Origin of the sequence: Pseudoalteromonas sp. SR43-5 (assembly GCF_014163835.1) — a bacterium.
Classification (GTDB): domain Bacteria; phylum Pseudomonadota; class Gammaproteobacteria; order Enterobacterales; family Alteromonadaceae; genus Pseudoalteromonas; species Pseudoalteromonas distincta.
The window spans coordinates 1-57,671 of sequence record NZ_JACJEA010000013.1 but is presented as its reverse complement, the minus strand read 5'-3'; the positions used below and the strand labels follow the sequence as shown (position 1 = coordinate 57,671).

Annotated in this window: 45 protein-coding genes (1 of these 45 running past the window's edge); 27 read left to right on the top strand and 18 right to left on the bottom strand. The window is 39.4% G+C overall.

Going from position 1 to position 57,671, the window contains the following annotated elements:
• Positions 1–1,175: the 5' portion of an MGH1-like glycoside hydrolase domain-containing protein gene (locus tag H5090_RS09570; RefSeq protein ID WP_182695563.1), read on the bottom strand. Its footprint begins 127 nt before the window's first position; the window shows 1,175 of its 1,302 coding nt (coding positions 1–1,175); its start codon is at positions 1,173–1,175; its stop codon lies off the left edge, out of view.
• Between the two features lie 196 nt (positions 1,176–1,371).
• On the opposite strand from H5090_RS09570, the gene H5090_RS21010 reads away from it, so the two are divergent.
• From H5090_RS21010 to H5090_RS09550, 4 genes are all read left to right on the top strand, one after another.
• Positions 1,372–3,813, top strand: a complete 2,442-nt coding sequence (locus H5090_RS21010; protein WP_182695562.1) for a TonB-dependent receptor domain-containing protein — start codon at positions 1,372–1,374, stop codon at positions 3,811–3,813.
• A gap of 197 nt (positions 3,814–4,010) precedes the next feature.
• Positions 4,011–5,591, top strand: coding sequence for a sodium:solute symporter (locus tag H5090_RS09560; protein ID WP_182695561.1), 1,581 nt, complete (start codon positions 4,011–4,013; stop codon positions 5,589–5,591).
• A 10-nt stretch (positions 5,592–5,601) separates the two neighbouring features.
• Positions 5,602–6,843 (top strand): glycerate kinase, encoded by a 1,242-nt coding sequence (locus H5090_RS09555; RefSeq protein ID WP_039488287.1) that lies wholly within the window; start codon positions 5,602–5,604, stop codon positions 6,841–6,843.
• A 74-nt stretch (positions 6,844–6,917) separates the two neighbouring features.
• Positions 6,918–8,075 carry an ROK family transcriptional regulator gene (locus tag H5090_RS09550; RefSeq protein WP_002957728.1) on the top strand — a complete coding sequence of 386 codons (1,158 nt, stop codon included), beginning with the start codon at positions 6,918–6,920 and terminating at the stop codon, positions 8,073–8,075.
• A 285-nt stretch (positions 8,076–8,360) separates the two neighbouring features.
• On the opposite strand, the gene H5090_RS09545 is transcribed toward H5090_RS09550, so the two are convergent.
• From H5090_RS09545 to coaBC, 3 genes are all read right to left on the bottom strand, one after another.
• Positions 8,361–11,129: a prolyl oligopeptidase family serine peptidase gene (locus tag H5090_RS09545; protein WP_182695560.1), complete on the bottom strand. Its 2,769-nt coding sequence runs from the start codon at positions 11,127–11,129 to the stop codon at positions 8,361–8,363.
• 140 nt (positions 11,130–11,269) lie between these two features.
• Entirely contained in the window at positions 11,270–11,857 is a 588-nt protein-coding gene (gene slmA, locus H5090_RS09540) for a nucleoid occlusion factor SlmA (RefSeq protein ID WP_004335558.1), read from the bottom strand.
• A gap of 111 nt (positions 11,858–11,968) precedes the next feature.
• On the bottom strand, positions 11,969–13,162 hold the full coding sequence (gene coaBC, locus H5090_RS09535; RefSeq protein WP_154903588.1) for a bifunctional phosphopantothenoylcysteine decarboxylase/phosphopantothenate--cysteine ligase CoaBC: 1,194 nt from the start codon (positions 13,160–13,162) through the stop codon (positions 11,969–11,971).
• A 144-nt stretch (positions 13,163–13,306) separates the two neighbouring features.
• Here coaBC and radC point away from each other — a divergent pair, with 144 nt between their 5' ends.
• The 3 genes from radC to rpmG all read left to right on the top strand — a co-directional run bounded on the left by radC (position 13,307) and on the right by rpmG (position 14,659).
• Entirely contained in the window at positions 13,307–13,981 is a 675-nt protein-coding gene (gene radC / locus H5090_RS09530; RefSeq protein WP_007581936.1) for a DNA repair protein RadC, read from the top strand.
• Positions 13,982–14,255: 274 nt separating this feature from the next.
• Positions 14,256–14,492 carry a 50S ribosomal protein L28 gene (gene rpmB, locus H5090_RS09525; RefSeq protein ID WP_004335549.1) on the top strand — a complete coding sequence of 79 codons (237 nt, stop codon included), beginning with the start codon at positions 14,256–14,258 and terminating at the stop codon, positions 14,490–14,492.
• A gap of 11 nt (positions 14,493–14,503) precedes the next feature.
• Positions 14,504–14,659: a 50S ribosomal protein L33 gene (gene rpmG / locus H5090_RS09520; RefSeq protein WP_004335545.1), complete on the top strand. Its 156-nt coding sequence runs from the start codon at positions 14,504–14,506 to the stop codon at positions 14,657–14,659.
• Positions 14,660–14,861: 202 nt separating this feature from the next.
• Here rpmG and H5090_RS09515 read toward each other — a convergent pair whose 3' ends face one another.
• Entirely contained in the window at positions 14,862–15,788 is a 927-nt protein-coding gene (locus tag H5090_RS09515) for a manganese-dependent inorganic pyrophosphatase (RefSeq protein WP_004335532.1), read from the bottom strand.
• 118 nt (positions 15,789–15,906) lie between these two features.
• Here H5090_RS09515 and H5090_RS09510 point away from each other — a divergent pair, with 118 nt between their 5' ends.
• Positions 15,907–16,422: a hypothetical protein gene (locus H5090_RS09510; RefSeq protein ID WP_182695559.1), complete on the top strand. Its 516-nt coding sequence runs from the start codon at positions 15,907–15,909 to the stop codon at positions 16,420–16,422.
• A complete protein-coding gene (mutM, locus tag H5090_RS09505) occupies positions 16,422–17,231 on the top strand; it encodes a bifunctional DNA-formamidopyrimidine glycosylase/DNA-(apurinic or apyrimidinic site) lyase (RefSeq protein WP_182695558.1) in 810 nt (269 codons plus the stop codon). The genes H5090_RS09510 and mutM overlap by 1 nt, the downstream gene beginning before the upstream one ends.
• 69 nt (positions 17,232–17,300) lie before the next feature.
• On the opposite strand, the gene H5090_RS09500 is transcribed toward mutM, so the two are convergent.
• Genes H5090_RS09500 through H5090_RS09485 form a run of 4 tightly spaced genes read right to left on the bottom strand, consistent with a single transcriptional unit; the run spans position 17,301 to position 20,836 of the window.
• Positions 17,301–17,801 carry a DUF3299 domain-containing protein gene (locus H5090_RS09500; protein WP_039488291.1) on the bottom strand — a complete coding sequence of 167 codons (501 nt, stop codon included), beginning with the start codon at positions 17,799–17,801 and terminating at the stop codon, positions 17,301–17,303.
• A gap of 14 nt (positions 17,802–17,815) precedes the next feature.
• Entirely contained in the window at positions 17,816–19,063 is a 1,248-nt protein-coding gene (locus H5090_RS09495; protein WP_182695557.1) for an ABC transporter permease, read from the bottom strand.
• Positions 19,060–19,758: an ABC transporter ATP-binding protein gene (locus H5090_RS09490; protein ID WP_182695556.1), complete on the bottom strand. Its 699-nt coding sequence runs from the start codon at positions 19,756–19,758 to the stop codon at positions 19,060–19,062. The genes H5090_RS09495 and H5090_RS09490 overlap by 4 nt, the downstream gene beginning before the upstream one ends.
• Positions 19,759–19,765: 7 nt before the next feature.
• The gene (locus tag H5090_RS09485; protein ID WP_182695555.1) at positions 19,766–20,836 is read right to left on the bottom strand and encodes a CDP-glycerol glycerophosphotransferase family protein; all 1,071 of its coding nucleotides are present in this window, start codon (positions 20,834–20,836) and stop codon (positions 19,766–19,768) included.
• A gap of 178 nt (positions 20,837–21,014) precedes the next feature.
• On the opposite strand from H5090_RS09485, the gene H5090_RS09480 reads away from it, so the two are divergent.
• The 7 genes from H5090_RS09480 (at position 21,015) to H5090_RS09450 (ending at position 28,555) form a co-directional block, all read left to right on the top strand.
• A complete protein-coding gene (locus H5090_RS09480) occupies positions 21,015–22,118 on the top strand; it encodes a phosphoribosylaminoimidazolesuccinocarboxamide synthase (RefSeq protein WP_004335513.1) in 1,104 nt (367 codons plus the stop codon).
• A 122-nt stretch (positions 22,119–22,240) separates the two neighbouring features.
• Complete coding sequence (locus H5090_RS09475) at positions 22,241–22,903, top strand: methylamine utilization protein (protein WP_004335512.1); 663 nt, start codon at positions 22,241–22,243, stop codon at positions 22,901–22,903.
• Complete coding sequence (locus H5090_RS09470) at positions 22,896–25,211, top strand: EAL domain-containing protein (protein ID WP_182695554.1); 2,316 nt, start codon at positions 22,896–22,898, stop codon at positions 25,209–25,211. Before H5090_RS09475 ends, H5090_RS09470 begins: the two co-directional genes overlap by 8 nt.
• The gene (locus tag H5090_RS09465; protein ID WP_182695553.1) at positions 25,198–26,031 is read left to right on the top strand and encodes a DUF3034 family protein; all 834 of its coding nucleotides are present in this window, start codon (positions 25,198–25,200) and stop codon (positions 26,029–26,031) included. The genes H5090_RS09470 and H5090_RS09465 overlap by 14 nt, the downstream gene beginning before the upstream one ends.
• Positions 26,031–26,450, top strand: a complete 420-nt coding sequence (locus H5090_RS09460; RefSeq protein WP_024597015.1) for a group 1 truncated hemoglobin — start codon at positions 26,031–26,033, stop codon at positions 26,448–26,450. Before H5090_RS09465 ends, H5090_RS09460 begins: the two co-directional genes overlap by 1 nt.
• 105 nt (positions 26,451–26,555) lie before the next feature.
• Entirely contained in the window at positions 26,556–27,722 is a 1,167-nt protein-coding gene (locus tag H5090_RS09455) for a capsular biosynthesis protein (RefSeq protein ID WP_182695552.1), read from the top strand.
• The gene (locus H5090_RS09450) at positions 27,722–28,555 is read left to right on the top strand and encodes a sulfurtransferase (protein ID WP_182695551.1); all 834 of its coding nucleotides are present in this window, start codon (positions 27,722–27,724) and stop codon (positions 28,553–28,555) included. The genes H5090_RS09455 and H5090_RS09450 overlap by 1 nt, the downstream gene beginning before the upstream one ends.
• A gap of 160 nt (positions 28,556–28,715) precedes the next feature.
• Here H5090_RS09450 and H5090_RS09445 read toward each other — a convergent pair whose 3' ends face one another.
• Positions 28,716–29,075, bottom strand: a complete 360-nt coding sequence (locus tag H5090_RS09445; RefSeq protein WP_182695550.1) for a DUF5522 domain-containing protein — start codon at positions 29,073–29,075, stop codon at positions 28,716–28,718.
• 43 nt (positions 29,076–29,118) lie between these two features.
• Here H5090_RS09445 and H5090_RS09440 point away from each other — a divergent pair, with 43 nt between their 5' ends.
• Positions 29,119–29,445, top strand: coding sequence for a hypothetical protein (locus H5090_RS09440; RefSeq protein ID WP_024596017.1), 327 nt, complete (start codon positions 29,119–29,121; stop codon positions 29,443–29,445).
• Positions 29,446–29,539: 94 nt separating this feature from the next.
• Here the strand turns inward: H5090_RS09440 and H5090_RS09435 are convergent, their stop codons facing one another.
• The gene (locus H5090_RS09435; protein WP_154903726.1) at positions 29,540–30,508 is read right to left on the bottom strand and encodes a class 1 fructose-bisphosphatase; all 969 of its coding nucleotides are present in this window, start codon (positions 30,506–30,508) and stop codon (positions 29,540–29,542) included.
• Between the two features lie 154 nt (positions 30,509–30,662).
• On the opposite strand from H5090_RS09435, the gene H5090_RS09430 reads away from it, so the two are divergent.
• Positions 30,663–33,092 carry a zinc-dependent metalloprotease gene (locus tag H5090_RS09430; protein ID WP_182695549.1) on the top strand — a complete coding sequence of 810 codons (2,430 nt, stop codon included), beginning with the start codon at positions 30,663–30,665 and terminating at the stop codon, positions 33,090–33,092.
• A 110-nt stretch (positions 33,093–33,202) separates the two neighbouring features.
• On the opposite strand, the gene H5090_RS09425 is transcribed toward H5090_RS09430, so the two are convergent.
• Both H5090_RS09425 and rapA read right to left on the bottom strand, forming a co-directional pair.
• Positions 33,203–33,976: a YggN family protein gene (locus H5090_RS09425; protein WP_024605080.1), complete on the bottom strand. Its 774-nt coding sequence runs from the start codon at positions 33,974–33,976 to the stop codon at positions 33,203–33,205.
• A 326-nt stretch (positions 33,977–34,302) separates the two neighbouring features.
• Entirely contained in the window at positions 34,303–37,197 is a 2,895-nt protein-coding gene (rapA, locus tag H5090_RS09420) for an RNA polymerase-associated protein RapA (RefSeq protein ID WP_182695548.1), read from the bottom strand.
• A 305-nt stretch (positions 37,198–37,502) separates the two neighbouring features.
• On the opposite strand from rapA, the gene H5090_RS09415 reads away from it, so the two are divergent.
• The 3 genes from H5090_RS09415 to H5090_RS09405 are packed head-to-tail and all read left to right on the top strand — an operon-like array spanning position 37,503 to position 43,644.
• The gene (locus tag H5090_RS09415; RefSeq protein ID WP_182695547.1) at positions 37,503–38,900 is read left to right on the top strand and encodes a PhoH family protein; all 1,398 of its coding nucleotides are present in this window, start codon (positions 37,503–37,505) and stop codon (positions 38,898–38,900) included.
• 51 nt (positions 38,901–38,951) lie between these two features.
• Positions 38,952–42,761: a PAS domain-containing hybrid sensor histidine kinase/response regulator gene (locus H5090_RS09410; RefSeq protein ID WP_182695546.1), complete on the top strand. Its 3,810-nt coding sequence runs from the start codon at positions 38,952–38,954 to the stop codon at positions 42,759–42,761.
• Positions 42,745–43,644, top strand: a complete 900-nt coding sequence (locus tag H5090_RS09405) for a diguanylate cyclase (RefSeq protein WP_182695545.1) — start codon at positions 42,745–42,747, stop codon at positions 43,642–43,644. The genes H5090_RS09410 and H5090_RS09405 overlap by 17 nt, the downstream gene beginning before the upstream one ends.
• A 68-nt stretch (positions 43,645–43,712) precedes the next feature.
• Here H5090_RS09405 and H5090_RS09400 read toward each other — a convergent pair whose 3' ends face one another.
• Positions 43,713–44,093, bottom strand: coding sequence for a DUF3192 domain-containing protein (locus H5090_RS09400; protein ID WP_024596200.1), 381 nt, complete (start codon positions 44,091–44,093; stop codon positions 43,713–43,715).
• Positions 44,094–44,278: 185 nt separating this feature from the next.
• Positions 44,279–45,223: a D-2-hydroxyacid dehydrogenase gene (locus tag H5090_RS09395; RefSeq protein WP_182695544.1), complete on the bottom strand. Its 945-nt coding sequence runs from the start codon at positions 45,221–45,223 to the stop codon at positions 44,279–44,281.
• Positions 45,224–45,612: 389 nt separating this feature from the next.
• On the opposite strand from H5090_RS09395, the gene H5090_RS09390 reads away from it, so the two are divergent.
• On the top strand, positions 45,613–46,746 hold the full coding sequence (locus tag H5090_RS09390; RefSeq protein ID WP_154903727.1) for a 1-acyl-sn-glycerol-3-phosphate acyltransferase: 1,134 nt from the start codon (positions 45,613–45,615) through the stop codon (positions 46,744–46,746).
• A gap of 105 nt (positions 46,747–46,851) precedes the next feature.
• Positions 46,852–47,097, top strand: a complete 246-nt coding sequence (locus tag H5090_RS09385) for a DUF1289 domain-containing protein (protein ID WP_008170756.1) — start codon at positions 46,852–46,854, stop codon at positions 47,095–47,097.
• Here H5090_RS09385 and H5090_RS09380 read toward each other — a convergent pair.
• The gene (locus tag H5090_RS09380; RefSeq protein ID WP_182695543.1) at positions 47,094–47,792 is read right to left on the bottom strand and encodes an ABC transporter substrate-binding protein; all 699 of its coding nucleotides are present in this window, start codon (positions 47,790–47,792) and stop codon (positions 47,094–47,096) included. The two genes, H5090_RS09385 and H5090_RS09380, sit on opposite strands and share 4 nt — an antisense overlap.
• A gap of 119 nt (positions 47,793–47,911) precedes the next feature.
• Here H5090_RS09380 and H5090_RS09375 point away from each other — a divergent pair, with 119 nt between their 5' ends.
• Genes H5090_RS09375 through H5090_RS09365 form a run of 3 tightly spaced genes read left to right on the top strand, consistent with a single transcriptional unit; the run spans position 47,912 to position 53,059 of the window.
• Positions 47,912–48,115: a DUF3283 family protein gene (locus H5090_RS09375; RefSeq protein WP_024596204.1), complete on the top strand. Its 204-nt coding sequence runs from the start codon at positions 47,912–47,914 to the stop codon at positions 48,113–48,115.
• 14 nt (positions 48,116–48,129) lie between these two features.
• On the top strand, positions 48,130–48,531 hold the full coding sequence (locus tag H5090_RS09370) for a GNAT family N-acetyltransferase (protein ID WP_182695542.1): 402 nt from the start codon (positions 48,130–48,132) through the stop codon (positions 48,529–48,531).
• Between the two features lie 25 nt (positions 48,532–48,556).
• On the top strand, positions 48,557–53,059 hold the full coding sequence (locus H5090_RS09365; RefSeq protein ID WP_182695541.1) for an EAL domain-containing protein: 4,503 nt from the start codon (positions 48,557–48,559) through the stop codon (positions 53,057–53,059).
• Between the two features lie 16 nt (positions 53,060–53,075).
• Here H5090_RS09365 and H5090_RS09360 read toward each other — a convergent pair whose 3' ends face one another.
• Positions 53,076–54,029, bottom strand: coding sequence for an ion transporter (locus H5090_RS09360; protein WP_182695540.1), 954 nt, complete (start codon positions 54,027–54,029; stop codon positions 53,076–53,078).
• Positions 54,029–56,698, bottom strand: a complete 2,670-nt coding sequence (locus tag H5090_RS09355; protein WP_039488310.1) for a bifunctional acetate--CoA ligase family protein/GNAT family N-acetyltransferase — start codon at positions 56,696–56,698, stop codon at positions 54,029–54,031. The genes H5090_RS09360 and H5090_RS09355 overlap by 1 nt, the downstream gene beginning before the upstream one ends.
• A gap of 114 nt (positions 56,699–56,812) precedes the next feature.
• Here H5090_RS09355 and H5090_RS09350 point away from each other — a divergent pair, with 114 nt between their 5' ends.
• Positions 56,813–57,529 (top strand): SIMPL domain-containing protein, encoded by a 717-nt coding sequence (locus tag H5090_RS09350; RefSeq protein WP_002962579.1) that lies wholly within the window; start codon positions 56,813–56,815, stop codon positions 57,527–57,529.
• Positions 57,530–57,671: the final 142 nt, after the last annotated feature.

The window sequence follows — 57,671 nt, the reverse complement described above, 5'->3', positions numbered from 1 at the left end:
TCTTGAATTTTGTCAGCCGTTGTTGCAAAGCCTGCTTCTTTAAGGCCTATGGCTATCATCCAGTTGATGTGTAACCAAATCGGGCCACGCCAGTAGCGTTGTGGCTCGTATTTTTCCTCTTTAGGGTGAGTAGAAGCCACACTAAACTGGCTTGACTCAATAAAATCTTCGGTGGCTGTATTAATTATTTTAGTTTGCTCATCGCTTGTTAAACCTGCATATACAGTTAATAGCGCGGCTGATGTTTTAACTTTAGCCAAGCTGTTAGTTAATACATCTCTGCAGTAAAAGTACTGGCTTTGTTCACACCATAAAGTATTTATGGCTTGCTCTGTTATTTGTAAACGCTGTGCTAAGTAATCAGTGCGAGCATCGTTTAAGCCAAGCTGTTCACCCATTTTGAGTAAATCTTTGGTTGCACGGTGCAAAATAGCAATAATACCTAGGTCATTCATTTTGTACGGACAGGTTTCGTAGATTATTTTGCTGTCAAAGTTGTTACGTTTGAAAAAGTCTACAAGGTATAAAAATCGGTCGTATTCACTTTTATGTGGACGCTGAGAAGAATCTACATGACTTGTATCACGGCGCGTATATTCCCAATCTACACATGGCACAGCATGAAGAGCATCATCCCACGATGGGCTGTTATCCATGCCCGATTCCCACGGGTGGTAGGTTACTACTAAACCTGTTTTTTCAGGATCTCGGTCGTTGTACCACCATAAATGATAATCAACTACTTGTGAAAATAACGCTTTAACTTTTTGTTCTGCAAGTGCTTTATCTTTCGCGCTGGCAAGCATTTCTTTCATTACGGTGGCGACTACTGGCGGCTGTGAAATAGATGTACTTTTAATTTTTTTATCCGAACCCCATACGTCAGGACCAGGAAAATAAGTATTAGAATCTTTATGAAACAAGATGTGCGGCACCATGCCATCATCCCATTGGCCTGAAAATAACACATCAATTTCTTGCCATGCGCGGCTTTCGTCTGATTTCATCCAGCCTAGCGCTGTAATGGCTGAATCCCAGTTCCACTGAAACGGGTATAGGCCATGTGTTGGTACTGTATAGCCACCTAAGTCGTTTGCTATAAGTGTTTTAGTAGCAAGGTCTGCAAGCGATGAAGCCGTTGCTGAGTCAATTTTACCGCTGTTTATAGTAGTCATATTGGGTGCTCTTTGTGTGTTATTTCCGATTTGGATAATATTAAAGCACTCATTATGGGTTGTAAATGTTTTTTTTCTGTGCTTAAATCCTGTTCGAAGTAACAAAAAACTAACATGTTTACTTGATTATTTCGGCTTTGCTTAGCCACACTCTAAGTAAATACACACAGACAACTAGCACAATTGGAGAATACCCGTGAATAAAACAACGATCGCCTCTATTGTATCTTTATGCCTCGCACAGGGCGCTTATGCAGCAGAAGAAGCTGCACCAGATACAGCAAAAAAAGCTAACAACGTTGAGCGTATTATCGTCTCTGGTACCAGTAAAGGGCGTGTTATTTCAGACACTCCACAATCAGTAACATCTATTAGTGAAGACGAGCTGGTGAAGCTGTCTTCAAGTAGCCAAGCGGATGTGCTTCGCTATATTCCGGGTATTAAAGTAGAAGGCGGTGGCGGTGAAGTCGCTACTAACCTACAAGTAAGAGGCTTACCTTCATCGGGTCAGTTTCAGTTTACGCCACTGTCGTACGACGGTTCACCTAGTTTGAGTGTTTTTGGTTTAAACTCATCGGCGTTTGATGTGTATTACCGTAATGATTTGGGTATTGAGCGCGTAGAGTTTGTGCGTGGTGGTGTATCTAATTTATTTGGCCAAGGTTCTGTGGCCGGCATTATTAACTATATTTCTAAAACGGGCAGTGATGATCCGCAAAGTACCGTACAAATGGAGCTTTCTGACCAAGGGCGTACTCGCTTAGATTTTGCAACGAGCGGTCCACTTAACGAAGACGGCTTATATTATGCGCTTTCTGGTTTTTACCGTTACGACGAGGGCCCTTTAGATACAGGCCTTGAGACTAAAGGTACACAGTTGCGTGGTAATATTCGTAAAGAATTTAATGATGGCTCTGGCTCATTTACTGTTTACGGACAGTACATTGACGACCAAGCTCAGTTTTACTTACCTATTCCACTTGATGGCGACAGCCGCGAGCGCTTAATTGGTAACGATGGTCGTGAAGTCGAATCACTGCAAACGGCGCAAGTATCTAACTTAACGTACGATACAGCAAATGGTCGTTATGAATCGCCAATCAGCGATGGTGTAGTTACTAAAGGTGGCTCTATTTCAGTAGTGTTTGAAAAAGAACTCGCTAACGATTTTGCCATTAATATGCGCAGTAAATACGCTAAATACCAACACGAATTTAATTTATTTTTAGACGGCGACGGTATTATTAATGTACCTGAAAGCCAAGACGACTTCTTAGCTAACAGAGGGCTAGGTGATGCAAGCGGTGCTGAGTTTTCTTATGTTAATTCAGGTGTCGCACTTGCAAGTGATGACTTACTATTTGCTAACCGTATTTTAGACCGCGACCGCCCAGCTGAAGATTTTTCTGCAGAATTTAATATCATCAAAAGTATTTTTGTAGGTGATTTTAGCCACGATATTACAGTCGGTACATTTTTCTCGCACAGTGAAGCCGACGACGATAACGTTATTACAACTTACTTAGGTGAGTTTAATAACAACCCTCGCTTAATCGACTTAACGTATACCGATGTTAATGGCGATGAGGTTCAGTACACTCAAAATGGTATTAGTGGCCCAGGCATTTCTTATACTAACCAAACCATTAGCGCTACCCGCAGAGCATTGTACGTAGCGGATCAAATGGAAAGTGACGATTGGATTTTTGACTTTGGTGTTCGCTACGAAGAAATTGAAGGAAAAATTAGTCGTGAAGGCAGCCAAGTAGTTCAGATTTCTGATGATCCAACGCTTGCACCTAACTTACAAGTTAACACTACGGGCAGTGGTGTAATGACTTACGGCGAAGTCGACACGTCTGAATTTGCTGTATCAGGAGCGGCGTTATATCGCTTAACTGATAATTTAAATGTATATGCCAATGCATCTCGCGGGTTTTTCTTCCCAGAAATTAGAGGTATTCAGTTTAATGATTTAGGTGAGCCTGCCAGCTACGAAGCTGAAATTGTTGAGCAAGGCGAGCTAGGTGTTAAGTTTTTTGATAACGACTTTAGCGGCAGCATTGCGTTATTTAGAACTGACTTAAAAGACAGACGCAGCGTAGACTTTGTAAATGATGGTAATGGGGGCGTATTAGAGCTGCCAGTTATGCAATCAACTAAAGCAACGGGTGTTGAGCTTACCGGTCGTTACGATATTACCGATGAGTGGGCTGTTGATGCCAACATGACCTATACCGATCACGAATTTACTGAATTTGACTCAGACCCTTCTATTATTGGTAACGAATTACGTCGTAAACCAAAAATACTATTTAACTCATCTATTAGCTACACCGCAGATAACTGGGATGCATCGATTTACCATAACTTTACCGGTAAAAACTTTGCAAATGACTCAAACTCGGTAGAACTTGATTCATTCCACTTATTTAGATTTGATGCAGGCTATAACTGGCAAGTTGCACCAGAGCAAACAGTACGCTTAAGCGTTGGGGTATTTAACCTGTTTGATTCTGACGGTGTTACTGAAGGTTCGCCTCGTCTAGGTAACAGCCAAACGGCAGATAACCCATACTTTGTAGGTCGCCCAATTCTCCCACGACGCGTTACTTTAAGAGTTAAATACGACTTTTAAATAAATGCTTTATGCCTATTAACTCACTTTGGGGTTAATAGGCTTTTTGCATTGTGATGCATTTTTCAGCTAAGTTAGCTACAGGTTTATCTTTTTGACTAGGCTCGTTTATTCAAAAAGGTAAGGGCAGGTAGCCGTTTGGTATTTTAATTTTGAAAAGGCGCAGTGTTTTCATATTGTGAATACGCGAATAAATTATGAATATATTAGATTTTTCAATAGTTGCTCTTTATCTTGGTGCCTTATTGGTAATGGGATTTATGCTACGCGAACAAACCAACAAAAGTGATTACTTTTTAGGGGGTAAAAGCTTAGGTTGGAAACCTTTGGCTTTGTCGGTAATGGCCACTCAGCTTTCGGCTATTAGCTTTATTTCGGCTCCTGCATTTGTTGGTTTGCGTGAAGGCGGTGGTATGCAATGGCTCTCGTATGAGTTGGGTGTTCCGCTGGCGATGATTTTAATTTTAGCGACTATTTTACCCAAGCTTTATAAAAGCGGCATTGTCAGTATTTACGATTATTTAGAAATGCGCTTTGGCCGCTCAACCCGTGTGCTTATTAGTGTGGTGTTTCAATTTAGCCGTGCGTTTGCCACCGGCATTATGATTTACGCGGTATCGCTTATTTTACAAGGCACCATGGGAATAGAAGCATGGCAAGCTATTGTATTAACGGGTGTTATAACCGTTTTGTATTCACTGCAAGGTGGGATGAAAGCTGTAGTGTACGGTGATGCAATTCAAATGATCATCATTGTACTGGGTACTATGGCTTGTATTGGATTTGGACTATATCACTTAGGTGGGGTTGATACCTTTATTGCCAATGTTGATTCGAGCCGATTAGAAGCGATTAAGTTTGATTCATTTGGTTTTAGTGGTGATGGCTTTGGCTTTTTACCGATGATTTTTGGTGGTGTGGTACTTTACGCTTCTTACTATGGGTGTGACCAAACGCAAGCGCAACGTGCGCTCAGTGCAAAAGATCCTAAAAACCTACGCTACATGATTTTAGCAAATGGTGTAGTGCGCTTCCCTATTACTATTTTATATTGCGTGTCGGGTTTAATTGTTGGCACTCTGGCAATGAGTAACCCTGAATTTTTAGCAAAAATTCCAGCAGATAACCCTGACTGGATGATGCCTATATTTATTTTAGATTACCTACCGCATGGCTTAATTGGTTTATTGGTTGTCGCTATTTTGTCGGCAGCGATGTCGTCACTTAGCTCTGCAATTAATTCACTTTCGGCGGTAAGTATTGAAGATTACAGCCGTATATCTAATAAAGAGCTAGACCAACCATCTTACTTAAAGTTAGCTAAATACTTAGGTTTAGCATGGGGCGCAATTACCTTAGTACTATCACTTTTTGCCGGTGACATTGCGCCGACCATTATTGAAGCTATTAACAAAGTCGGCTCGTTATTTTATGGCCCAATACTGGCGGTATTTTTAGTTGCTGTATTAAGTAAACGCAGTGCTGCATTGCATGCCAATATTGGCTTAATTAGTGGTGTATTAATTAATTTGTTGGTGTCGGTATTTGCGCCAGATATTTTTTGGTTTTGGTGGAACTTTATTGGTTTTGTAAGCGCTGCGGTGATTATTTATGTTACGAGTCGTTTAATTCCAAGAGAAGTAAACGAAGTCACAAAAGTACAAAATGCCGAGACCGTATCAAACTCAATTTTAACTGGCAAAGATATCGTTATGCTACTTAGCATGTTTATTGTGATGATATTAATTTGTTTAGCTATTCCTTCAATTTTTTCGTGAGCTGTGACTAATGGATTCTAAAAAGTCGTTTTTAATTGATTTATTTACCACGGCGGTAAATGCCTGTAAACCAAGTGCTTGCATGAGTAAGTATTTAGAAAATATAGATGCAAGCAAAGGTTTGTGTGTAGTAGGGGCGGGTAAAGCCGCCGCTGAAATGGCCGCCGAAGTTAATCGCTTTTATGGTGATAAATGTTTTGGCGCAGTGGTAACGCGTTATGGCTACGAAAGTAGCGGTGATACTGGGCGAATTAAAGTACTTAGTGCAAACCACCCAACACCAGACGATAACAGCTTAGCTGCTGGCAAAGAGTTATTGGAGCTTGTAAAAAATAATCCGGCTGATATTCCTATTTTGTTTATTATTTCGGGGGGCGGTTCGTCGTTGATGTGCCTACCTGTTGATGATGTGCCTTTTTCACAAAAGCAAAAGCTTAATCAGTTTTTACTTAGAAGTGGTGCAAGCGTTGATGAAATAAATGTAGTGCGTAAGCAGTTGTCACTTGTTAAAGGCGGTAAGTTAGCGCAGGCCGCTAAGTCGGATTATGTTACGCTCATTATTTCAGATGTAGTAGGGGACAAACCAAGTGATATAGCATCAGGCCCTACTATTAGCGATGGCAGTACTAAAGCCGATGCACTGGCTATTTTACAAAAGTACAATTGGCCGGTAATAGCAGAGGTTGAAGCGCATTTATTAAAACCAGAGCAAGAACGAGTTGCTGACACCGTGGGGGAGTACTTTATTGTTGCAAATGCGCAGCATGCTATTGATAGCGCAATAGGTGTTGCACAGCATCAAGGCTGGGAAACCCAGGTACTAGGGTATGATATTCAAGGCGAGGCTAAAGAGGTTGCAAAGCAACATGCGGCTATCGCTCTTGATCAAAAAGCCCAAGGCAAGCGCGTTATGTTGTTCTCTGGTGGCGAGCTTACCGTAACCGTTGCTGATATTTATGGCGATGGCGGGCCGAATCAAGAATACTTAATGGCGTTGGCTGAGGCACTTAATGGCGAAGCGGGTATTTACGCACTTGCTTGTGATACCGATGGTGTAGATGGTAGTAAAGATGTAGCGGGTGCGTATATAAATAGCAGTACAATTGCTCGCGCACAAGACGCTGGCGAAAACTTACACGCACAGTTAGAAGGTCATAATAGCCATCAGTTTTTTAAAGCCATTGATGATTTAATTATTACTGGGCCAACTAACACAAATGTGAATGATTTTAGAGTGATAGTGATTGAGTAGGCGCAGTTTGCCCACTTGTTCTTTATAATGGTTTCACGTAATCTTGTGCTCCAATTTTGTTAGGGTTAATACCTATGTTTTCGTTAAACAACAGTAACTTATTACGCTCTGGTTTTGAGCTTGGAAAAGGCGAAAAGCTATTTCAAGATATTGAGCGCGATATTATAAAAGTGGTGTTTTGGGAAAAGTGCGTAACTCAAAGTCATATTGTGAGCGCAACTCGTATTCCACAGCAAACTGTGTCGCGTTTACTTAAGTCGTTAACCCAACACGGTGTAATTGTACAAACTGATACGCTAATTCCTAATAAAAAAGGTAAGCCTGGGTTTGGCATTGCCCTTAATCCCGATTACGGATTTACCTTTGGCTTAGCTATTTTGCTTGATGCTATTTCGCTTGCTGTAATGGATTTTACGGGAAAGGTGGTTTACACCCATATGCAGCTAATGTCGGATATGAGCATTAATAATGTGCTTAAATGTGCACAAAAGCTGGTAGAAGATATAAGCGCTGAGCGTGACATTCCAAGTGAAAAAGTACTGGGAATGGGCGTGGGTATCTCTGGCTTTTTTAGCTCAATGGATGGGAAAATGAATACCCACCATATGCTAGAAGAGTGGTCGCAGGTTGATATTATCGATATTGTGTCGCAGCATTTTCAACTCCCTACTTGGGTTGTTAACGATGCTACAGGTGCAGCCGCAGGTGAGGGTGTTGCTGGTATTGGGCGCGAGTATAAAAACTTTGTTTATATGTTTGTGTCGGCCGCATTTGGTGGCGGTATTGTAAATAATGGTGACGTACTGCGCGGTACATACGGAAACGCAGGTGAGCTTGGCGACATGCTACCGCCAAAATTATATGCCCACCCCAATCTTGAATTACTAAAACGTATTTTGAAAAAAAATGGCGTAGCGGTTACTTCTATTTACGACCTGCATGACAACTTTGACCCCGATTGGCCAGGTGTTGAAGAGTGGCTGTTTAAAGTTCAAGACTCATTTGATTTAGTGGCAACCTGTTGCTCTGCATTATTAGATGCTGAAGCGATTATTATTGGTGGCCATATTCCAAAAGAGTTGGCTGAAAAAGTTATTGCACGAACTGAGGTTTATGCACAATTTAGACGTGGCGCTAAACGCCCTATGCCAAAGCTGGTGGTATCTAATATTGATAATTTTCCGGTATCAATTGGCGCAGCCACATTGCCATTTAGAGAGTTGTGTTTGTAGCTTAATACCAATCCGCAATAATACTTAATCATTTTGCGGGGCTAAACGTGTCGCTACCTGCGTTAAAAAATTCTCATTTACGACTGCATGGATGCAGAAGGTAGAGCAATGCAGGAGCAATTGCCGAGAACAACTAAATATCGAATTTTTTGCCTAGCTATCAACACGTTTTTCCAGCCTCAAAATAGCTTATTTAATTAAGCGAATTGGTATAAGAAATACAAATTTTAAAAACAAAAAAGCCGATATTGTTTTATGCAATATCGGCTTTTTTGTGTGGGTTATTTACTCTTCAACGAATGCTTCGCCTTGTGTCATCCACTTAGCAGCAGGTTTGCCTTTTAAGTAATGATCAAAGTACTGCATCATACGTACTGAAAAATCGACCTGATTAGGAAACTTTTTCAAGTGGTGTGGTTCACCTTCGTATTGTAAAAAGGTTGCATCTTTACCTGCGCGACGAAGCGCTAAGTAGTACTGCACGCCTTCGTGCCAAGGCACTGCATCGTCTTTATCGCCAAACATAATTAAAATAGGGGTATTTACTTTATCTGCAAAAAACACCGGTGAGTTTTCTATGTACAGCTCTGGTGCTTCAAATAAGTTTTTACCTATACGGCTTTGCCCTGTTTCGTATTGAAACTGACGAGCAAGACCTGATTTCAAACGTATGCCACTGTAAGCACTTGTCATGTTTGATACTGGCGCGCCAGATACAACCGCTTTAAACATATCTGTTTGGGTTATCATAAACGCACTTTGATAGCCTGCCCAAGAGTGACCTTGTAAGCCTATTTTATCTGGGTCGGCTATGCCTAAATCTATTAATTTTTGGGTGGCGTTGATCATGGTTTGCGTTGACGATTTACCCGGGTGACCTATTTCAAAACGAATATCAGGTAAAAATACCGCATAACCGTTTGAGGTAAACATAGGGAAATTAGGGCGATGGTTTAATTCCATTTTTGGAAAATCAAACATGCGTTGACTCATGTAACGGTAAAAATACACAACCACAGGCACTTTATCGCCTTTTTTATATCCCGCAGGTTTTATTAGTACGCCTTGTAAGTCTTCGCCATCAAAACCTTTATAGCTTATTAGTTCTGGCTTTTCGCTCCAGGCAAAATTACTAATTTGTGGGTTTAGCGTGGTCACTTGTTTTGGTGAACTAAAGCTAAAATCTGTTTGGTAGTAATCAGGAAATTGGCTATAAGTTTGCGAGGTAAATAAGTACTTGTCAGCCTTTTTGGCTTTTTTAACCATATCAAAGCGTTTATCACCGCTAAGCACCTTAGTTAGTGTGTTAGTGGTTAAGTCGAGCTTTGCAACTTCGCTTTGTTTAGTTTGTAAGTTAATAGCAGAGACAAGTAATGTATCGCCTTTTTTAAAGCCCACTTGGGTTTTATCAAGCTTAATAACACGGTACTGCGTATTGCTTTGCTTACCATTAGTTAGGCGTTTAGCTTGCTTAGTTTTTACGTCAAACGCCCAAATATCGTATTTACTATAAGCAAGCACTTGGCTGCTATCGGTCATCCAACCAGCAAAACCATAACCAGGTTGAGTAGATGGGTAGTCGTGTTTATCATCAGCAAAGGTTGCCTGAATCGCTTTTGTAAGCGGTGTTACTTTATTATTTTTTAAATCTTTTAACTGTATTTGGCTATCGCTAAAATAAGCTGCAAACTCACCATTAGGGGCAAGGCTCGGTGTAAACGGGTAGTTACTTATAATTGGAGTTTGTTTACCGGTGTGTATATTTACTGCAAAGTAATCAGCAAAAAAACCGCCGTACATAATTTTTTTTAGGTAGGGGATGTTAGATGAGCCAAGTAAAGATATATCTCGCTGAGGGTTTAGTGCAACCTCAGGCATGTTTGGTGTACTAAGTTGCGCAACTTTTTGCGAGTTAACGTGATACACCGCACTGTAATGGCGATTTTTATTAACTTCGTTCCATTGTTGCTCTTCACGTGGTTTTATTTGCGCATCGTTGTTGTGCCATACATTAAGACCTTTATGCTCACGTATGGTATCAAAGTCGTACAATGAAGCTTCGTCGGTATACTCTTTAGCTTTTACTTTAGCTGCTAATTTTGGATGGTTTTCAAAATATAAGCGCTCGCCATTTTCTGACCATTCAAGGGTGGCTGTTTTCCCTAACGTCCATGTTTTATTAGGTGAATCTATAGTTGAGAGCTTCTCGTTTTTATATAGCTGTAAAGTGTAGTTTCGGCGGCGCGTGTCATCATTTACATAGTTACCCAATGTAAACGCTGCAATATTGTCAGTGGGGTGCCACGCTATTTTATTTGCGATTACGCCCGGTTCATCAATTAATACGCTGCTATTAAAGTCACTGAGCTCAATTAACGCTATTTGGTTGTTATTACCATCGCTGTAACTTTGACTCACTAATAGCTGGCTGTTAGCTGAGTTAATAGCGTAGCTAAATACGTTTTCTATTGTATGAGTGCGTTTATCAGATAAATTTACGATAACAAGCGCATAGCTCTTATCTTTTTTATCGGGCGTGATAGCGTTGTCTTCTTCGTTTTTAGTGCTATCGGTTTTATCTTCTACTTTTGCGTCATCGTCTTTTTTATTTAAACGATAAGCAAGCCACATACCGTCATCAGATAACGTGTAATCTTTTACATTAGCAAAGCTTTGTTGGGCACCTGATTGTGTGTTTACGAGTACCAGATTGTTTTTAAGTGTGTCTTTTTTTTTGGTTGTTTCTTTTTCAAGTAAGGTAGGTACTTGTGTAAAGGCGACCCAGTTAGCGGCTTTATTAATATGAGGCTTAGTGCCGCGTTCTACTTCTGCGATGAGTGTATTGCTTTGTAGTGAGTAAACTTGACCAGTTGCATTTCCACGATACGGCGTTGCACTAAAAGTGAGTACTTGACCATTGTCAGATAGTTGTGTGCTTTTAGCTGATTTAAAACTAAATACGTCTTTAAATTGTAGCGATTCTTTGGCGTGTATGCCGGTGCTAGTTAAGCTGGCAACGAGTGCCGTGCTTAATAAGGTGAGTTTTGTTTTCATTATTGATTCTCGTATTATGACATTGTTTCATTGTAACGAGTTTGGTTCATAATTCGAGCGGATCAGATAAATGGCAGCTACATACGACAAAACGACCCGCAGGTCGTTTTTTAGTATTCAATTTATTAATTTAGCAAACATTACAGCCAAATTTTTTGTAGCTCAAGCCATTGTTTTTCAAATTGAACACTAGGTTTTGCTTTAAAGTCGCTACGTACAAACTGATTCATTTTGCCTTCAACGTAGGCAAGTAAAAAGTTTGCAAGTGTAAGCTCATCACTTTGAAAGTTTTTACCTTCACGTAATTTACGCTCACGAAGTACTTGTTTAAACTGAGTTTCTAGTTTTTCAAACAAGGTTTGTACACGTTCGCGTAAACGTTCCTGCTCACCTTGCAGAGCATCGCCCGTTAAAATACGAGTAATACCTGGGTTTTTTTCAGCAAAGGTTAAAAGTAATAATAGAATGTTATAAATGCGCGTTTGGCTTTCTTTTTCGTTTTCAATAATAATATTTATACGAGATAAAAGGGTATCTTCAATAAACTCAATTAAGCCCTCAAACATACGCGCTTTGCTCGGAAAATGACGGTATAGCGCGGCTTCAGACACACCCACCTCAGCAGCTAGTTTTGCTGTGGTGATGCGTTGTCCTAAATTAGTTTCTAACATTTGTGCGAGTGCTTGCAGTATTTGCTCTTTGCGATTACTTCTTTTTGTCGCAGGCATGAACATTCCTTTTTATTAGTTATTCTTAGTGGCGCAGTTAAGAACCCTAGTCATTTTTTGTTCAAATGATTGGCGTATGTTAATGTTTTATTCAGTTTGTTTCCAGCCTTTTTATAGGTGTTTAGCCAGCTGTTCGATCACCTTGCGAGCTATTTCTACTTTACTTGTTGTTGGTAATTCTAGTTGTTCATTGTGCCAGTACAGTGTTAAAGCATTATGATCGGAATTAAACCCTAAGCCACTTTTTGATACGTCATTAGCGCAAATCATATCTAGATTTTTATTTTGTAGTTTACCTTTAGCATAGCTTTCTACATTTTGAGTTTCGGCGGCAAATCCAACCGTATAAGGGCGGTTTTGTGTAAGGTTTGCAATAGCTGCAATTACGTCAGGGTTTTTAGTTAAAGTAAGGGTGAGTTCGTCGCCTTGCTTTTTCATTTTTTGAGTCGCAATGTTTGCAGCTCGATAATCCGCAACAGCAGCGCAACCTATAAAAGCATCAGATTGTGATGCATAGGTAAGTGACTCAGTTAATAGCTCCTCAGCGCTTTCTATATTAATAAGGTTTACGCCAGTTGGGGCTTTTATAGTGACAGGGCCCGAAATTAAATTAACCTTAGCACCGAATTGCAAAGCTGCTTCTGCTAGTGCATAACCCATTTTTCCAGAACTGTGATTTGATATAAAACGTACCGGGTCGAGAGGCTCACGCGTTGGGCCTGCCGTTATTGTAATTGTTTTTCCTGCAAGTAATTGCGGTTGCTCTTTTGCTATACATAGCGCAACTAGCTCATGTGGCTCTAACATGCGTCCAGCGCCTATATCACCACAGGCTTGCTCACCTTTACCTGGGCCCCAAATAAGTACGTTACGTGCTTTTAATGTGGCTAAATTTGCTTGTGTAGCTGCGTGTGCATACATTTGCTGGTTCATGGCAGGTGCTACAGCTACTTTTGCAGGCGTTGCTAGCAGTAACGTCGTTAGTAGGTCGTCAGCAATGCCGGCTGCCATTTTTGCAATAATATTGCAGGTCGCTGGGGCAACTAAAATTAAGTCAGCCCATTTTGCAAATTCAATATGCCCCATTGAAGCTTCGGCAGAAGGGTCTAGTAATGAGTCAGAGACTGTTTCTCCACTAACGGCTTGCATGGTCAGTGGTGTAATAAAGTGTTTAGCTGATTCAGTCATAACTACTTTTACTTCACAACCAGCGTCTTTTAATCGCCTAACGAGTTCTGCGCATTTATAAGCTGCAATACCGCCGGTAATACCTAGTACAATTTTTTTGTTTGTTAAGTTAGTCATGAATGTTCATCAGTTTTTATTAAATATTGGGCTTAAAATAACAAATCTTTACCCGTACAGCGAAGTTTTTTAATTCGAAATAACAGGCTAAATTTTAAATTTGCATTACATTTATAAGACACTTTCGCCTCTCAAGGATGAACAATGCAACTTACTTCACTTCCAAACTCACTTCGACCTCGTGAAAAACTCATCGCGAAAGGAGCTAAAGCGCTTACTGATGCTGAGCTCCTTGCCATATTTTTACGAACAGGGTTACCAGGAATGAATGTAATTGAGTTGGCTCAGCATCTATTAAATGAAAATAAAACCCTACATAATTTGTTTAATGCCAGTATTGAGGAGTTTTGCTCTCAAAAGGGGTTAGGGACCGCTAAGTATGTGCAGCTACAAGCTGTATTAGAGCTAAGCCAACGTTATATGCAGGAGCGTTGCCAACGAGATGCAGTGTTTAATTCGCCTAACTCAGTTTATGACTATCTAACAATTCAAATGCGAGGCTTGCAACAAGAAGTATTTATGGTGTTATACCTAGATAGCCAAAATAGATTAGTAAAAGACGAAATACTTTTTTATGGCACAATTAATTCTGCCAGTGTTTATCCGCGTGAAGTGGTAAAGGCTGCCCTTAAAAATAATGCAGCCGCTGTTATTTTTGCGCATAATCACCCAAGTGGTATTGCAGAACCGAGCCAAGCAGACAAACTTATTACTAATAAATTGCAGCAAGCACTGCAATTGGTCGACATAAGTGTGCTCGATCACATCATTGTTGGTGGAGAAACCTGTGTTTCGTTTGCCGAGCGAGGCCTGATTTAGCTTTGTTAGACACATAAGTGTGTTAAAAATGAGCTGTTTAACGTGTTTTGGCAAATTAGTTTAATTTAAATGCAGTTTTTACTTTCCCTAAGGGCATTCGATCTTTATAATTAGCCGCTATCAAATTTACATATATGAGCTGATTGGATAGATCAGTGTTTGATCTTTGCCTGTAAAAGCTGTATAAAGAGCGCCCTTCGATTTATCTCTAGGGCGGAAATACACGGCCTTAGATTAAATTAAGCTCGAGCGAAGTTATTGGAGATATATAGACATGTCTAAAGTATGTCAAGTTACAGGTAAGCGTCCAGCGGTTGGTAATCACCGTTCACACGCGAGAAACGCGACTAGACGTCGTTTCCTACCTAACCTACAAACACACCGTTTTTGGGTTGAAAGTGAAAAACGTTTTGTAACATTACGCACTACTACTAAAGGTATGCGTATTATCGATAAAAAAGGCATCGACACGGTTCTTACAGAAATCCGTGCTCGCGGCGTTAAAGTTTAAGGATCTGAATCATGCGCGATAAAATCCGTTTAGTTTCAACTGCCGGTACTGGTTTTTTCTACACTACTGACAAAAACAAACGTAACATGCCTGAGAAGATGGAAATCAAAAAGTTTGATCCAAAGATTCGTAAACATGTTCTTTTTAAAGAAGCTAAAATCAAGTAATTTTAGTTCTTCTTTTAGAATTTAAAAACCCAGCTTAGGCTGGGTTTTTTGTTTTTAAACTATGATTAGCGAATTGACATAAAAAAACCTCGTTGGCATAACCAACAAGGCTTTTAAATCAAAAAATGTTATACCAATAGCATTAAATTAGTGATTTATTTAATGCGATAAAATAATCATGTTTTTAATAAAATTGGTATCATTAGATTTTTGTGAATGCATCTTGTAGTGGTGGTACTACTTGCTTTTTACGGCTCAGTACACCATCTAACCATACTTTATCATTCTCTGGTTTTACACCGTAAGCCTGCTCAACTAAGTTTGCATCGTCAGATACAATTAGCATTTCTGAGCCTTCTTTCATTATATCGGTAAGCAGTAAAAATACAGAGTGGCGGTTGCCCTCAACTTTTAGCTTAGCAATATCGGCTGCAAGGTCTGCTTTAATATCGTCAAAAACAGCAAGGTCGATTACTTCTAGCTGGCCAATGCCTACTAGGTTACCGTTCATGTTGAAATCTTTAAAGTCACGCATTACTAAATCACGCGCTGGTGTGTCTTCTACCGCAGATTTAACGCGGAACATATCCATACCAAGTTCTTTAAAGTCTTCGATGCCTGCAATTTCAGCTAGCGCTTCAACACATTTAATATCGGCTGTGGTACATGTTGGCGATTTAAATATAACTGTGTCGCTTAAAATTGCACACATCATGATACCAGCGATGTCTTTAGGGATTTCTACGTTGTAGAAGTCATACATCATTTTAATAATGGTGTTTGAACAACCAACAGGACGAATCCAACATTCAAGCGGAGTCGATGATGTTAAGTCACCTAATTTATGGTGATCTACCACACCAACAACGCGAGCTTGGTCGATATCATCAGGTGCTTGTGTTTTTTCTGTGTGATCTACAATATACACATCTTCACCAGCGTAGCTTAACTTAAGCTCTGGTGCTTCAAAACCAAATCTATCAAGGATAAATTGAGTTTCAGGTGAAACTTCACCAAGACGAGTTGGAATTGCTGGCTCATCAATTTGGTTTTTTAAATAAGCCAGTGCAATTGCACCACAAATAGAATCTGAATCTGGGATTTTATGGCCCACTACATACATAGACATTGACGGAACTCCTTTAAATTTGCCGATATTCTAACAAAGTCTGCGGCCTTTAACATATAGACAGCGCAATTAAGTTTTAGTTACACTTTAAAATCTTGAATTTATTAGGTGTATTTATATGCGACTGGGCCGTAAAGGTTGGAACAACGTTATAATATTTTCGATGTTGATTATGATCTTCTTTTTAAATGGCTGGCATAAGCAATTTTTAGGAGGGGAGGATAAACCAGCGTTACAAGCTGTACTCCCCCTGCAAAGTTTTGTACTTACACTGCAATTTGTTGATCAAAAAATTGAGCGAATAGGAACAAGTTGGCGTACAACACCACTACAAAAAGATATACCGCTCGTGTGGAAAGCGTCTGAGCAGCAGCTTAGTGATTTAGTTAACCAATGGCAAAGCGCGGCGCTAATGGGGGTTAATGAGTCTGTTGTTTTTAATCCTAATGCACCTTTATACGTTGCTACATTTGAGTTGGCTGGCGAAAGTATGCCGTGGGTTTATTTGCTCTACAAAGGCGATGGACAATATTATTTACTCGAAAAGAGAAGCCAGCGAATACTCGCACTCGATTTAAAAACTGCTCAGCAGTTATTCCCTAGTTTTGATTTTTCACAAAGTGAGTCTAATTAATGCCTGAATTACCAGAGGTAGAAGTGAGCCGAATGGGTATCACTCCCCACGTACAAAACCAAGTTGTTACAAAGGTAAATATTTACAATGCCAGTATGCGCTGGCCAGTGCCCGATGATGTGTATCAACTTGAAGGGCTAATTGTTACAAGTATTGAGCGACGAGCTAAATATTTACTTTTACATTGTGAGCTTGGGAGCACTATTTTACATTTGGGTATGTCAGGCAATTTGCGGGTTGTAGATAAAAGTGAGCCTTTAAAAAAGCACGACCATGTAGAATTTGTATTTGGAAATAATAAGGCGCTGCGCTTGAACGATCCTCGTCGTTTTGGTTGTTGCTTATGGCAAGAGCCCGGTGAAGTGCATAAGCTACTCTCTAAGCTTGGTCCTGAGCCGCTTACCGATGATTTTTTTGCTAAACGCGTGTACGAACAATCGCGCAATAAAAAAGTACCGGTAAAGCAGTTTATTATGGATAACGCAGTTGTTGTTGGTGTTGGTAATATTTACGCGAATGAATCGTTATTTAAAGCGGGTATACATCCAAAGAGAGAAGCGGGGAAAGTATCGCTCAAACGTTATCAAGCACTTATCCCTATTATAAAAGACACACTTGCAGCGGCTATTACACAAGGTGGTACAACGCTTAAAGACTTTGCACAAAGTGATGGTAAGCCTGGGTATTTTGCTCAAGAGCTATTAGTATATGGGCGTAAAGGCAAGCCATGTATGACGTGCGAAAACGAATTAGAAGAAATTAGATTAGGGCAACGCAGTACTATTTTTTGCTCAAATTGCCAAAAGTAGTTATTTGAATTTTACCGACTCTAAATTTAATGAGATTTAAGGGCCAGCTTTAAAAGCGGGCCCTTCATTTTAAAGCTCAAACGGTGCTACACCGACTGCCTTCATTTTATATCCTACCTGCGCGATTTCGCCCGACCATGTTTCTGTGCTTATTATTCCGGTTACAACGATTGCGTCGTACAGACTATCTATAGGCACACCACCTTTAATCGTTACATGGACTATTTGATTTGGCGGTGGTGGTGGTACGTGTATACAGGCGCCAAAATAAGGCACGAGTAAAAACTCAGTAATGACTTCGCTATCGCCCTCAAGTGGCACAACAAAACCTGGCAAACTTACCGATTGACCATCAAGCGCTTTTACCACTGGAGCATCTAAATCGGGTTGCACCCAGTTTTGATCGCTGCCTTCGTGATTAGCTTGTGCTTGAGTGTCTATTTGCATATGACCTTTGGGAATTAAGTCTTCCCAAAAAATTTCTTTTGGTGGATTGGCACAGCTCGCTACGCTTATAAATAATAAGCTAATAGCAGCAATGTATTGAAAAGCTGTTTTAAAAAATGTCATAAAATACCTAAAAATTATGCTTTTATACTCATGCCATCGCTGAGTGAATAAAAATAAGCGCGAGTAGCGGGTATTAAGCCAATAACAAAACCTGCGGCCATAATAACCCCGATTAAGCCCAGTTCATAGTAAGAGAGCATTGTGAGATTTACGCTTATACCGGCATGGCTTTGTAAGTAACCGCCGGCTGAAAAAATAACTAAATAGTAAAGTGCACTACCCACTAGGCAACCAAGTAAAGTTGTCAGTAATGACTCAATACTTATAAGTGTAAATAAATGCCAAGGGCGAGCGCCTACTGAGCGCAATATAGCAAGTTCGCGACGTCGCTGGCTCAGATTTGCAAGCAATGTCGTTAACATACCAAGTAAGCTAACTAACACGACAACAGCTGAGAATAGTAATAGTATTTTTTCTACTATGGCGAGCATTTCCCATAACTCTTTAAGTGTTACGGTTGGCATAATGCCAAGCAGGGCTTCTGGCTTATATTGATTTATATTGCGCCTAATTTGTAATGTGTACAAAGGCGAATTAAATCCCATTAAAAATGCTGTAATTTGCTTAGGGTGACCAACTAGGTTGTTATGTTCGTCATGCTCATGCTCATGCTCATGGCTCGCTTTACCGCCGTGAATTAAATCGATTGCAGCCAAAGGAATGTGCAGCGTTTTATCAACTGGCGTGCCTGTCGGGTTTAAAATGCCGACGACTTTAAATGGGTTATCGTCATGATGATGAAAACTGGTGTTCCCCATGCCGTGCGATATAACAATAGAGTCGTTAAGTTTGTAGCCTAGTTTATTTGCAACTTCGCTACCTAGCACCACTTCGTTAATTGCGGCAAAAGGGTGGCCTTTGTTAAAGGTTAAATTTTGTTTTTTTGCAAAGCGATAATGGCTAAAGTAATCAAGTGTTGTGCCTAGTACCGCTTGGCCTTTATGGCTGTCGCCTAGGCTTATAGGTATGCTCCATTTTACGCCTCGCTGACTTGTTATGTATTGATAACTTTTCCAACTTACGCCGTTATTAGTATGGCCAATTCTAAATACTGACGAAAGCAGCAACTGTATATCGCCGGTACGCGCACCAACAATTAAATCAGTGCCCGAAATAGTATTACTAAAACTACTTTTAGCATCAATTCGTACACGTTCAATACTCAAAAGTAGCATTACACTAATTGCGATAGTAAATAATGTAAGCAGTACACTTGCGCGGCGATTTAATAAGCTTTTGTAAGCAAGTTTAGCGAGAATCATACCTGCTCCTGCAAATTTATAAGATCAATGGAGCGGTTAAATAAAGGCTTTAGTGTTTCATCGTGGCTCACAAATACCAGCGTACTATTAGATAACTTTGCTTGTTCAAACAGTAGCTTTATAAAGCTCTCACGGTTATTTGTATCGAGTGCAGATGTGGGCTCATCAGCAATTATTAGTTCAGGGCTGCCTATAAATGCGCGAGCGGCAGCAACGCGCTGTTGCTGTCCAATACTCAGTGTCGCTACATCTTTATGGTGATACTGGGCAGTAAGGCCTAAAGCATTTAATAACCGTATCGCTTCATTTTGTAAGGCAGCGCTTTTATTTGATGATTGCTTTAATATTTTTTGTTTTCGGATTTTTGAAAACTCACACCCAAGCGTTATATTTTCAATAAGTGATAAATAAGGGAGTAAGTTAAAGTTTTGAAAAATATAGCCAATGTGATCCGCTCTAAACGCATCACGGGTAGTATTACTTAGTGTACTGAGGTTTTTATTTAGAATTAACACTTCACCGCTAGTGACAGTGTTAATACCAGCAAGAATCGCTAATAGTGTCGATTTACCAGAGCCACTAGGGCCATACAAAAAAATATGCTCACCTTTTTCAATAACTAGCTCTTTTATGTTGAGCGTGGGAGAGCTATCGCTTTTATGCCACTTAAAAGTAACATTTTTTAGGTTTATCATTATCCGATTACCAACCCCAGTAGTTTAGATCTTTACGCATTTTTAGCTGTCTTATTATATTTAATGGCTTGGGTTTTAGTTTTTCGTTACTTTGTAAAAATTCATTAGCTGCATTTAATACGCGTTGGCTAGATTGGCCATCGGTATACGGATGAAGTTCCTGGCAATAGCTTTCAATATTTTGCATTAAATCACTAGGTTTAGTAAGCACGTGTTCAATAGCTGCTTCTACTTCATCTGCGTCGGTAATATCAAGTAAATGAGGAAGTGGTTTTTGATTACAAAACGTGACTACCGGTTTACGTAGTAGTAAAAACATTAAAAGAACTGACGATGTATCGCACAGCATAACATCAGCAGCTTGCAGTAACGGCAAAACGTTATCGGTTTCAATAAATGTTAGATTTTCGTTACTCAGCGCTTTATATTTATTAACCCATTCGGCAGGCATTTTAGGATGAAACTGCATCAAAATACGCCACTTACCTTGCTCACTAAAATGTTTTATTTGCTCATATAATTTAGGAGCAAGTGATAGCTTTCGTGAGAAAGTAGAGCATATAAGTAAAGTAGGGCGAGGGTCGTCGCTTACATAAGGATTATTTGAAGTGTTACTAAAAAGTGGATCGAGTGTTGGCCAGCCAGTTTCAGTTACTTTAAAGAAACCATGCTGCTTAGCTAGCTCTTTAAATCGGGTTGTTGTATTTGGGCCTTGCGTACAATATAAATCGTAACAACCACGAATAGTAAAATGACCACGATTACCTTCAGAGCTGCGCTTTTCAGAATTAAAACCATGAAATACAGCTACTTTTTTACCTGGAATAAAGCTAGGTACTATATTACCCGGTATAAACGTAATGTTTGGAGCCCAGCTTTTTACATCTTTTATGGTATGTAAACGTGGCTCGTCTGTGGTTAAAAAATCGGGGTTTACTTCGCTACCCGCTAAAAACCAGCGTACTTCACCACCATGTGTCAATATTTGCGCCTGCAAAGGTCTCAAGATAGCGTATGAATAATTCTGAGAAATATACATTAAGTATTTTTTATTTTTAGTGGCAGTTAAGTAGTTCAAGCTATCTCCTCAGGCTGGTTAGCACATTAAGTTTACCCCATTGCGACTCGCTTATAAATATATGCCTTTATTTGTTTTAAGCATCCGATTGAGCTTTGAGGTTGGCTAGATTATTATACAGCCCATATAACCCCATACCATACTTTGCTCAAAGAGCATCCCTAACCCCGGAGATAGCATGACTAGCTATAAAGTTTTAGACGTAAACGATGATTTACCCATTCGTACCAAAGGTGAAGTACACAGCGGTAAAGTTCGTTCAGTTTATTGGTTAACTGATGAAGACAGCGCACGATTAATTAAAGATAAAGGCTACCAAGTACCGACAGGTACTGAGCTTGCTATTATGGTTATTTCAGACCGAATTTCTGCATTTGATTGCATTTGGCAGGGCGAAAACGGTTTAAATGGCGTACCAGGTAAAGGTATAGCGCTAAACTCAGTGGCAGCCCATTGGTTTAAGTTATTTGATAAAGCGGGTCTTGCGGGCAATCATATTGTAGATATTCCGCATCCGTATGTGTGGATTGTACGTAAAGCCAGTACAGTGAAGGTAGAGGCAATTGCTCGCCAATATATTACGGGTAGCATGTGGCGCGATTACGCTAAAGGCATACGTAACTTTTGTGGTATTGAATTACCAGAGGGTTTAAAAGCGAACCAAAAGCTTGATAACGTTTTAATTACGCCGTCAACAAAAGGTATTATTGAAGGCGTTGCTGATATTCCGCCTGTTGATGATGTAAATATTACTCGCGCTAATATTACTAATAACTTAGATGTATTTAACTTTAAATCGGCAGATGATGTAACCAAATACGAAAAACTGTTAGTTGAAGGTTTTAAATTAATTAGTGATGAACTAGCGAAGCTTGACCAAATTTTTGTAGATACTAAATTTGAGTTTGGTTATGTAGAGGATTTAAATGGCGCGCAACAGCTTATATATATTGATGAAGTAGGCACGCCTGATTCGTCACGTATTTGGGATGAAGCCGCTTACAAAGACGGTAAAATTGTTGAAAATTCTAAAGAAGGCTTTCGTCAATTACTGATTAATAACGTGCCAGAGAGCGACGTATTATTAAATAAAGATCGCATGAGTGAGCGTGAGCAGTTAGCTAAAGATTATATTTTACCAGAATCAGTAATGCTTGAAGTGTCAAATACCTATGTTGGCATAGCGAGTAAAATTGTTGGCAGAGATATCGTGATCCCTGAAGATCCTCGCCAAGAAGTTATTACTATTTTAGATAACGATTACGGATTAATTGTTAAATAACAGCACTTAAGTGCTAATAAAGCCAGTAAATAAATCTTTATTTTTAGTTACTGGGCTATAATTCTTGCAATTAGTGCTCGTCTCTAATTAACTTAACCTAACATTAATGTTTAGGTATTGTTATGTTTGAACGGGCATTGCAAAAGTTTGCTAAAAGTCATTACTTTTTAGCTATAGGTTTGTTTTTTAGTCAGTTTGCTTTAAGTGCGAATATTGAATTAGTAATAGAAGATCAACACGGCCAAAAGTTATCAGGTGCTGTGGTTGAGCTTAATATTGCTGGTAAACAAGCCACACCATCAAATTTGCCCATTGCTATAATGGATCAAGTCCATAAGCAGTTTTTACCCGAATTATTAGTTGTACAACAGGGTCAAAAAGTTAACTTTCCTAACAGCGATAATATTCGCCATCATGTTTATTCTTTTTCACAAGCTAAGCCTTTTCAACTAAGATTATATTCAGGCCAACCAAAAGAGCCCATTACGTTTGAGCAACAAGGGGTTGTTGTTTTGGGGTGTAATATACATGACTCTATGGTTGGCTATATTTATGTAGCTAACAGCGAATTCGTATATAAAACAGATAAAAAAGGCTATGTAAATTTGCCTATTAATACACTGCCTGCACAAGTGAGTGTGTGGCATCCATTACAAACAGCACCATTGGAGAATAAAAAAATGATAACAATTAATTCTCAAAAACAGTTACAGATAACAGTAAACACATCAACTCCAGCACCCAGAAATACCTTTGGTAGTAAGTTTAAGGCTGGTAATGACTAATAGTTTACGAAATCGCATAACCATTTTATGTGTTGGCTTAGTGTTATTAACCACTATGGTCAGCTTGTTTAGTTTTTGGTGGTCTACGAGTAAATTTCAAGAAGAAAAAGTAAATCAAGATATTACCGTAGCGCAAAATGTTTATAAGCAATATTTAAAGTCAAAAGAAAGCCTACTGTTAACCGCTGCAAAAGTACTCACCTCCGATTTTGGTTTTAAGCAAGCTGTAGCAACGCGAGATGCAGGTACAATCAGCAGCGTGTTGTTTAATCACAGTCAGCGTATTGATGCCGAATTAATGTTGTTACTTGATTTATCGGGTAAGCTAATTTCCGCCAATACTGACGAAGACGTTTTTGCACACAACTTAAAGCCCTTGATGGAAGAGCTTTTAAGTGCGCCAGAAGAGTCTAGTTTTGTGGTGCTTAATAACGAGCTGTATCAAATTATTTTATTACCTGTAAAAGCGCCACGTACAGTAGCCTATAGTTTGGTGGGCTTTAAAATTGACGACAATGTAGCCCATGAACTAAAAAGCTTAACAGGCATGGATGTAAGTTTTATAGGCAGTGCTGACGATATTGTTATTAGCTCATTAGCTAATCGTCCTGAGCAATTTGAACCTGTTAGCTATTTTAGTACCGTAACCACATCGCGGTTTTTTGGTGAGTATTTAGTGTTTCGTAACCGAGAAATAGATTTACCATCGTTGTTGACCCATCCCATAATTATTTTGCTGAGTGCCGATTTAACACAAAGTTATAGTGATTTCGAAAAACTGCTTTTTACACTTATTATTTTAGCTATTTTAACTATGTTTGTAGGTGTTATTACAAGCAGCATATTTGCAAATAATTTAACTACGCCACTTACTCAACTAGCTGTAATAGCAAGGCAATTTGCACAAGGGAATTATGCTTTTGAATTTAAAGGGCAAAGGCAAAGTACCGAAATAGACACGCTAGTCGCAGCGTTTGATAGCATGGGTAATGATATTAATCAGCGCGAGCAACAAATTAGCTTTCAAGCCCGTCATGACTCCCTAACAGGCTTTTATAACCGCTCAGCAATGCTTGAGGTGCTTGATGATGAGTTAGATTCATCAGCCGAGTACACGCTCGTTGCAATAGACATAAAAGGTCTTCGCCATATAAACGATAAGCTCGGTCCGCGCATTGGTGATGACTGCCTAAAGGCCGTTGCTTGCAGAATAAGTGAGTTTTCGGATGAGTTAGGGGGCTTTCATGCCCGTATTGGCGGCGATGAGTTTTTAACTGTGTTTCCGACTGCGGCAGCGCGCGAGCAAAAAAGCGGTATTGTTGGCTTAATGGCACAATTACAAGCGTGCTACACCATTCAAAAACTAAAAATTAACTTACGCTTTAGTGCAGGCATTGTGCAGTATCCTACACAAGGTATTGCAAGTGATGACTTAATGCGCCGTGTGCTAATTGCAGTTGAAAGTGCTGCCAACACACAAGAGAGCATACATTACTATCAAAATGGCGAAGACGAAGCGCACTTAGAGCGCTTAATAATGCTTGATGAACTAAAGCAGGCTATTAGTGATGACGATGGTCAATTGTTTATGACTTATCAGCCAAAATTACATTTGAAATCGCAAAAAATAGATAAAGTTGAGTCGCTTATTCGCTGGCAGCGAAAAGATGGTAGCTGGGTTAATCCTGAACTGTTTATTGACTTAGCCGAGCAGTCGGGGCTTATTGTTGAGCTTACTGGGTGGGTTGTTAATACGGTTGTAGCACAAGTAGCTGATTGGCAGTCTAAAAATATAAACTTACAGGCTGCAATAAATGTATCTGCGCAAGATATAGCATTTCCGGGCTTTCACGCTGCATTAGTTCGCACGCTTAAAAAGTACAAATTAGATTCTAAGCTGATCACTATTGAGCTTACTGAGCGCGATATGATCGAAAACGAAGAAAAAGGTATTAAAGCGCTCGAAAACCTAAAGGCAATTGGCGTTAAAATATCATTAGATGATTATGGTGTAGGGCAAACATCACTTGGTAGATTAAAAATGCTGCCTATTGATGAGCTTAAGCTAGATAAGTGCTTTATCCTAAAACTTGATGAATCGCAAAAAGATCAATTTATAGTGCAATCATCAATTACGTTGGGACATCAGCTAGGTTTCTCGGTTGTAGCTGAAGGGGTTGAAACGCTTGGCTCATTAAATTTACTTAGAGGCATGCAGTGCGACCATGCACAAGGCTATTACTTAAGTAGGCCTTTAAAAGCAGAACTATTAGAAGAATGGCTGGAGGAATACTATGCAAAAAATTAAATACTTATTAGCAAGTTTGTTTTTAATAGTTAGTGTGCCGAGCATTGCAAGCAATGGAAAACTGCTAGCTACGCCGGGAGTTTCTCAAATTGAAGGCAGTGGCGGCGGGGGGATTGTACCGTGGGCACAACTTGCTGGGTACGCAAGTGATGATGAATTTTCGGTAAATGGCTTTTTTAGTCGCGCAGATGTAACCGACTACACACTTGACGTATGTGGTGCACAACTTAATTTATTTAATCGTGTTGAGCTTAGTTATGCCCAACAGCGCTTTGATGTACCAGCACTTGATGCTGAAATAGAGCAATCAATTACAGGTGCTAAAATACGTTTGTACGGCGATATTGTTTACAGTGATTGGCCACAGCTTAGCTTAGGGATTCAGCATAAATCACTGGATGATGGCAGTATTGCAACACTTGTAGGCGCAGAAGAGACTAGCGGTACTGACTACTACCTCGCTGCTAGTAAATTACATTTAGGAGCTATTGCTGGCTATAACTGGTTTTGGAACGTAACTACAAGATACAGTGAAGCTAATCAACTTGGTTTACTTGGTTACGGTGGAGAAAATACTAGCGGAAAAGTATTATTTGAAGGCAGCACAGCACTATTTTTGAGTCGCGAAATAGCCGTAGGTGTTGAGTATCGTCAAAAATCAAATAACTTAAACTTAGGCGAACAAGATTGGAAAGACTTATTTGTAGCGTGGATGCCTAACAAGCATGTGAGTGTGACTGCGGCTTACCTTGATTTAGGAAGCATTGCAGGGGCTGACGATCAAACAGGTTGGTATTTATCGGTTACAGGGTATTGGTAATGAAAAGCGTTGGTATTTTTTTGATTTGTTTAGGGTTGCTTAGTGGGTGTGCAAATTCTACTAAGCTCTCACTTTATCAAAAGCTGGATGGTAAAGCTGGGATAGGCAGAATAGTTGATAGCTTTATCTATCAAATAGGCAATGACGAGCAGATAATTCATTACTTTGAACACAGTAATATAGCGCATTTCCGCCAAGGATTTATTAATCATATGTGCATGTTAGTAGAGGGCCCGTGTACATACGATGGTGACTCTATGGTGGCAATTCATACTGGTATGCATATTACAGAGAAAGATTTTAATCATGTTGTTGATTTGCTTATAAATGCAATGAATGAGCAAGATGTTAGCCATAGCTTACAAAACGATATTCTTTCTAGAATGGCGCCCCTTCGTGATGAAATCATAAAAATGTAACTATAAAGCTTTCAAAGTAATTATTAAGTAAAGGGAACCTTGCTTTGATTGCATTGTCCACATAGAATTATTTCATAAAAACAACAATTGGCAAATATAGCTTGTATGGCTTATCTATTTATTTCTCGCAAAAATGTACACGCAAAATACTATAAAAAAATAATCAAAAAATTGTCGATGAATTGCCAATTACACATCATGGGAGCGCCTAAACTTTCTGCTGTGAAATATTTAAAAGATGCGTTCCAAGTTAATTTTACTGGTGTAGTCAACTCTCAACTAAAACGTAAAAGAGCACGTAATACAACTTGGAATAATTCTATCGTTACTGCGGTTTATAGTGCTGGTTTAGTTTTATTTGAACGATTACGATACGCCAAGTATTTAGCCTTATTAAGCGAGACTAATCCTGAATACATTGTCATTTGGAACGGCAATAAACTTCCAAATACAACCGTTGCTATGGCTGCAAAAGCATTAGGTGTAAAGCAGTTTTATTATGAAAATGGTTTACTACCCGGTACAAGCAGTTTAGACCCTAATGGTATTAACTATAATGCGTCGTTAAGCCGTGACCCTTCTTTTTACCTAAATTTTGACCCACAAAATAAGTTAAACTTTTCTGCGCCGGATTTAATTCCAAGAGCTGATCATAAAAAGCGCTGTGAATTTGAGTGCGCCGATGTGCCAGAACGCTATATATTTGCGCCTTTTCAAGTACCTCACGATACTCAATTAGCTAGCTTTTCTCCGTGGATAAACTCTATGGACATGTTTTACGACGAGGTGATTAAAGCCGTCAAAAGCTTAAATGATCCAAGTTTAAAAGTGGTTTTTAAAGAGCATCCGTCGTGGCATAAACATTACGCTCATCTTTATGAAAAAGATCCGATTGCAATTTTTGCTAATGGAAATCAAACGAGTGATTTGATTAAGTGCGCAGAAGCCGTATTAACGATTAATTCAACGGTCGGCTTAGAAGCATTACTGCTAAATAAACGAGTTTTAACTCTTGGACAAGCCTGTTACAGCATTGAGGGTTTGGTAAAGCATGCGAGCACTGCAGAGCAGCTTGCAGCAAATCTGAACGAAGTAATGCAGGGCTGGCAACCAAATACATTATTAAAGGATAAGTTTTTTAGCTTTATTGAACATGTATATTGTATTCCTGGCGTTTGGAAACACACTGAAGATAAACACATTAAAGCGATTGAAGCGCGTTTTACGGGTAATGATGAGTTTGCTAAATATCATGGTGATAAGGAATCGTAGTGAAAAACCTAATTAGCTGTCAGCAATTACACGAGCAAATTAATAATCCTGCATTAGTGATATTTGATGCAGGTATGCTGCGCCCAGGTGTTTTGGGTACTTATTCGCCACAAGCAATGCTGCCCAACGCTAAACGTTTTGACATAAAAAATGAGTTGGCCGATAGATCTAACCCCTTACCAAGTACGGTATGCAGCGAGCAGCAATTTACTCATGTTATGCAAAATGCAGGCGTAAATAACGATTCGTTTATAGTTGTATACGAAGATGGCGGTTTATTTAGCGCAGCAAGGGCGTGGTGGATGTTTAAAGCTATGGGGCATCACAACGTAAAAGTACTCAGTGGTGGCCTTAAAAAGTGGTTAGAGAGTGGTTACGCCACACAGCAAGGTTATAGTAAATCGTTAGGTAAAGGTGATTTTACGGCAAGCTATAATCCTGAGTATTTTATCAATAGCCAACAAGTGGTTGACGCAATTGATGAGCCCAGCATTGTATCGCTAGATGCACGTGCTTATAAGCGTTTTACAGGCGAAGAAAGTGAACCCCGAAAAGGCATGCGTAGCGGGCATATCCCAAATAGTCGCTCGTTGCCTTTTATGGATTTACTTAATAAAGGTGAAGCCAAACCACTTGCCGAAATTAAAGCGATATTTAGTGACGTGGTTGATGATGCGCGGCAGTTACAGTTTAGCTGTGGCTCAGGTATTACAGCGTGTGCTTTAGCGTTATTTGCTACCGAATGTGGTTACAGTAATTTAAGCGTTTATGATGGCTCGTGGAGTGAGTGGGGTGCAAGTGATTCATTACCCATCGCCACAGGAGAAAAGTAGATGTGTTGTGGGTTTAGAGCTTGCTCACGTTAAAGCCGCAGCGTCTCTAAACCTCTTTGTAAATAACAGTACTTAAAAATATTACTCACAAGGAGAAGTGAAAGAGAAGAAAATGAGAAGGTAAAAACCAATGTTTGCTCGTAGTTGTATTAAATAGCTTTTACTTTTTAAAATCATAAGGGCAGTTTTTACAACCATTTTTGCAGCACGAACCACGCTTTAAAAAAAACCACTTACTAAATATCATGTAACCACTTTGCATGGTGTAGTCGAGCCCTTCAATTAAATTGTCGTTACCTCTAAATTGCTTTGCAAAGTCTATTTGGGTTTTAATAGGTTGTGTATAAACACCCTCTAAAAAAGTATTTATTTTATTAAGCGTGCACTTGCGGCATAAACAACTTGTTGCTGTGATATCAAGCGGTAAAATAGCCGGCAGCTCATTGCACCAACACGCTGATATATCGTCTACATTACACGTTAGAGTGCTGTGACACTGAGTGCAGTTAAGTTGAGTCATTATAATTCTTTTTAGTAACAGTGAGCCAATAATAACAAATATTATGAATACACAAAAAGCATTAGCTGAATTTATTACATTTGGAGAGCAAAGGGACGAAGCTATATCGGTTATCGTTTCAAGCCCTGCTGATAGCAATAAAGCTCACTATACTCTCTCAACCGAGGTTTTAATTGATGTGCTTAAACGCTGTTTAAGTAACGAAATAGACTTAGATGATTTGGAGCTTTGGGCAAACGTAATTGAATCGCGAGATGACATTGATTGTACTGAGCATGAAGGTTTTATTTATGCGCTCAGTAATAGCGAGCAAATGGGAGAGCTTAATCATCAAAAGCTTGCTCAAATAGTTGCGTTAGTAAAAGTTTGATTTGTTTAAAAAGCGAGGTGTAAAACCTCACCTAAAAAAAACCGCACTTCAATTGAATGCGGTTTTTTAAATTGAGGACAACCGTTTTAAGCGATTATTTATGATATCCCAAGCACGTTTCTACTTCGTTTTTAGAACCTAAAATAACGGCTACTCGCTGGTGGATTGCATCAGGCTGAATATCCATAATACGCTCGGTACCGGTTGATGCGATACCGCCAGCTTGCTCTACTAACATAGCCATTGGGTTTGCTTCATAAAGTAGGCGTAATTTATTTGGCTTTTTAGGATCTTTGGTGTCGGTAGGGTAAGTAAATAAACCGCCACGGCTAAGCACGCGATGTACATCGCCCACCATTGCTGCAATCCAGCGCATATTAAAGTTTTTAGCGCGCGGGCCTGTATCGCCTGCTAGCAAATCATTGATATAGTTTTGCATAGCTGGCTGCCAATGGCGTTGGTTAGACGTATTAATGGCAAATTCGTTTGTATCAGCAGGGATTTCGGCAAAATCTTGTGTAAGTAAAAAGCTGCCTTGTGTTTTATCAAGAGTAAACATGCGCGTGCCTTTACCTGTAGTCAGCGCAAGCATTGTTGATGGCCCGTAAAGTACGTAACCTGCAGCAACTTGCTTATGGCCGGGCTGCATAAATATGCTTTGATCAGCAGCGTCAGAACCTTCAGGCGCTTCCATAATAGAAAATATAGTACCCACAAGTGAGTTAATGTCCGTATTTGACGAGCCATCGAGTGGGTCAAATGCCACTATAAATTTAGCGTCTGGGTTACCTGCTACTGTGTAGTCTTCTTCTTCAGAGGCGATTGCTTTAACCGTACCTGATTCCAGTAAAATATCTTTTAACAGCTGATTAGATAATACATCGAGCTTTTTTTGAGTTTCACCTTGAATGTTTTCATCAAGGGTTGAGCCTAATACGCCAGAAAGCGCGCCTTGACCAACGCGAAACGAAATTTCTTTACATGCCGCTAAAACTGTTCGAATTAATGATAAAAGTTCTCTTGAACAACCATCTTCAAGTAATACTGGAGGGAGTCTACGCATTCTATTTTCCTGATAACGTGTTAAAACCAATCATAATGTGAGAGAGATTAGCTTAGAGCGCTGAAATTCGTCTTAAATAACTGTATTGTTTAAATAGCACCCTATAATGGGACCACCTAATCGTACTTAAAACACAAATAACAAAGATAAGATTATGAAAAAAATACCACTACTAAGTTACATATTCTTTACTGTGCTGTGCTCTATCATAACTCAAGCGCACGCAGCATTTAAGTCAATTGATGAATTTACTACGCAAATGAATCATTTTCCGGGCTATTATTCGTTTTTTTACGATACCCAAAAGGGAAAAGTATATTTAAAAGTTGATAAGTTTGAACAACAATTTTTACTGCAACAAAGCTTGCCTTACGGTATTGGCTCTAACGATATAGGCCTTGATAGAGGTCAGCTTGGTAATACTCACCTTGTGCAGTTTGAGCGTTTTGGCGACAAAGTAATGCTGCGGGCTGTAAATACTTACTATCGTGCTAATACAAGTAACAAGGCTGAACAGCAAAGTATTAAAGAAGCGTTTGCATCAAGTATACTTGCTGGTTTTAAAGTGGTTGCAGAGGATAAAGCCACAGCACTTATTGATTATACGCCTTATTTATTAAGTGATGTACATGGCGTAAGTCGCACACTTGCTGCACGTAAGCAAGGCAACTTTAGCCTTGATGAATCACGTAGCGCCGTTTATATGAATCGCTCAAAAGCATTTGTAAAAAACACTGAGCTTGAAGCCGTACTTACATTTAAGGGCACAAAACCAGGTGAATTTGTTCGCCAAGTAAGTGCCGACCCTTATGCGCTTACTGTTCATATGCATCATTCACTTATTCAATTACCAGATGATAACTACACGCCTCGTAAGTTTAATCCGCAATCAGGTTTTTGGAGTATAGAACATAAAGATTACGCAGCGCCGCTTGGTGAGTCTATGTATGTGCGTTATATACCGCGTCATCGTCTAACTAAAAAGGACTCAAGTTTACCTATTAGTGAACCTGTTAAACCAATTGTTTATTACCTTGATCCTGGCGTTCCAGAGCCCGTTAAAAGCGCTTTGCTTGAAGGTGGGAAATGGTGGAACGACGCATTCACTGCTGCAGGATATAAAAATGCATTTATAGTAAAAGTGCTGCCAAGTAGCGCCGACCCTATGGATATTCGTTACAACGTCATTCAATGGGTACACCGTGCAACGCGTGGTTGGTCATACGGAAGTTCTGTAATCGACCCTCGTACAGGTGAAATACTTAAAGGGCATGTAACACTTGGCTCATTGCGTGTTCGCCAAGATATTTTAATAGCTGAAGCACTCGCTGCTCCTTATTTAAAAGGCAATGAAGTTGCTAAAAACTTGCAAGCAATGGCGCTTGATCGGATTCACCAATTAAGCGCACATGAAATTGGCCACACGTTAGGTATTGCTCATAACTTTGCAGCATCGGTAGGGGATAGAGCCTCAGTAATGGATTACCCACATCCGCTACTTAGTTTTAATGAACAAGGTAAGCTTGATGTAACGCGCGGCTATGCAACAGGCATGGGCGTGTGGGATACCCAAGTAATTAAATATGGCTATAGCGATTTTACTAACCAAGATGAAAGCGCAGAACTTGCTGCTATTTTAAAAGAGAACAAAGCCAAAGGCCTTGAGTTTATATCAGATAGCGACGCTCGTGCTAAAGGTGGCGCACATCCAACAGCTCATCTATGGGATAACGGCACTAATCCTTCTCAGGAGCTTTTAAGAGTTCTCGACGTACGTAAAAAAGCGCTTTCGAAGTTTGGTATTAATAATATTAAAACGGGCGACTCATTATCGCAATTAGAGGAAAAACTAGTTCCGCTTTATCTGTTTCACCGTTTTCAGGTTGAGGCTGCGGTTAAGCTTATAGCCGGTGTTGATTACGAATACGAAACACGTGGTGATTCACCCGTAAAAGGCGCACAAGTCGTTAATAAAAAAACACAGCAAGAAGCGGTAAACGCTATTTTTGCAACGCTTAAGCCAAGTAACTTATTACTTCCTGAATCGGTACTATCGCTAATTCCGCCAAAAGCGTATGGCGAGTCTAAGTCGCGCGAGAGCATAGTGGGGCGCACAGGGTTAACGCTCGATGCAATGGCATTACCCGAGGTTGCAGTGCAGCACAGCTTGTCGCTTTTATTAAACGCACAACGTTTAAACCGCCTAGCGCAGCAGCAAGCGCGTAGTAATGACTTTTATAGTTTAGATGAGTTGCTTGAGGAGCTATATAGCCAAGTGTTTAACGCGTCATCACCTAATACAATGACAGGTAAAATCACTCAGCGCGTGCAATTTTTAACTGCAAAAGCCATGGCTGATTTAGTAGCAAGCGATAGTGTAAGCCCTGAAGTGCAAGCGCAGTTACGTTACTACTTAGTTAAGTTAAGTGAAGACTTTAACCAAAACTCAATGCTGAGCCATACAAGTACTGGCGAGAGTGCGTTTAAGCAATATTTAGCTGAGCAAGTAAATCAGTTTTTAATTAAAGGGCAATGGCCAAACAACTTTAAAGTGCTGCCAATCCCACCGGGCTCACCAATTTAGAATAAAAAGTAGAAGCGCTTATTTTAAATCAATCATTTAATCAATTACAAAGCAAAACACCGAGTATATTTATACTCGGTGTTATTTTATTCTAAAAACGAATACGTACTCTAAGACTTTATTTGCACTAAATCGTAATCGGCCATACCAGGTACTATTGCCTGTAAGCGAGATTCGGTTACATCGAGTGCATTTAAACATTCGCAATACTCAGAAGCCTTAAGCTCTAATTGATGTGCCTTTTTTTGTAGCGATTTATCAATTTCTCTTGAGATAATATCCATGCGTTGCCCCATGTCGTTAATGCGATCTTCTATATTACCTTCACGCGATTTAAACGCATCGCCAAGTGATACCAAAATAGCACCTAACGATCCATGAACAGCAGAGTGAATTTGCTGGCTGATCTCTTTAGTAAAAAAATCATCTATTTGCGAAAGTGATTGAGGGGCTATAAAAAAGAAGTCATCTCCGCGCTTAAACTTATCCATTAGCGCGCGCTCTACATACTGCAATTGTGTTTTAAGTACTTCAGGTTCTTTGTCTGACATACCTTCAACTACGTGTTCAATAGCGCTTAAGCCTAAGTTAACACCATCGGTAGCAAGGTTTACTAATTCGGGGACTGTATGGCGAATACCATTACTAAACTGTTCGAGTACTTTGCTTTCGTCATCGCTTAAATCAACCCAATAACCGCGAATAAACAGTTGGTTATTGTTATTAATTTGGACACGAGTTTGGCCTTTATCTAATATGCGAATTGCATCGTCAGTAATAATTAAACCATGACGTAATTCAACATCGCATTGGGCTTGAGCAAAGACACTAGTGCTTGAGAGCGCTATGGAAAACGCCAATATCGAACGAGATAGAAACGCCATAAACACCTCAAAAAGACTAAAATGGAAGGCGAGTAGGTTAACAAAAAAACAACTTTATGCAAGGGAAAATAAACCTATCAACTATCTCACAGAATAGTTGTATAGAGTGCAGCTTGAGTTTTTAGATATGGTTATGCTTAGCAAAATCGACAGTCCAACAAAGGGCTTAATATATAGCTAGAGAGGGTAGAAGTGGCTCATAGTAAAATAAGAACACGTGGTTTTTAAATGAAGTTTAAAAAGGTACAGCTATTTATATCAATTAAGCTTAATAGCCGACTCTAAATTTACTCTGGAGTCGGCTCAAAAGACTAAAAACTAAATATTTAGTGTGAAACCACTATTAAGCGAATTGCATCAAGTTGTAACTGCGTTTTTTCAATATACGTAGTTAGGTCGTTACGTTGCTTATCGTAGAAGGTAATTTCTTCTTGGCGAATATTCGGATTAATTTGCTTCAGGGCAACAAGTCGCTCTTGCTCTTCACTGAGTGATGTTTGCATTTTAGCAAGTGACGCTGCGCGAATAACTTCAAGTTTTTCTTGTGCCATATCTTTAGCGGTAGTGATCATTGGGTGAACAGCGCTTTGCAATGCACCGGCAAGCTTACTTGCTGTTTGGCGGCCTACGGCTGATAACTGCTGATTAAAGCCTTCAAATGCCACGTTTTCACCTAGGTTATTACCTGCTTTATCGAGCAATATACGAATTGGTGTAGGCGGTAAAAAGCGACCAACTTGTAATACTTTTGGTGCCATTGCTTCTGCAACAAAAATAAGCTCAACAAAAAAGGTACCAGGCGGTAACTTTTTGTTTTTAAGTAATGCTACTGATGCGCTACCAAAGTCGTCGTCACAAATCATATCCATGGTGCCTTGCACCATAGGGTGATCCCAGCTGATAAAGTGTACATCTTCTTGCGAAAGTGCAGTGTCGCGATCAAAGGTAACCGTCATACCGTCTTCTTTAAGCGATGGGAACGATGCATTTAACATATGTTCCGTTGGCTTTAAGATAATGGTGTTTTCGCCTTTATCTTCTTGGCTTACGCCAAATGTGTCAAACACGTTGATCATGTAGCTTGGCAATTCAAACTGGTTATCGAGTTTTTCGATATCAGTCACAAGCGAGTCGGCAGCACCTTGACCCGATGAATGTAGCTCTAGTAAACGATCTCGTCCGCTTTCCATTTTTTTACGCAGTACCGCATTTTGTTGTGCTACTTGCTCAAGTAATGGATCGAGTTCGTCTTCATCGCAGTTATGCGCAGAAATATGCTCAAGTAGGTCATCACGGAACTCTTTATAAAGCATTTGCCCCGTTGTTGATGTAGATTCGAATGCATCTAGACCTTCGTTATACCAACGTAGCAGTACTTCTTGAGCGGTGTTTTCAAAATATGGCACATGAATGTTCACATCTTGCGTTTGACCTATACGGTCTAGTCGACCAATACGTTGCTCGAGCAAATCTGGATTTAGTGGTAAATCAAACAACACTAAGTGATGCGAAAACTGGAAGTTACGACCTTCTGAGCCAATTTCTGAACACAGTAATATTTGTGCATTATCGTATTCGTCTGCAAAAAATGCAGCAGCGCGGTCACGCTCAATAATCGACATGCCTTCGTGAAATACCGACGCTTTAATTGCTTCACGTTCACGCAGTATTTGCTCAAGGCTGATAGCTGTTTCAGCTTTAGCACATATAAGCAGTACTTTTTCGCGCTTAAGTGTTTTAAGGGTGTCGATTAACCAATCTACACGTGGATCGAATAAACCCCAGCTTGCGCTTTCGCCTTCAAATTCTTGGAATATTTTTTCAGGAAACAGAGCACGGTGTGCACTTAGTTCAGGGTTTTGAATACCGCCCATATTACCAAGAACCGACATAGCCGTTTTATACTGCTTTGGTAATGCCATTGGGTAGGCGTGTAATTTACGGCTTGGGTAGCCGTCAATGCCGCTGCGGCTATTTCTGAATAATATACGACCTGTGCCGTGGCGATCGAGTAGCATGTTAAGTATTTCTTTACGCGCTGGTAAATCACCTTGCTGTGCTTTTTCAAGAATATCAGTAATGTCGGTTTCTTTTAATAGCTCAATTAGCGTGGCTTTGGCTGCGTCGTCCAGAGCTTGCTCTTGCAGTAATTGATTTGCCGCTTGCGCTACGTCTTTATAATTTGCTTCTTCTTCTTTAAACACGTCGTAGTCGTAAAAACGATCCGGATCGAGTAACTGTAAACGTGCAAAGTGACTGCTGTGACCAAGTTGATCAGGCGTTGCTGTAAGCAAAATAAGACCCGGAATATCTTGGCTAAGCTCTGCCATACGTTGGTATTCTGAGCTTGGCTTGCCGTTATTGATACTTAGGTGGTGGGCTTCATCTATTACTAAAAGGTCCCAATCAGCAAGCGTTGCTTGTTCAAACCAACGTTTTTTCTTGGTTAAAAACTCAAGGCTGGTAAGTACTAGTTGCTCTGTATCAAATACGTTTGGAGAATCTGCAAACGCTTCATCGCAGCGCTCTTCATCAAAAATAGAAAAACGTAAGTTAAAGCGGCGTAGCATTTCTACTAACCATTGGTGTTGTAGATTTTCAGGCACCACAATAAGTACGCGGCTTGCACGGCCACTAATAATTTGTTGATGTAGTATCATGCCCGCTTCAATTGTTTTACCAAGGCCTACTTCATCTGATAAAAGTACGCGTGGGGCAAAACGTTTACCCACTTCTTGTGCAATATAAAGCTGGTGCGGAATAAGATTAGCACGCTGACCAATTAAACCTTTAATAGGCGATTGTTCACGTTCAAATTTATGTAACCACGTTTGGTAGCGAAGTGTGTAGCGATCAAAACGATCTACTTGGCCTGCAAATAAACGATCTTGTGGTTTATTAAATTTAATAAAATGATCTAAAAAGGTTTCTTTAAGTTTAGCCGTTTCGCCATTATCAACACGGGTGCCGTGATAGCAAAGTAACTCGCCTTGTACTTCAATAGACTCTACTTCTAATTCCCATTCTTCAACGCTTTTGATCACATCGCCAGGATTAAATGCCACACGGGTAACAGGTGCTTCTGCACTAGAATAAACACGGTTTTCACCACTGGCAGGAAATAATATGCTGACCTGACGGCCTTCAATGGCAACAACGGTGCCTAATCCTAAATCTGACTCTGTATCACTGATCCAACGCTGACCTAAGGAAAAATTCATGTATGTCTCGTCTATGATGAAAAAGGCGGCTATGTTACCTGTAAGCTAACACCACTGCAAGGCGCTATTTGGCTCACTTTTAATTAATTTTGTAAGTGTTAATTATTACTATTAAAACAGCTTGTTTATGACTCTTTTTTAGGTAAATCAAAACTAATTACAGTTTGTAATAAAACGGACTTTTATGACAAATAGACTAAACTTACATTATGCCTTAGCAATTAAGTATTGCAGGTTTAAGTTTTGCCCGTTTTACTTAGTTATTTTGGTATAGCATAAAAATCATAAAACGTAAGGAAAGTGCTATGGAAAAAGCTTCGAACCTTGAAAGTAAAATGTATGTGCTAGATACCAACGTACTACTTCACGAACCACTCGCTTATTTGTCTTTTCAAGAGCATGACGTTGTAATTCCGATGACGGTGCTTGAAGAACTTGACCATATAAAAGACAGAAAACACGACGTAAGCCGTGATGCGCGCGTCGCTATTCGTGGATTAGATGAAGTTCTTAAAAATGCAACGCCTGAACAAATGCTACAAGGCGTGGCGCTGCCGAGTAACAAAAAGGCAAAAGCGAGCTCTGCCGGTACCCTCATTATTGTAAACGACCATTTATTTGCCGACTCTATTTCTGGTCTGCCGGGTAACGAAAACGACCATCGTATTATTAATTGCGCCGTGTATTTACAAAAGCAGCACAGTGATTCAAAAGTTATATTAGTAACAAAAGACATAAACATGCGTTTAAAGGCCAAAGGCGCAGGGCTTAAATATGTTGAGGATTACCGCACCGACCAACTTATTGATGACATAAGCCTGCTCACTAGTGGTTATAAAAAAATTGAAGGTGATTTTTGGCAGCATGTAGGGGAGTGTAATACGCAGCAACACGGACGTGATACGTTTCATCATGTGCCTAAAAACTTAATACCTGATGTATTTTGTAATGAATATTTACTTGATGGAGAGGAGCAGTTTGCGGCGCGTGTTAAATGCTACGATGACGAGCACATAACGCTAAAAGATATTGGCGTTGAGCGCCTAATGCATCAACAAGCATGGGGCGTTAAGCCCAAAAATATTTATCAAGGGATGGCATTAGATGCACTGCTGGATACAAGTATTGAACTTGTTATTTTAACAGGGCCTGCTGGGTGTGGTAAAACCTTGTTAGCACTTGCCAGCGCCCTTGAAATGGTAATTGAAAAAGGTATTTACGATAAAGTAATAGTCACCCGTAATACCCCTGAAATAGCAGAGTCCATTGGTTTTTTACCCGGTACAGAAGAGGAGAAAATGGCGCCATGGCTTGCAGCCATTACCGATACGCTAGAGGTATTGCACAAAGGCGACGAAAATCCAATATCGAGTCGAAATTACATAATGGAGAAGGCTAATGTACAGTTTAAATCGGTTAACTTTATGCGCGGGCGTAGCATTCAAAATGCAGTGGTAATTTTAGATGAGAGCCAAAATTTAACGGCATCTCAGCTTAAAACGATTATTACTCGCTGCGGCGAAGGTACTAAATTAATTTGTACAGGTAACTTGGCGCAAATTGATAGTAACTATTTAACGCCAGTAACATCGGGCTTAACGTACATAGTAGAGCGCTTTAAAAACTTTGAAGGCAGCGCAACAATAAACCTCAACGGTGTTGTGCGTAGTCGCTTAGCGTCATTTGCAGAAGAAAATTTATAACTTGCGCTTAACAAATTGGCTCGATAGTCTATCGATTGATTTTCGAGCCAAATGGCAGGCAGTACATTGAATTTTTTACCTCTGAAGCATTACTATCGTTCATTATTTATTGCGCTGTTAGTGCCATTGATTGTCGCTTTTTTACTGTGCTTGCACTTATATAATATAAAGCTTGAGCGGACGGTTGAAAAACGCCAAGCTGACTTTACAAATGTTTCAGCACAGGTTACTCACGGGATGGACTCGGTGAGTAATCTACTTACCACCATGTTTAACTTATACGAGCAAGCGACTTATCCCAAAATAAACCAAGATTTGCTCGAAGGCATAAATCAATATGATGGTTACTATTATCGTCATTTTATTGATCAAAGTACTGAAATAGTGGGTAAAGGTGAGTTTGCGTTATCTGCTAAGGCATTAATGCAGTGGCAGCAGGCTATTACATTAGGGCCTTCGTTTAATACAACGCTTGCATTAATGCAGTCGTTATCTGCTGTAGCGTATGTTGATGATAATGGTTTTGCTTATGTAAGCAGGCACAACAAAAGCCAAAGTTTTATGCTTACTGAAATTTTAAATGGAAAATTTAAGCCAAAATTTGCGCAAAACAAACTTACTTCAAGTCCTATTGTTAAGGTGAATGACAATTCGTATTTTGCTATTGGTCGACAACGAAGCACAGGCTCAGCCGATTACATTATTTTAATTTATGATGTTCAAGCAATTTCTGGATGGTTAAAAAAGGTGTCACCGAACAGTGGTGAATACGTTTTTATGAACCAATCGCATCAAATTATCGCCAGCTCTAAACAGATAATAGAGCAAGCGACTGCGTTAAAAAATTATTGGCCAGACTTGGCCGATCATCAGAGTCAAAAAACAGTATTAACTAGTGATAGTAATTACTTTATGCAGCCTATGGATGCGTTACCTATTCACGCAGCATTTTACGAGCACAAACCCCAATTAATAAGCTCAATTAAGTATGAGATATTACTAGAGTTTACTTTTTTAACGCTATTTTTAAGTATTATGTTTGGCGTGTTTTTTTGGTTAAGTCAGCGCATTTTTATAAAGCCGATGACTCACTTAATGTCATACCTTGAGAGTAACGGGACACAACAAGAAGAGCAGCTAAATTACAAAGTACCACTGAGCTGGCAACCTTGGTTTTCTAAAGTGAAGCGTGTATTTACTAAAAACAAACAGTTAGTTGATTCATTACAAAGTGCAAATAAAGCTCTGGACGACCAAGTTCAGCTACAATCAGAAAAACTAAGCCGCAGTTACGAAGCGAAAGAGCGCCACTTAGCTTTACTCAACACTATGCTAAACAGTGTGCCAGACCTTATTTACTTTAAAAATATTGATGGTTCATTCTTAGGATGCAATAAAGCATTTGAGGCATATATCGGTAAAGATCAAACTGCATTAGTTGGTAAATATGTAGATGATTTAGGTGACAATGATCAGCAAATAAATGCGCTTGAAAAACAAGTATTACAAAACAGAAATAGTGTTGAACAGCGAATAGAAACCGATACAAAATCGTATCAACTTACTATTGCACCTTTTTATAACGAGCACCAACACCTGTTAGGAACCATGGGCATTGGTCGCGATATTACCGAGCAGCAACAAACATTATTGGCCTTAAAATCATCTGAATCTAAATTTAGAAGTGCAATTGAATTTGCGGCTAACTGCGTGGTTTTACTCTCGCTTGAACACACCATATTGCAAGTAAATAAAGCAGCAAGAAAGCAGTTTTCTGATCAGCCAGTACTAGTTGGGGAGCAGTTGAAAGCATTATTTGATGACTCCCAATGGAAGCAAATAAAAAGCACTTTAGCGCAATTGCTAGATGACAAAAAACGCGTATACCATTTAACGCTTGCTCAAGGGGGCTTAACAAGCTGGTTGCAACTAAGTGTATCGCTTGTCTGGGATGAAAACCGCGATCCAGCTTATTATGTTATACACATTCAGGATGTGAGTGCATTAACTAAATCAAAACTAGATGCCGAACGAGCAACCCTAGCTAAAAGCCGCTTTATAGCCAATTTAAGTCATGAAATACGTACCCCTTTGAACGCTGTTTTAGGGTTGCTTGATATGTTAATAGAGCAAGGCTTAACGCAAAAGCAATTACAACAAACAGATCAAGCTAAGCATGCAGCACAAAGCTTGTTATTAATGCTTAATAGAATGCTTGATTTTGCACGTATTGAAGGTTCGCAAACCGATTTAAAACAAGCGTCTTTTAGCATGGTTGAGCTGGTGGATATTTGTGAAAGCTTAACGACTCCATTGTGCGAAGGAAAAGGTATTGAATTTGTTATTGATATTGACCCGCTAATAGCACCTGATTTGATATGCGACAGTATACGTTTGCAGCAAATATTAGGTAACTTATTAACTAATGCCGTTAAGTTTACAAAAACAGGTTCCATTACTTTAAAAATGGAACTTATTGAAAGCGATAGCCTAGAGCAACAGCATATTTGCTTTAAAGTAATCGATACTGGCATGGGTATAGATGAAGCTGATCAAAGTCGCTTATTCGATGCTTTTACTCAAGGTGATGAATCTTCAACCCGCATACACCAAGGGGTTGGGCTAGGTTTAGCTATTGTTAAACATGCAGTATCGTTAATGGGTGGGGAGATTGCTTTAAAGAGTAAAACAGGCCACGGCAGCGAATTTTATTTCAGTATTAGCTTGTTAGTTGATACCACTAAAAACACAGTGCTACCGACTAATACATTGGCTATTTTATCTGATCAAAGTAAAGAGCTTAAGCAGGTAACAAATGCATATAACGAACTTGCTAATATTAATTTAGATGAGGTACTAAAATACCCAATTAAGCTCTCTAATACTCAAAAAATAATAATTGATGCAGCTGACTTACCTGCACTTTTAAATGTTGAAGCGATTAATGATTCGTTATCAGCTAAAGAAACATCGGTAATTATTATTAATCATCAGCACACACTTAATTTACCGACAAGCGAGCACTTAGCTGCGCACCACGTTAAAGCATCGGCATTAGGGCAAAGGCTATTTAGTTTGAACTCTCAGCAAAAGCCTATAGTTAATACAAGTGCCGCAGTTCACAGTGCAACTGAAAGTAAAGCTGATATATCGGGTCTACTTGTATTAGCAATTGATGATAATCAGCTTAACTTAGAAATAATTAGCAGTGTTCTTCGCCAAGCAAACGTAAATATTGTCACGGCTTTAAGCGCATCAATTGGTATGGAATTATTGCAAGTTTTAAAGCCTGACTTAATATTGATGGATGTGCAAATGCCGAAAATCGATGGCTGTCAAGCAACCGCTTTGATTCGTCAACAGTTTGACGCAAAGCAACTGCCTATTTTTGCTTTAACGGCTCATTGTGAACCTGCTGATGTAGAACGTTCTTTAAAGTGCGGCATGAATAAACATTTAACTAAACCGGTTGTTGCTAAAGTACTTATTGATGCAATTGCTGATTTAAACTTAGTTAAACCAAGCTTTTTTGAAAAATCATTTGCTTTAACGCAGTTTAGTATGGATGAAAAACTACTTAATACGATGATTGATAAATTTGCTAGCTTGTGTGAAACCCAGCTATCGCAACTAGAAGAAACAACCAATAAGGATGATTTGGTACGTTTAGTGCATAGTATCAAGGGTGTTGCAGGTAATTTAGGTTTTAGACGATTATCACATTGTGCTTTATTGTGTGAAAGAACGCTTAAAACAACTAATAAGCCTATTGAAATAACACTACAAGAGCTTATCATACAGCTAGAACAGGTAATTGTTTTTATAAAAGGGCTAGGGGTTAGGGATGTCGAAAAGAGCTAAAGTACTTATTGTGGATGATGATCCAATCAACAGATTAGTACTTGAAAAAACACTTAAAGCAGAACACAACGTGTTCTTAGTTGAAAGTGGTGAAAAAGCACTGACCTTTGTAAAAACAGCGCAAGTTGATTTAATAATCCTTGATGTAATTATGCCTGGAATTGACGGCTATCAAGTACTTGTGGAGCTTAAAGAAAACCCAATAACTCAGTCTATTCCTATTATATTTATATCAGCCAATCGTAGCCATGATGATGAAGCAAAGGGCTTAGAGCTCGGTGCAATGGACTACATAACCAAGCCATTTAGCCCTTCTATTGTTCGCGTTAGAGTGCGCAACCAACTCCTCATAAAGCAAAAAAATGATTTGCTAGAAATGCTAGCTTCGATAGATGGCTTAACTGAAATACCAAATAGACGCTACCTTGATGAAAACTTATCTCGAGAATGGCGCCGCAGCAAGCGAAGTGGAACACCGCTATCGGTGTTACTTATGGATATAGACCACTTTAAACGTTACAACGATTGCTACGGACACCGTGCTGGCGATGAGTGTTTAAAGAATGTTGCGCAAGCACTTGCAGCTCAATGTGAACGTGGCAGTGACTTTATTGCTCGTTATGGCGGAGAAGAATTTGCTGCTGTGCTACCAGGAATTGATAAGCATGAAGCTATGGAGTTTGCTAATAAATTACGCAATGCTGTAAATGCTTTGAATATAGAACATAAAGCTTCATTAAATGCAGACCACATCACTATAAGTATAGGTATTGCCACTACACAAAGTGGTAAAGTGTATGCTGAGCAAGCATTATTAGAAGAGGCCGATTTAGGCTTATATGCCGCTAAAGATGCAGGGAGAGATAGAATAGTCGCACGCTAAAAACTTAATATACAAAAAACGCCAATATTCATATATTGGCGTTTTTGTATCGAACTACTTTTTATTGGTTACTGCGTGATCATACCTAAAGCGGTGTCACCAATGCCCACCAACTTATCATTTTTAAATACAAGTGGCGTACATTCATCTTTTGTTGTTTTTGAATCTGAATGCTTGCTATGCGTTACATAAAAAAGTACTTGGTATACATCGTCATCTTTTTTTAATAGCTCAGTGAAATTAGGCGTTTTTAATTGCGTTAAAACAGACTGGTAGCTGCTATCCATTTTTAGCTCTGATATCACTTCACGATTATTTTTATGCTGTGCTTGCCAGCTTGATGAGTTTTTCCCTGCCCAATGAGTCTCAGCTTCGCCATCTGACACGGCAATAACACAGCCTGTTAAAAATGGAGCGATTAAAGCGGCTGCTAAAAGTGATTTTTTCATTTTTATTTACCTTAATAAGATTTTTAATTGGTTATTAACTGTATTAAAGCAAAGAGTAGACCATATTGATAAGTTGTTATGAATCAGTTTGTTAAGTGAGTTAAGCTGTTTTTATCTAATAAAATATTAAATATATTAGTAAAAACAGCCACTTTTTAGCTTATTTGATTACTACAATAAAATGATTAAACCAAGCGGTTGCGTGATTCACCTTTAGTAAATGCCGCAATATTCAAACTTACTTCATTAATTAAACGCACAATAGATTCAGTACTTGCCCATGCAATATGTGGAGTAAGTAATAAGTTATTGCCTGTGTAATTAGCAAGTGGATTTGAAGCTTCAGCAGGTTCTTTAGTTAGTACATCAACACCCGCTCCAGCAATTAGGTTTTGCTTAAGCGCTGTTGCTAAGTCGGCTTCGTTAATAATACCACCACGTGCTGTATTAATAATTATAGCGCTTGGCTTCATCATTTTAAGCTCATTAAGTGCGATTAAATCACGTGTTTCATCTGTAAGCGGGCAGTGTACGCTGATTATATCGGCTGTTTTAATGACGTCTTCAAAAGGCGTACGACCATCGCGACATTTAACCCCTTTACGCTCTGCAACAATAACATTAGCGCCAAATGCCTCAGCCACTTTAGCAACGCCTTTGCCTAGCGTACCGCCGCCTATAATGGCAAATGTTTTACCTTGCAAGTCGTTAAAGCTGTAATCGAGTATGCAAAACATTTCACTTTTTTGCCATGCGCCTTGCTGGCAATCCGCCTGATAGCGGTGGGTGTTACCCAGTAAGTTAGTAATTAAAGAAAATGTATGTTGAACAACTGAAGGGGTTGAGTAGCCAGCTACATTAGTTACGGCAATACCAAATTTTTTAGCGGCTTCTAAATCAACATTATTAGTACCGGTTGCACTTACGCAAATTAATTTCAGCTGTGTTAGCTGACTAATCGTATCGCGATTCAAAACTGCTTTATTAGTGATTAATACATCAGCGCCTTGGCAATGCTCAATAACTTGCTCTGGGCTGGTAAGTTCATAAGTCGTTAATTTACCAAGTTGTTCTATACACGAAAGAGATGTTTTAGCTAACGTTGCGTTATCAAGAATAGTAATGTTCATTATGAGCCCTAAAATAAGTGGATCTGAAAGAGTTAAAATCGTAAAAAAGAGGCTTACGATCCAACAAAAATCTAAAATATGGGCTTAAGGTACTACGAAAGAAAGGCTTTGTTAATGCTATTACTACCAAATGATTAGAGGGCTATGTAGTAGTGGTCTGCCCACTAGCAGATTGAGAACATGGTATTTTGCTAGACTGATCAGTTTTTTTGCACTTATAAGCAAGCCTGTGGTCATAGAAGGTAATTAAACTCGGCTTTAAAGCAAGTTGCTAAAATAAAAAATCGTTTTTTTGGTTATTTCGCATTTTAGATTGGCTGAGTTATAATCGGATATAGACATAAACGGTGCGCTTTAGCGTGCCGTTTTTTAACATTGTAGATGTAGTAATGAGTGAATTAGAAGATAAATACGCAGATATACGCCCATACAACGACGACGAAGTTGCGGCGTCGCTTACACGTTTGATTAACGATGATGCGTTTATTGATGTAATAGCAAAGTATAATTTACCGCGCTTTTTATCGGCAGTGCCTTTTATTGCACGTCCAATGGTAAGAAGTCAGTTACGCAAAAAATGGGGCAAAGTAAGCACCGTTGAAGATGTGCAAAATGAAGTGGCGCAATACTTAGATAAACTAGTGAAGCGCACCACATCAAAAGTTACCTTTTCTGGGCTAGATCAGTTAGACGCTAATCAGGCCTATTTATTTATTTCAAACCACAGAGACATAGTGCTTGATCCTGCATTAGTTAATTGGGGTTTATATCAGCATAAAATGAAAACAGTGCGTATTGCTATTGGCGATAATTTATTGCAAATACCTTACATTACTGAGCTTATGCGTTTAAATAAAAGTTTCATTGTTAAGCGCTCTGCTAAAGCACCAAAAGAAATGTTAAAAGCATTAACCCAGTTATCGTCATATATCTATGACTCTTTAATCGGTGGAAATTCTATTTGGATTGCACAAAAAGAAGGACGTGCAAAAGACGGTTTTGATCAAACAGATCCTGCCCTTTTAAAAATGTTGCAATTAAATGGACGTAAACAAAAGAAAGAATTTGGCGATTATATTAAAGAGTTAAAAATAGTGCCTGTTTCTATTTCTTATCAATATGAACCGTGTGCAATTGCTAAGGCTAAAGAGCTTTATCATAAACAGCATCATGGTGAATATATTAAGTCAGCGGGTGAAGATATTGCCAGTATTGTTGAAGGTTTTAGTTCAGCTAAAGGGCATGTGCATTTAGCATTTGGACAGCCAATCGAATCTAAATGTGATAGTGCTGAAGAGCTTGCTAAAACAATTGATAGGCAAATTGTAGATTCGTTTTATTTGCACCCAGGTAATTACATTGCTGGTGGCTGTAAAGAGGCGGTAATAGACTCTCCAGATACAGCGACGTTTGAACAGCGTTTAGCCTGTGTACCAGAAGAGTTAAAACCGTTAGTGCTGGCCATGTACGCTAAGCCATTTCACCGTAAAACAGAGATAAATACCAATAGCTGTGAGTATTAATAATCCCAGCTCAACAAAACTAAGCAGCAATTAAATTGCTGCTTTTTTTTTGCTCAAAAATAACGCTATACTAATACCTCCTTTTCAACTGGGCGGTACTTATGCATGCAACAAATTGAAATATTTGATATTCCAAGTCCTTGCAAAAGTATTTGCTTAGTTAACAACAGAGGGTATTGCAAAGGGTGTTATCGTAGTCGGGATGAGCGCTTTTCGTGGAATACCTTATCGAACGACCAAAAAAAGAAGGTGCTTAGTTTGTGCCAGCAGCGCTACAAGCGCTACCTTCAAAAAAAGCAGCAAAATGCAGTGCCAAGCACGCAGGCGCAGCAGCAAGGGTTCGACTTTTAAAAGCTTAATCCATATTTGGCTCTTAGTGCGTACGCAGTGCCATTGTTAGTTAGGTTAATTAATGACATTTTAAGCTTTTCTACTAAGTTTTCATTACGTTTATTTAAATAATGATAAAGCGGATAAGTACTCAATACTTCTTTTACAAAACAGCCTTGAGGTGACGGGAGCTCATTATTTTGCATTATAAAGTTAATCATCAAAGCTCCCTGTACTTTTTTCTGAGCAAGCAAATTAAGTTGGGTATTCATGCTTTTAACTTTAATAATATTCCCTGCAAACTGTGTGCTTGCTAAATAATGTTCTTGCACAGGGTAGCCATCAACAATTGCGACGCTATCGAGCTGTTCTAAACTGTTAGGTAAACAGTTTTTATATAATACTAAGTCAAACTTAAATAGCTCATAATCGACTCTAATTAAGTTTTCGTAATTTTCTTCAACGCTTGCATCTCTTCCTAACTGCCCATCAAGTACGCCATTATTTGCAGCGAGCAAAGCATTTTGGTGACTAAAATCGATTATATGTATTTTAAAACCGATATCTGCGTATGCTAACTTTAATAGCTCGAGGGCATAATCAGCTTGAGGTGTACTTTGCGGACGATTAAAAGTGAGGTTGTATTGATGACTAAAACAAGAGGCACAAAAAAATAAATTTACCAATAATAACAAGATACTAAAATGTCTATTCATTATCAGTTCCAATTACTACAGAAATAAATAAAATAAGACGCGTATAATAACAAGGAGATTACCTCTTGCCCAGTTTAGAGGGGGAATCAAATAATCTTAAAAGCGAATGAGGAAGTATTGTGAGTTTTAATTTATGCCTATTACCACGTGAAGAAAAATATCAAATTCAGTTAGATTATGAAGCGTCTTTTTGGGCGTATCAAATTAAGCGTAATAAAAAAACGAGAGAGCAAGTTTACAACACAATCCACAGCCGCCCAGTGGCAGAGCAAATGGTTTTGAAACAAAAATTTGAACAGTATTTAGCGCTAATGCTTAGCTAAATATCGATATAAAAATGTATAAAGTTGAAGTGTTAAATGAACTAAAAACCCCACTTGTGAATAAATTCTACAAAAAGCACAGCGTAAGAGGGCGTGCTAATAAACAAGATAAGGTATGGGTTACTTACTATAATAATGAAATAGTGGCAGCATGTAGGTTACAAGATAAAACAGAGTTTTTATTTTTATCTACCATGTTTGTTGCGCTGGAACATCGCGGTGAAGGGATTGCAAAACAATTGCTTTCAACACTCTTAAAGTCGCAAAATAGAGAGATAAAGACCTTCGCATATGAAAACGTAGCTGATTTATATTACGCTATTGGTTTTAACCAGGTGTTAACATATACTCTTGCTTTACAAGTACTTTTTGATACTTACAAACATCGAAATATAGTCGCTTTAGAGTACCCATAATAATAAATAATAATATGGAATAAGCATGAGTAAATGCGTTAATGGGATCATTAGTTGCTTTGTAGTTTTAATAACTATTCTAAGTTGCCAAGTAGGGGCACAAGTAAAACGTTTATCTCCAAGCGAAGGCTTATCGCAAAGCTACGTTAATACAATGCTTATAGACACTAACGGTTACCTTTGGCTTTCGACAGAGGCCGGGCTTAATCGTTATGATGGCTATCAAGTTATTCCAATAAACGGCCCTAATGGTGAGTTAGAAGAGGCGATCATCGATCGTATTTACCAAGACCCTCAAGGGCATATTTGGATTGCCTCTTTACTTGCAGGCCTATTTAGATACGACCCCGTAACAGATTCATATCAGCAATTTCTAGAAAAACCTACCAGTGAAGAAGAAATTATCAATCAGTCTGTTTTTAGTATGGTGGCCGTTGATAAAAAAACACTTTGGATTGGGCGAGGCCGCGACTTTGCAAAGCTTGATATCGCAACCGGAAAAATAACAACTATTTTTGAGCTGCCTGCTAAATATAAAAATACTCTTGTGAGAAAGCTGTTTGCCTACAATGGTTATATATTTATAGGTACAAGCCATGGTGCATACGTATTTGATATTGCCACCGAGCAAGTTAGACCTCTACAGCATTTAAAAGGTGAAGCTGAACATATTTACCAAAATAATGTGAAGTCTTTCGCATTAGGTGAAAATAAACAGTTGTTAGTAGGGGCGGTACAAGGCTTATACGAAGTTGATATTAGTAACTTATCAAAAATGTTTGAACGCCCAGATTTACCTTTTAAAAGTAAAGTATTACTAAGTGACTTAAATGTTTGGAGCATAGTAAACGAACACGGAACAATAGATTTAGCTACCGACAAAGGCTTGTTTAAATTTGATTTAAACACAAAAGAGATGATTAAAAATACTCGAATAGCCAAAAGTAAGTACACACTTGCCGATACCAGTATTATTGATATGGCTAAAGATAAATCGGGTGGTACATGGGTTGCGACTAAGACTGATGGAGCGTTTTACTTATCTCACGACAGCTATCATTTTAATAATGTCGATGGCACTTTGCTCGGGGGGGATGGTTTATCACATCACTCTATCTGGGGGATTACCGAATATAAAGACAAGCTTTGGCTTGCAACGCATAACGGTATTACCGAGGTTGATTTAAAAACAAATATTGGTAAAGCTTATTTAAAAGACTACAAAGTCGACTTACTCACCACTGAGTTTACCGTATATGAAATAACGCCCTATAAAGATAATTTATGGCTTTATACAAACCGTGGTTTATTTATTTTTGACCCTGTAACGCATCAAGTTAGCGAACCAAAAGTGCATAACCCTGCTGATCAAGAGCTGATTACTGGTAGAGTGCATGGCGTTACACTAATGCCAAATGGCGATCTATACTTTGTGCACTCAGATCATGGGGTATTTATATACAATATAGATTCTCAAGTAATAACGCGTCTGGGTGGCCAGTTTGACCAGTTTGAACCCTTTTTAGCTCATGGCTTTTTACCCGCGTTGAGCAATAAGCCAGACTCGCCACTATTTTTTAATGCTGGAATTTTATATCAAGTAAACCCAAGTGATTTAGCACTTAAAATGATTTACAAAGTGCCAAAGCAGCACGAAAACGTAGCCATTAGCGTGCTTTCTTATTTAATTGATAACAACAATATATTGTGGATATCACTTTCTAATTTTGGCTTGATAGGCCTTGACGCATCTACTTATCAATTAGTACATACAATCGATTTAGAGAAGAATAAATTAGGCACATTGCTTTACGATATGGTGCTAGATGATGATGGCATGATCTGGATGAGTAGCCATAAAGGCATTTGGCGATTAAACCCAGAAACACTTCATTTTCAACAATTTTCTACGTCAGAAGGGCTACTCTCTGCAGAGTTTAATAGTAACGCCATGGCACAGCTTAAAGATGGCCATATTGCGTATGGTAGCTTAAAAGGTTTTACTTATTTTCACCCAATGGAAAACCAAAATTACCAATCACTTATTGATCACGTAAATATTACGCGAGTTGATTTAATGTCACGAGATCTATCGCTTGATTTAAAACAGCCTCTTAACGAGGTTGTGTTAAACCATGATGATATTGGGCTTGAAGTGGCATTTTCGGCTATGGCATTTAGTAATCAAGAACGCATCATTTATGAGTATCAACTCGATAACGGACAAAAAAGTTATACTCGAAATAACAACCGCGTATTGTTTCCAAAATTGAATCCAGGTAATTACCAATTAAAAGTTTGGGCTAAAGACCCCCTGACTGGCGAATATACCTCGCCTGCTATTTTAAAAATAAAAGTAAAGTATCCGCTTTGGCGTGCACCTTATTTTATGGTGCTTTACGCCATGCTGTTTATTGGTTTTGTTGCTATGTGGGTTATGCGCCGTAATAAAATTCAGCGTATTTTATTGGCAGCAAATAAAGAAAGTAAAGAAAGCGAAGCGCGTTTAAAATTAGCACTTGAAGGCAGCGAATCGGGTGTCTGGGATTGGGAGTCGAGCAACCCAAGCATTTACCAACCCCGCTTAGCGAGTGAGTTAAGCTACGAAAATGAAACCGTAAGCCTTGATGAATATTTATCTAAAATTCATCCGCAGGACAAACAGCTATTTCGCTTAGAGTGGCTTGAATTTTTATCTACCGATAAAGGCTACTTTAATTGTACCTACCGCCTGCGCCATGCAAAAGGCTATTGGCGCTGGTATAAGGACTTTGGAAAAGTAGTTGAGTGGGATGATAAAACTCCACAAAAAGTAGCGGGTACTTATACAAATATGACCCGTGAGATGGTGTTTGAAGAACACGCTTTACTATTTACGGCAGCATTTGAGCAAACACGTGATTGGGTGTTTATACTCGATAAAAACTTAAATATTCGGGCTTCTAATAAATCACTGCAAACCGCCTTTAACTTCTCCGCTGAGTCGTTATCTAGCCGGACTTTAAATTTAGGTATATCGCGCAGCAATCGTTTTGATTATTTACGCATTATGCAAAAGCTATCTGTTGGGGAGCATTTTTCGTGCGAAGACAGTGTGGTTTTAGCTAATGGTGAATCGCGTCATGTACTTGTGAAAATAAGTGCAGTGGCCGATAACGAGCAGCGCCTTAATAGTTATGTCATTATTTTAACCGATATAAACGCACAAAAAACAGCTGAAAACGAGCTGCACCTATTGGCCAACTACGATGCCTTAACTGGGCTGCCAAATCGTACATTATTTAATGACCGCGTTGAACACGCCCTTGAACAAGCAAAACTGCATGGATGCAAAGTGGCTTTGTTACATATCAATATTAAACGTTTTAAATACTTTAATGACTCATTAGGGCACGAAGCGGCTGATGAGCTAATTAAAGAAGTTGCTGAGCGCTTAAAGTGCTCTTTGCGACCATCGGATAGTGTTGCGCGATTTGGTGGCGATGAGTTTGTCGTGTTAGTAGAAGATATTCATCAGATAGAGCAAGTACTTATAATATGTACTAAGTTGATGGATTGCGTGAATCAAAATATTGCGATTAATGGTCAAGTTGTAAACGTTAATTTAAGTATTGGTGTGTCGATATCGCCAGATGACGCAGAGCAAGGCCCCGCACTTTTAAAAGCTGCGAGCATAGCGTTATATCATGCAAAAGACTCTTTAGAAGGGCGCTACCAGTTTTATAAGCAAGAGATGAACCAGCATGTTCAAAGAGCGCTGCATCTTGAATCTCAGCTTACTAGAGCGTATCGAGAAGAAGAGTTTTGTAATTACTATCAGCCTATTATTAATGCTAAGAGCCAAAAAACAGAAGGCTTTGAAGTGCTGCTGCGTTGGCCCGAAAATAAACTAGTACAAACTCAAGAGTTTTCGCTGGCTGCAGAGGGGATAGGCTTAATTACAAAAATTATGCTGCAGACCTTTGCGCGCGCTTTATTGGAGTTAAAAGAGTGGCGAAAAGCCTCACCTAACCTGTATTTATCTATTAACTTATCAGCACTAGATTTTGAGTTTAAAGAACTCGTACCTGAAATTAAAAAAGCGTTAAATAATTCAGGTGTATCATCTGAGGCAATTGTTTTTGAAATAACCGAATCAATATTAATGCGTGATTCAAAAGAAGCGCTGCACAGCATGGAACAACTTAAAAAGTTGGGTTGTAGATTGTACATGGATGATTTTGGTACAGGTTACGCATCACTTACTTATTTAAAGCGTTTCCCTATTGATGTACTTAAAATAGATAGAAGCTTTGTACAAGACATAGGCATAGACTCTGATGATGAGGCCATTATCCAATCAACACTCGCGCTTGCAGATAGTTTAGGCAAAGAGTGTGTCGCTGAGGGCGTAGAAAGCTCGCACCAACTTGCTTTTTTAAAGGCGAGAGGGTGCAAGCATTTCCAAGGGTATTTATTTAGTAAACCGGTACCTAATACCGAAGTACTCGCGCTTATTAATCGCGATTGGAGTGATATATTTAATTAATCATAGCAGTACTTGTTTAAGGCCTTTTACCGCAGTGTCTGCAAAACAAATGGCTGTTATGCTCATTTAACTGCGTTTTAATGGCCTTATTAGCTTCTAGTTTACTCAAGCCTAACTTATGGCGTAGCTCTTCTAGGTGTACTTGTTGGGTATCATTAAGTGTACCATCTTGAATTGACTCGTGCACTGCGTCTTCAAAAAACTGACGCCGTTTACGTATCTGTTCTGAAAAACTAGACGCCAGTAATCCGGTAGGAATAGCGACCATACCCATGCTCAGTAGTGTGATAACGCCACCGAAAAACTTACCCAATGGCGTTATAGGTACTACATCGCCATAACCAACGGTCGTTAGTGTTGCCATTGCCCACCACATAGCCGCAGGAATAGAGCCAAATTTATCGGGTTGTATATCGTGCTCAATTAAATAAATTCCGCATGAAGCTAAAATAAGCACAACGGCCATTATAAAAAAAGCAGCCATTAATGAACTACCTTCATCGTTAAAGGCTTTTAAAAGTAGCTGCATGGCGCGTGAGTAGCGAGTGAGTTTAAATACTCTTAATAATCTGAGTATGCGTAAAAAACGTAAATCGAGAGGAAATAAAAACATCATTAAGCTTGGCAAAATCGCTATTAAGTCGATTAACGCAAGTGGTGATAAAAAATACTTTAATCTGCGTTTACTGTTCGAGCCTTCCATTGCTACATATTGTGTTTTATCTACACAGGCCCAAAGCCTGGCTAAGTATTCAATAGCAAAAATAGCGACCGATACAATTTCTAAAACTAAGAATTCGTTGTAATACTGCTCTGCCACACTTGGGATTGACTCAATAACAATGGCTACAACGTTAATCATTATTATGCTAATGAGCGCAATATCAAGAATATGCCCTGAGCGTTGATATTGACCTCTACCTTCAAACAGGCAAGCCATTTTTTGGCGTAACGTTTGCGGTTCATTCATTATTTAAGTTTAAGTACCATGTTAATACTGCCTTCTTCAAAGTCGCGACTAATTTTAAAACCTAGCTTACGGGCAAGTTCGATCATCCCTGTATTCTCTGGTAAGGTTATGCCTTCAATCGACTCCACACCTTGACGTTTACAGTGATTAATTGCAGCGCTCATTAGTATACGACCAAGCCCTAAGCCTTGGCAGTCTGAGCGTACTACAATAGCAAACTCAGCATGTAAGTTATCGGGGTCCATAATGACGCGAGACACACCCAGTGTACGGGTTTTACCTTCAAAGCGTTGGCACACAATAAACGCCATTTCACGGTCGTAATCAATTTGCGTCATTTTAGCGAGTTGATCGTGGTTAAACTGTGGAAGCTCGCCAAAAAAGCGTTTATATCTGTCTTCTTTGTTAAGTGACTCGTCAAATACTTTATGAGCTTGTTCATCTTCCGGTTTTATCGGTCTGAGCGTAGCTTGAGTGTTGTTTTTAAGTGTTACCACTTCAACAAGTTCAATAGGGTAAGGACGAATAGATAAGCGCTTACGATTGCTCTGAGCTTGATAGCGGTTAAGTGTCATAGTGGCATCGAGCACTAAAAACTGTCCATTGCTGGCAAGTATAGGATTTAGTTCCATTGAGCTTATATCGGGTTGATCAATAACTAACTGAGAAATACGCGTTAGCAGTGCACATAAACGATACTTATCAACTTTCTCGGGGAGTATGCGCTCCTTTAATACGCCTTTGTCGTGCGCTGCGGCAATTAAATACTTTGCCAAGTTCATATTCAGTGGAGGCAGAGCAACGGCGGCTTGTGCATATTCAAGGCCGGTGCCTGCTTCACCTAATAATATAACTGGGCCAAAATTAGGCTCGGTTTTAATTGCAATTCGCAGCTCATTTGCGCCTGCTCGCGGCGCCATTTTTTGTAATGAAAACCCTTCAATAACAGCATCCGGATAAGTGTTTTTAATACGGATAAGCATCGCAAAAGCAGTTTGTTCAACCTCGTTGGCGTCGTTTAAATTAAGCACCACCCCACCTACTTCAGACTTTGAGGCAATACTTGGACTAATCAGTTTTAATGCGACTGGAAAACCAAGCTCTATGGCTTGCTCTTTGGCTTCTGTTGGGGTGTAAGCGACCTCAGTTTGAATGCATTTAATACCATAGTGGTTCAATACTTGGCTTGCCTGATGAGTAGGTAAGTAGCTTTGTCCATCATCTAAAAACTCATTAATAAGGGTTCTAGCTGCCACCTTATTTATTTTTGCGTCATCAGTGTTCGACTCAGGTGTTTGCGTTAAATGCTTTTGGTTACGACGATACGTTACCAAGTGCATAAATGCGCCTACAGCCCCTTCGGGCGTACGATAAGTGGGTATTGCGTTGTTTGAGCACACTTTTCTGGCGGCGTAAGATGCGTCTTCACCCATAAAGTTAGTTATAACGTAAGGGCGCGCCATTTTGGGTAATGTTTGTAAGGTTTCTACAATAATGTTGGCGTAGTCTTCGCTGGGCGCAAGCGCTGAGGGAGTATGGATAATCAGTAAGTTTTTAACTTCTTTTGCGTGCAGTAAAATTTCTAATGCTTGCTTATAACGCGCAGGTGCTGAGTCGCCAAAAATATCCACAGGGTTTGAGGTGGTTTCTGATTGTGGAATGACTTTATTTAGCGCATTTCGGGTTTCAATGCTTAGTTCTGCTAATTTACCGGAGCTTTGAATTAGCTCATCAACAGCCATAACACCCGGGCCGCCACCATTAGTTAAAATTGTCAGTTGTTCTACTTTTAATAATTTTGGATGCATGGCGAGTGTTTGTGTCGCTGCAAATAGCTCTCGTAAATCATTTACACGCAGCATACCCGCTCGTTGAAATAACGCATCGTAAACAGCGTCAGAGCTTTGCTTTCCACCGGTGTGAATTTCGGCTGCAAGTGCGCCCGCAGTTGTTTTACCTGTTTTAATCGCAATTACAGGCTTACTAAAGGCCGCGGCTCTTGCTGCTGATATAAAGCCACGAATATCTTCAATGTTATCTATGTAGAGTAAAATAGCTTTGGTTTTAGCATCACGACCTAAAAAGTCGAGTAGTTCATTAAAGTTTATATCAAGGCAATCGCCTACTGATACAAAATATGAAAAGCCAATTTCTTTGTTTTTAGCCCAATCTAAAATGGTTGAGCATACTGCTGCTGATTGCGATACAAATGCTATTTTACCTGGGCTTGCCACGGTATGTGAAAAGCTCGCATTTAAACCAATATGAGGGATCAGCAAGCCTAAACAGTTGGGTCCAAGCAAAGTAACTTGCTTGGCTTGAGCACATGCTTTAAGCGCGCTTTTTTGCTCCCCAGACAGCCCATCGGCAATAACAATAGCGGTTTTACAGCCAAGCTCTCCAAGCTGCTCAATAATATCAATTAAGGTGTTTTTGTTGGTACAAATAACAGCAAGGTCGGGTACTTTTGGTAAGTCAGCAATAGAAGGGTAAGCAAGTACGCCATGTACTGCGCTATGGCTTGGAGTAACAGGCATTATTGGCCCTTTAAAGCCACCTTGAAGTAAGTTGCGCATAACCACAAAACCAGCCCGAGTTGATATGTTAGAGGCGCCAATAACGGCCACTGAGCTTGGGTTAAAAAATTGGGTTATACGCTTAAGGCTCATGGTTTTTCCTAGGCTGATTAAATTTTGCGTTATTTATAGTCTCAATGTACCCTGTTTACTGTGTTATTTCGAGCGTCTCGATGCTTATTATTGATATCAATCAAGGAGATTATTGTGAATAAAACCCCCGGTTTTTACATTGTTATAGCGGCTATTTGTTTAAGTATAGGCTTAATTAGCTTAGGGTTTATTTTAAAAAGTACCGCTTTGAGTGTGAAAGGGATGGAACGTACTGTGCAGGTTAAGGGATTGGCCGAGCGAGAAGTAATAGCCGATACGGTAATTTGGCCTCTGCAATTTAGTGATGCCGACAATAACCTTGAAAAATTAGTAAGCCGAGTTGAGAAAAAAAATGATGCGGTAACTGCTTTTTTAAAACTCCATGGTTTTGACGACGATGAAATAACAATAGGTAGCCAGTCAGTTATTGATAAGCAAGCACGTGAATACAGTAATGAAAATCAACAATTTAGATACATAGTGCGCTCAAATATTATTGTTTATTCTGCTGCGCCAGATAAAGTGCAAAACGCGCTGAGTAAAGTAAGCCAGCTTGCTAAACAAGATATCGCAATAGTGCAAGATAGCTACGAAACAAAAGTTGAATACATCTTTACTGGCCTCAATGATGTAAAGCCTGCGATGGTGCAAGAAGCAACTGAAAAAGCGCGTGAAGTCGCTAATAAATTTGCTAAAGACTCTAATTCAAAATTAGGCAAAATAAAAACAGCTCGCCAAGGGCAATTTAGTATCAGTAATCGAGATTCAAACACACCGCAAATAAAAAATATAAGAGTGGTAACCAGTGTTGAATATTATTTAAATGACTAGGGCCTGTTGACCTTTCAGGATTAAAATTTGTTCAATCTAGGGGCGATTTAATCGCGGCGTGAGGTTTGTAACCTAGCGGGCTAAGTAAAAACCGAGCAAAGCTTCCGCGTCCTGCTCACGCCCCTTACCTACATCCATGTAG

Excerpts from the sequence above, each read along its gene's own strand:
- H5090_RS09555 (WP_039488287.1), top strand. The coding sequence starts at position 5,602 with ATGGATTCTAAAAAGTCGTTTTTAATTGATTTATTTACCACGGCGGTA.
- H5090_RS09515 (WP_004335532.1), bottom strand. The coding sequence starts at position 15,788 with ATGTCTATGTATGTAGTGGGCCATAAAATCCCAGATTCAGATTCTATT.
- H5090_RS09355 (WP_039488310.1), bottom strand. The coding sequence starts at position 56,698 with ATGAGCCTTAAGCGTATAACCCAATTTTTTAACCCAAGCTCAGTGGCC.
- H5090_RS09545 (WP_182695560.1), bottom strand. The coding sequence starts at position 11,129 with ATGAAAACAAAACTCACCTTATTAAGCACGGCACTCGTTGCCAGCTTA.
- radC (WP_007581936.1), top strand. The coding sequence starts at position 13,307 with ATGCAACTTACTTCACTTCCAAACTCACTTCGACCTCGTGAAAAACTC.
- H5090_RS09460 (WP_024597015.1), top strand. The coding sequence starts at position 26,031 with ATGAAAAGCGTTGGTATTTTTTTGATTTGTTTAGGGTTGCTTAGTGGG.
- H5090_RS09490 (WP_182695556.1), bottom strand. The coding sequence starts at position 19,758 with ATGATAAACCTAAAAAATGTTACTTTTAAGTGGCATAAAAGCGATAGC.
- H5090_RS09445 (WP_182695550.1), bottom strand. The coding sequence starts at position 29,075 with ATGACTCAACTTAACTGCACTCAGTGTCACAGCACTCTAACGTGTAAT.
- H5090_RS09550 (WP_002957728.1), top strand. The coding sequence starts at position 6,918 with ATGTTTTCGTTAAACAACAGTAACTTATTACGCTCTGGTTTTGAGCTT.
- H5090_RS09395 (WP_182695544.1), bottom strand. The coding sequence starts at position 45,223 with ATGAACATTACTATTCTTGATAACGCAACGTTAGCTAAAACATCTCTT.
- H5090_RS09360 (WP_182695540.1), bottom strand. The coding sequence starts at position 54,029 with ATGAATGAACCGCAAACGTTACGCCAAAAAATGGCTTGCCTGTTTGAA.
- H5090_RS09495 (WP_182695557.1), bottom strand. The coding sequence starts at position 19,063 with ATGATTCTCGCTAAACTTGCTTACAAAAGCTTATTAAATCGCCGCGCA.
- slmA (WP_004335558.1), bottom strand. The coding sequence starts at position 11,857 with ATGCCTGCGACAAAAAGAAGTAATCGCAAAGAGCAAATACTGCAAGCA.
- rapA (WP_182695548.1), bottom strand. The coding sequence starts at position 37,197 with ATGAATTTTTCCTTAGGTCAGCGTTGGATCAGTGATACAGAGTCAGAT.
- H5090_RS09390 (WP_154903727.1), top strand. The coding sequence starts at position 45,613 with ATGAGTGAATTAGAAGATAAATACGCAGATATACGCCCATACAACGAC.
- H5090_RS09480 (WP_004335513.1), top strand. The coding sequence starts at position 21,015 with ATGACTAGCTATAAAGTTTTAGACGTAAACGATGATTTACCCATTCGT.
- H5090_RS09400 (WP_024596200.1), bottom strand. The coding sequence starts at position 44,093 with ATGAAAAAATCACTTTTAGCAGCCGCTTTAATCGCTCCATTTTTAACA.
- H5090_RS09430 (WP_182695549.1), top strand. The coding sequence starts at position 30,663 with ATGAAAAAAATACCACTACTAAGTTACATATTCTTTACTGTGCTGTGC.
- H5090_RS09385 (WP_008170756.1), top strand. The coding sequence starts at position 46,852 with ATGCAACAAATTGAAATATTTGATATTCCAAGTCCTTGCAAAAGTATT.
- coaBC (WP_154903588.1), bottom strand. The coding sequence starts at position 13,162 with ATGACTAACTTAACAAACAAAAAAATTGTACTAGGTATTACCGGCGGT.
- H5090_RS09455 (WP_182695552.1), top strand. The coding sequence starts at position 26,556 with ATGGCTTATCTATTTATTTCTCGCAAAAATGTACACGCAAAATACTAT.
- H5090_RS09475 (WP_004335512.1), top strand. The coding sequence starts at position 22,241 with ATGTTTGAACGGGCATTGCAAAAGTTTGCTAAAAGTCATTACTTTTTA.
- H5090_RS09465 (WP_182695553.1), top strand. The coding sequence starts at position 25,198 with ATGCAAAAAATTAAATACTTATTAGCAAGTTTGTTTTTAATAGTTAGT.
- H5090_RS09470 (WP_182695554.1), top strand. The coding sequence starts at position 22,896 with ATGACTAATAGTTTACGAAATCGCATAACCATTTTATGTGTTGGCTTA.
- H5090_RS09435 (WP_154903726.1), bottom strand. The coding sequence starts at position 30,508 with ATGCGTAGACTCCCTCCAGTATTACTTGAAGATGGTTGTTCAAGAGAA.
- mutM (WP_182695558.1), top strand. The coding sequence starts at position 16,422 with ATGCCTGAATTACCAGAGGTAGAAGTGAGCCGAATGGGTATCACTCCC.
- H5090_RS09370 (WP_182695542.1), top strand. The coding sequence starts at position 48,130 with ATGTATAAAGTTGAAGTGTTAAATGAACTAAAAACCCCACTTGTGAAT.
- H5090_RS09415 (WP_182695547.1), top strand. The coding sequence starts at position 37,503 with ATGGAAAAAGCTTCGAACCTTGAAAGTAAAATGTATGTGCTAGATACC.
- H5090_RS09410 (WP_182695546.1), top strand. The coding sequence starts at position 38,952 with ATGGCAGGCAGTACATTGAATTTTTTACCTCTGAAGCATTACTATCGT.
- H5090_RS09405 (WP_182695545.1), top strand. The coding sequence starts at position 42,745 with ATGTCGAAAAGAGCTAAAGTACTTATTGTGGATGATGATCCAATCAAC.
- rpmB (WP_004335549.1), top strand. The coding sequence starts at position 14,256 with ATGTCTAAAGTATGTCAAGTTACAGGTAAGCGTCCAGCGGTTGGTAAT.
- H5090_RS09500 (WP_039488291.1), bottom strand. The coding sequence starts at position 17,801 with ATGACATTTTTTAAAACAGCTTTTCAATACATTGCTGCTATTAGCTTA.
- H5090_RS09560 (WP_182695561.1), top strand. The coding sequence starts at position 4,011 with ATGAATATATTAGATTTTTCAATAGTTGCTCTTTATCTTGGTGCCTTA.
- H5090_RS09440 (WP_024596017.1), top strand. The coding sequence starts at position 29,119 with ATGAATACACAAAAAGCATTAGCTGAATTTATTACATTTGGAGAGCAA.
- H5090_RS09510 (WP_182695559.1), top strand. The coding sequence starts at position 15,907 with ATGCGACTGGGCCGTAAAGGTTGGAACAACGTTATAATATTTTCGATG.
- rpmG (WP_004335545.1), top strand. The coding sequence starts at position 14,504 with ATGCGCGATAAAATCCGTTTAGTTTCAACTGCCGGTACTGGTTTTTTC.
- H5090_RS09380 (WP_182695543.1), bottom strand. The coding sequence starts at position 47,792 with ATGAATAGACATTTTAGTATCTTGTTATTATTGGTAAATTTATTTTTT.
- H5090_RS09365 (WP_182695541.1), top strand. The coding sequence starts at position 48,557 with ATGAGTAAATGCGTTAATGGGATCATTAGTTGCTTTGTAGTTTTAATA.
- H5090_RS09425 (WP_024605080.1), bottom strand. The coding sequence starts at position 33,976 with ATGGCGTTTCTATCTCGTTCGATATTGGCGTTTTCCATAGCGCTCTCA.